This is a genomic window from Trichocoleus sp. Lan (assembly GCF_039961855.1).
Classification (GTDB): domain Bacteria; phylum Cyanobacteriota; class Cyanobacteriia; order Cyanobacteriales; family FACHB-T130; genus FACHB-T130.
The window spans coordinates 115,343-173,013 of record NZ_JAMPKA010000011.1; the positions used below are offsets into that span (position 1 = coordinate 115,343).

General features: G+C 47.2%; 56 protein-coding genes and 3 tRNA genes (2 of these 59 running past the window's edge). 44 read left to right on the forward strand and 15 right to left on the reverse strand.

The genetic code is table 11. The features are described from left to right. The 5 genes from NDA03_RS11970 to NDA03_RS11990 all read right to left on the reverse strand — a co-directional run. Positions 1 to 1,639: the 5' portion of an ATPase domain-containing protein gene (locus NDA03_RS11970; protein WP_348238110.1), read on the reverse strand. Its footprint begins 506 nt before the window's first position; 1,639 of the gene's 2,145 nt are visible here — the first part of the coding sequence; it begins with the start codon at positions 1,637 to 1,639; its stop codon lies off the left edge, out of view. 3 nt (positions 1,640 to 1,642) lie between these two features. After that, on the reverse strand, positions 1,643 to 2,062 hold the full coding sequence (locus NDA03_RS11975) for a hypothetical protein (RefSeq protein ID WP_348238111.1): 420 nt from the start codon (positions 2,060 to 2,062) through the stop codon (positions 1,643 to 1,645). Between the two features lie 344 nt (positions 2,063 to 2,406). Continuing rightward, positions 2,407 to 2,676, reverse strand: coding sequence for a YciI family protein (locus NDA03_RS11980; RefSeq protein ID WP_190412575.1), 270 nt, complete (start codon positions 2,674 to 2,676; stop codon positions 2,407 to 2,409). A gap of 71 nt (positions 2,677 to 2,747) precedes the next feature. Then, complete coding sequence (gene pheT, locus NDA03_RS11985) at positions 2,748 to 5,291, reverse strand: phenylalanine--tRNA ligase subunit beta (RefSeq protein ID WP_348238112.1); 2,544 nt, start codon at positions 5,289 to 5,291, stop codon at positions 2,748 to 2,750. Positions 5,292 to 5,323: 32 nt separating this feature from the next. Continuing rightward, positions 5,324 to 5,587, reverse strand: a complete 264-nt coding sequence (locus tag NDA03_RS11990; RefSeq protein ID WP_190534642.1) for a hypothetical protein — start codon at positions 5,585 to 5,587, stop codon at positions 5,324 to 5,326. Between the two features lie 275 nt (positions 5,588 to 5,862). Between NDA03_RS11990 and NDA03_RS11995 the strand changes: the two genes are divergently transcribed. Continuing rightward, complete coding sequence (locus NDA03_RS11995; protein WP_190412572.1) at positions 5,863 to 7,503, forward strand: serine/threonine-protein kinase; 1,641 nt, start codon at positions 5,863 to 5,865, stop codon at positions 7,501 to 7,503. Positions 7,504 to 7,597: 94 nt separating this feature from the next. On the opposite strand, the gene glp is transcribed toward NDA03_RS11995, so the two are convergent. Beyond that, positions 7,598 to 8,839 carry a gephyrin-like molybdotransferase Glp gene (gene glp / locus NDA03_RS12000; RefSeq protein ID WP_190534773.1) on the reverse strand — a complete coding sequence of 414 codons (1,242 nt, stop codon included), beginning with the start codon at positions 8,837 to 8,839 and terminating at the stop codon, positions 7,598 to 7,600. Between the two features lie 293 nt (positions 8,840 to 9,132). Here glp and NDA03_RS12005 point away from each other — a divergent pair, with 293 nt between their 5' ends. The 5 genes from NDA03_RS12005 (at position 9,133) to NDA03_RS12025 (ending at position 13,397) form a co-directional block, all read left to right on the forward strand. Further along, positions 9,133 to 9,675, forward strand: a complete 543-nt coding sequence (locus tag NDA03_RS12005; protein WP_190412571.1) for an RDD family protein — start codon at positions 9,133 to 9,135, stop codon at positions 9,673 to 9,675. Positions 9,676 to 9,725: 50 nt separating this feature from the next. Next, positions 9,726 to 9,920 (forward strand): 50S ribosomal protein L33, encoded by a 195-nt coding sequence (rpmG, locus tag NDA03_RS12010; protein ID WP_190412570.1) that lies wholly within the window; start codon positions 9,726 to 9,728, stop codon positions 9,918 to 9,920. Positions 9,921 to 10,006: 86 nt separating this feature from the next. Continuing rightward, positions 10,007 to 10,222 (forward strand): 30S ribosomal protein S18, encoded by a 216-nt coding sequence (gene rpsR / locus NDA03_RS12015; RefSeq protein WP_190412875.1) that lies wholly within the window; start codon positions 10,007 to 10,009, stop codon positions 10,220 to 10,222. A 129-nt stretch (positions 10,223 to 10,351) separates the two neighbouring features. Beyond that, positions 10,352 to 12,412 (forward strand): ribonuclease R family protein, encoded by a 2,061-nt coding sequence (locus tag NDA03_RS12020; protein ID WP_348238113.1) that lies wholly within the window; start codon positions 10,352 to 10,354, stop codon positions 12,410 to 12,412. A 181-nt stretch (positions 12,413 to 12,593) separates the two neighbouring features. Next, entirely contained in the window at positions 12,594 to 13,397 is an 804-nt protein-coding gene (locus NDA03_RS12025) for a tetratricopeptide repeat protein (protein WP_348238114.1), read from the forward strand. A 120-nt stretch (positions 13,398 to 13,517) separates the two neighbouring features. Here NDA03_RS12025 and NDA03_RS12030 read toward each other — a convergent pair whose 3' ends face one another. Both NDA03_RS12030 and thiO read right to left on the reverse strand, forming a co-directional pair. After that, the gene (locus NDA03_RS12030; protein WP_190412567.1) at positions 13,518 to 13,697 is read right to left on the reverse strand and encodes a ssl1498 family light-harvesting-like protein; all 180 of its coding nucleotides are present in this window, start codon (positions 13,695 to 13,697) and stop codon (positions 13,518 to 13,520) included. Positions 13,698 to 13,880: 183 nt separating this feature from the next. Further along, entirely contained in the window at positions 13,881 to 15,869 is a 1,989-nt protein-coding gene (gene thiO / locus NDA03_RS12035) for a glycine oxidase ThiO (protein WP_348238115.1), read from the reverse strand. Positions 15,870 to 16,697: 828 nt separating this feature from the next. Here thiO and bchL point away from each other — a divergent pair. The 9 genes from bchL (at position 16,698) to NDA03_RS12080 (ending at position 21,948) form a co-directional block, all read left to right on the forward strand. Beyond that, the gene (gene bchL / locus NDA03_RS12040; protein ID WP_190412565.1) at positions 16,698 to 17,564 is read left to right on the forward strand and encodes a ferredoxin:protochlorophyllide reductase (ATP-dependent) iron-sulfur ATP-binding protein; all 867 of its coding nucleotides are present in this window, start codon (positions 16,698 to 16,700) and stop codon (positions 17,562 to 17,564) included. A 115-nt stretch (positions 17,565 to 17,679) separates the two neighbouring features. After that, positions 17,680 to 18,174, forward strand: coding sequence for a DUF5331 domain-containing protein (locus NDA03_RS12045; RefSeq protein WP_347275935.1), 495 nt, complete (start codon positions 17,680 to 17,682; stop codon positions 18,172 to 18,174). A gap of 40 nt (positions 18,175 to 18,214) precedes the next feature. After that, entirely contained in the window at positions 18,215 to 18,301 is an 87-nt protein-coding gene (locus tag NDA03_RS12050) for a DUF5331 domain-containing protein (RefSeq protein ID WP_190677898.1), read from the forward strand. Between the two features lie 163 nt (positions 18,302 to 18,464). After that, entirely contained in the window at positions 18,465 to 19,871 is a 1,407-nt protein-coding gene (locus tag NDA03_RS12055) for a ferredoxin:protochlorophyllide reductase (ATP-dependent) subunit N (RefSeq protein WP_190412562.1), read from the forward strand. A 116-nt stretch (positions 19,872 to 19,987) separates the two neighbouring features. Further along, positions 19,988 to 20,125 carry a hypothetical protein gene (locus NDA03_RS12060; RefSeq protein WP_348238116.1) on the forward strand — a complete coding sequence of 46 codons (138 nt, stop codon included), beginning with the start codon at positions 19,988 to 19,990 and terminating at the stop codon, positions 20,123 to 20,125. 71 nt (positions 20,126 to 20,196) lie between these two features. Continuing rightward, positions 20,197 to 20,427, forward strand: coding sequence for a hypothetical protein (locus NDA03_RS12065; protein ID WP_190412561.1), 231 nt, complete (start codon positions 20,197 to 20,199; stop codon positions 20,425 to 20,427). 56 nt (positions 20,428 to 20,483) lie between these two features. Further along, entirely contained in the window at positions 20,484 to 20,609 is a 126-nt protein-coding gene (locus NDA03_RS12070; RefSeq protein ID WP_277878948.1) for a hypothetical protein, read from the forward strand. Between the two features lie 53 nt (positions 20,610 to 20,662). Further along, positions 20,663 to 21,220 (forward strand): hypothetical protein, encoded by a 558-nt coding sequence (locus NDA03_RS12075; protein ID WP_190412560.1) that lies wholly within the window; start codon positions 20,663 to 20,665, stop codon positions 21,218 to 21,220. An 83-nt stretch (positions 21,221 to 21,303) separates the two neighbouring features. Beyond that, complete coding sequence (locus NDA03_RS12080) at positions 21,304 to 21,948, forward strand: DUF3318 domain-containing protein (protein ID WP_190429385.1); 645 nt, start codon at positions 21,304 to 21,306, stop codon at positions 21,946 to 21,948. Positions 21,949 to 22,106: 158 nt separating this feature from the next. Here the strand turns inward: NDA03_RS12080 and NDA03_RS12085 are convergent, their stop codons facing one another. Together NDA03_RS12085 and NDA03_RS12090 are read right to left on the reverse strand one after the other, a co-directional pair. Next, on the reverse strand, positions 22,107 to 23,585 hold the full coding sequence (locus NDA03_RS12085) for an esterase-like activity of phytase family protein (RefSeq protein ID WP_190678808.1): 1,479 nt from the start codon (positions 23,583 to 23,585) through the stop codon (positions 22,107 to 22,109). Positions 23,586 to 23,783: 198 nt separating this feature from the next. Beyond that, positions 23,784 to 24,572, reverse strand: coding sequence for a 7-carboxy-7-deazaguanine synthase QueE (locus NDA03_RS12090; protein ID WP_190436871.1), 789 nt, complete (start codon positions 24,570 to 24,572; stop codon positions 23,784 to 23,786). Between the two features lie 486 nt (positions 24,573 to 25,058). Here NDA03_RS12090 and NDA03_RS12095 point away from each other — a divergent pair, with 486 nt between their 5' ends. The 10 genes from NDA03_RS12095 (at position 25,059) to NDA03_RS12140 (ending at position 33,809) form a co-directional block, all read left to right on the forward strand. Beyond that, entirely contained in the window at positions 25,059 to 26,057 is a 999-nt protein-coding gene (locus tag NDA03_RS12095) for an anti-sigma factor antagonist (RefSeq protein WP_348238117.1), read from the forward strand. Between the two features lie 22 nt (positions 26,058 to 26,079). Next, entirely contained in the window at positions 26,080 to 26,529 is a 450-nt protein-coding gene (locus NDA03_RS12100) for an anti-sigma regulatory factor (RefSeq protein WP_190412556.1), read from the forward strand. Positions 26,530 to 26,745: 216 nt separating this feature from the next. After that, on the forward strand, positions 26,746 to 27,975 hold the full coding sequence (locus NDA03_RS12105; protein ID WP_190436866.1) for a glycosyltransferase family 4 protein: 1,230 nt from the start codon (positions 26,746 to 26,748) through the stop codon (positions 27,973 to 27,975). Positions 27,976 to 28,121: 146 nt separating this feature from the next. Beyond that, a complete protein-coding gene (yqeK, locus tag NDA03_RS12110; protein ID WP_190436863.1) occupies positions 28,122 to 28,727 on the forward strand; it encodes a bis(5'-nucleosyl)-tetraphosphatase (symmetrical) YqeK in 606 nt (201 codons plus the stop codon). A gap of 150 nt (positions 28,728 to 28,877) precedes the next feature. Continuing rightward, positions 28,878 to 29,339: a ribosome silencing factor gene (rsfS, locus tag NDA03_RS12115; RefSeq protein WP_190412872.1), complete on the forward strand. Its 462-nt coding sequence runs from the start codon at positions 28,878 to 28,880 to the stop codon at positions 29,337 to 29,339. A gap of 20 nt (positions 29,340 to 29,359) precedes the next feature. Then, positions 29,360 to 29,860, forward strand: coding sequence for a CGLD27 family protein (locus NDA03_RS12120; RefSeq protein WP_190412553.1), 501 nt, complete (start codon positions 29,360 to 29,362; stop codon positions 29,858 to 29,860). 133 nt (positions 29,861 to 29,993) lie between these two features. Further along, positions 29,994 to 30,947: an asparaginase gene (locus tag NDA03_RS12125; RefSeq protein WP_190412552.1), complete on the forward strand. Its 954-nt coding sequence runs from the start codon at positions 29,994 to 29,996 to the stop codon at positions 30,945 to 30,947. Between the two features lie 46 nt (positions 30,948 to 30,993). Next, positions 30,994 to 31,070, forward strand: a tRNA-Met gene (locus tag NDA03_RS12130). A gap of 91 nt (positions 31,071 to 31,161) precedes the next feature. Then, entirely contained in the window at positions 31,162 to 32,637 is a 1,476-nt protein-coding gene (locus NDA03_RS12135; RefSeq protein ID WP_348238118.1) for a DUF697 domain-containing protein, read from the forward strand. A gap of 257 nt (positions 32,638 to 32,894) precedes the next feature. After that, the gene (locus tag NDA03_RS12140) at positions 32,895 to 33,809 is read left to right on the forward strand and encodes a branched-chain amino acid transaminase (protein ID WP_348238119.1); all 915 of its coding nucleotides are present in this window, start codon (positions 32,895 to 32,897) and stop codon (positions 33,807 to 33,809) included. 266 nt (positions 33,810 to 34,075) lie between these two features. Here the strand turns inward: NDA03_RS12140 and NDA03_RS12145 are convergent, their stop codons facing one another. From NDA03_RS12145 to NDA03_RS12160, 4 genes are all read right to left on the reverse strand, one after another. Further along, on the reverse strand, positions 34,076 to 34,939 hold the full coding sequence (locus NDA03_RS12145) for an alpha/beta hydrolase (protein ID WP_190534619.1): 864 nt from the start codon (positions 34,937 to 34,939) through the stop codon (positions 34,076 to 34,078). A 178-nt stretch (positions 34,940 to 35,117) separates the two neighbouring features. Then, positions 35,118 to 37,916 carry a TIGR02921 family PEP-CTERM protein gene (locus NDA03_RS12150; RefSeq protein WP_348238120.1) on the reverse strand — a complete coding sequence of 933 codons (2,799 nt, stop codon included), beginning with the start codon at positions 37,914 to 37,916 and terminating at the stop codon, positions 35,118 to 35,120. Positions 37,917 to 38,126: 210 nt separating this feature from the next. Beyond that, positions 38,127 to 38,828, reverse strand: coding sequence for a hypothetical protein (locus NDA03_RS12155; RefSeq protein ID WP_348238121.1), 702 nt, complete (start codon positions 38,826 to 38,828; stop codon positions 38,127 to 38,129). Between the two features lie 23 nt (positions 38,829 to 38,851). Further along, positions 38,852 to 39,532, reverse strand: coding sequence for an actin-binding WH2 domain-containing protein (locus NDA03_RS12160; RefSeq protein ID WP_190437145.1), 681 nt, complete (start codon positions 39,530 to 39,532; stop codon positions 38,852 to 38,854). On the opposite strand from NDA03_RS12160, the gene NDA03_RS12165 reads away from it, so the two are divergent. From NDA03_RS12165 to NDA03_RS12245, 17 genes are all read left to right on the forward strand, one after another. Further along, complete coding sequence (locus tag NDA03_RS12165; protein ID WP_190412908.1) at positions 39,531 to 39,713, forward strand: hypothetical protein; 183 nt, start codon at positions 39,531 to 39,533, stop codon at positions 39,711 to 39,713. The two genes, NDA03_RS12160 and NDA03_RS12165, sit on opposite strands and share 2 nt — an antisense overlap. Then, positions 39,710 to 40,480 carry a hypothetical protein gene (locus NDA03_RS12170; RefSeq protein WP_190412545.1) on the forward strand — a complete coding sequence of 257 codons (771 nt, stop codon included), beginning with the start codon at positions 39,710 to 39,712 and terminating at the stop codon, positions 40,478 to 40,480. Before NDA03_RS12165 ends, NDA03_RS12170 begins: the two co-directional genes overlap by 4 nt. Next, on the forward strand, positions 40,477 to 41,424 hold the full coding sequence (locus tag NDA03_RS12175; RefSeq protein ID WP_190412544.1) for a DUF1822 family protein: 948 nt from the start codon (positions 40,477 to 40,479) through the stop codon (positions 41,422 to 41,424). Before NDA03_RS12170 ends, NDA03_RS12175 begins: the two co-directional genes overlap by 4 nt. A 9-nt stretch (positions 41,425 to 41,433) precedes the next feature. Further along, a complete protein-coding gene (locus NDA03_RS12180) occupies positions 41,434 to 46,023 on the forward strand; it encodes a CHAT domain-containing protein (protein WP_348238122.1) in 4,590 nt (1,529 codons plus the stop codon). Between the two features lie 251 nt (positions 46,024 to 46,274). Then, complete coding sequence (locus NDA03_RS12185; RefSeq protein WP_348238140.1) at positions 46,275 to 46,808, forward strand: GrpB family protein; 534 nt, start codon at positions 46,275 to 46,277, stop codon at positions 46,806 to 46,808. A 117-nt stretch (positions 46,809 to 46,925) separates the two neighbouring features. Next, entirely contained in the window at positions 46,926 to 47,411 is a 486-nt protein-coding gene (locus tag NDA03_RS12190) for a cupin domain-containing protein (RefSeq protein WP_348238123.1), read from the forward strand. A 2-nt stretch (positions 47,412 to 47,413) separates the two neighbouring features. Continuing rightward, complete coding sequence (locus NDA03_RS12195; RefSeq protein ID WP_348232949.1) at positions 47,414 to 47,920, forward strand: GNAT family N-acetyltransferase; 507 nt, start codon at positions 47,414 to 47,416, stop codon at positions 47,918 to 47,920. Between the two features lie 161 nt (positions 47,921 to 48,081). Then, positions 48,082 to 49,041: a GNAT family N-acetyltransferase gene (locus NDA03_RS12200; RefSeq protein WP_348238124.1), complete on the forward strand. Its 960-nt coding sequence runs from the start codon at positions 48,082 to 48,084 to the stop codon at positions 49,039 to 49,041. Positions 49,042 to 49,175: 134 nt separating this feature from the next. Next, positions 49,176 to 49,376 carry a hypothetical protein gene (locus NDA03_RS12205; protein WP_190428392.1) on the forward strand — a complete coding sequence of 67 codons (201 nt, stop codon included), beginning with the start codon at positions 49,176 to 49,178 and terminating at the stop codon, positions 49,374 to 49,376. Positions 49,377 to 50,380: 1,004 nt separating this feature from the next. Then, a tRNA-Met gene (locus NDA03_RS12210) sits at positions 50,381 to 50,447 on the forward strand. Between the two features lie 179 nt (positions 50,448 to 50,626). Next, entirely contained in the window at positions 50,627 to 51,361 is a 735-nt protein-coding gene (locus tag NDA03_RS12215; RefSeq protein WP_348238125.1) for a hypothetical protein, read from the forward strand. A 31-nt stretch (positions 51,362 to 51,392) separates the two neighbouring features. After that, positions 51,393 to 51,467: transfer RNA gene (locus tag NDA03_RS12220), tRNA-Leu, on the forward strand. A 66-nt stretch (positions 51,468 to 51,533) separates the two neighbouring features. Next, positions 51,534 to 51,917, forward strand: a complete 384-nt coding sequence (rplL, locus tag NDA03_RS12225) for a 50S ribosomal protein L7/L12 (protein ID WP_348238126.1) — start codon at positions 51,534 to 51,536, stop codon at positions 51,915 to 51,917. A gap of 1 nt (position 51,918) precedes the next feature. Further along, positions 51,919 to 52,356 (forward strand): hypothetical protein, encoded by a 438-nt coding sequence (locus tag NDA03_RS12230; protein WP_348238127.1) that lies wholly within the window; start codon positions 51,919 to 51,921, stop codon positions 52,354 to 52,356. 178 nt (positions 52,357 to 52,534) lie between these two features. Further along, positions 52,535 to 53,968 carry a hypothetical protein gene (locus NDA03_RS12235; RefSeq protein ID WP_348238128.1) on the forward strand — a complete coding sequence of 478 codons (1,434 nt, stop codon included), beginning with the start codon at positions 52,535 to 52,537 and terminating at the stop codon, positions 53,966 to 53,968. Positions 53,969 to 54,117: 149 nt separating this feature from the next. After that, positions 54,118 to 54,780, forward strand: coding sequence for a translation elongation factor Ts (gene tsf / locus NDA03_RS12240; protein WP_190412534.1), 663 nt, complete (start codon positions 54,118 to 54,120; stop codon positions 54,778 to 54,780). Positions 54,781 to 55,043: 263 nt separating this feature from the next. After that, positions 55,044 to 55,346, forward strand: a complete 303-nt coding sequence (locus NDA03_RS12245; protein ID WP_190412533.1) for a hypothetical protein — start codon at positions 55,044 to 55,046, stop codon at positions 55,344 to 55,346. Between the two features lie 369 nt (positions 55,347 to 55,715). Here the strand turns inward: NDA03_RS12245 and tnpA are convergent, their stop codons facing one another. Continuing rightward, on the reverse strand, positions 55,716 to 56,129 hold the full coding sequence (tnpA, locus tag NDA03_RS12250) for an IS200/IS605 family transposase (protein ID WP_348238129.1): 414 nt from the start codon (positions 56,127 to 56,129) through the stop codon (positions 55,716 to 55,718). A 171-nt stretch (positions 56,130 to 56,300) separates the two neighbouring features. Here tnpA and NDA03_RS12255 point away from each other — a divergent pair, with 171 nt between their 5' ends. Together NDA03_RS12255 and NDA03_RS12260 are read left to right on the forward strand one after the other, a co-directional pair. Beyond that, positions 56,301 to 57,098, forward strand: coding sequence for a vWA domain-containing protein (locus tag NDA03_RS12255; RefSeq protein ID WP_348238130.1), 798 nt, complete (start codon positions 56,301 to 56,303; stop codon positions 57,096 to 57,098). A gap of 241 nt (positions 57,099 to 57,339) precedes the next feature. Beyond that, positions 57,340 to 57,671, forward strand: partial view of a TlyA family RNA methyltransferase gene (locus NDA03_RS12260; protein ID WP_348238131.1) — the beginning only. It continues 493 nt past the right edge of the window; only the first 332 of its 825 coding nucleotides appear in the window; its start codon is at positions 57,340 to 57,342; its stop codon lies beyond the right edge, outside the window.

A 57,671-nucleotide genomic window follows, 5' to 3' on the forward strand; every position in this document is an offset into this window, starting at 1 on the left:
ACACTTCCATTTGTTGGCGTAGCAAGTAGCTAGGAGCCTCTGTGGCAATAAAAAGAGCGCTTTCCCCTCGTTGCAATCCCTCAATCGCAAACTGCTGAGCGAGCGTCGTCTTGCCGACTCCCTGTTCCCCTCGCACCAACCAAGCAGAACCGTAGAAAACTCCCTCCCGTGCGATCGCGTTTAACGGTGAGAAAGCCAGTAGCGGGGGTGTCTTCATTCCGCTAGTTTTCTGCTCAGTCGGTGCCAGATATAACACCTCAATGCCCTGATGACCGATTTCCATGCGGTGGCGACCTGGCACATGGTCAGCGGCTCGCATTTTGTAAACTTCAATGTAGCGTCTGCGCTGAAGACCATTTACGTCTGTGGAAAGGACAATCGTGCCATCCACCACAGTTTCTTCCACCCCAAAGCGAGAAAGGCGGTTCACTTCGCCTGCGGGAATATTCGAGATGAGAAAACCCACCGCACCAACCCGCTGCACCAGCGTGGACAATTGGAAAGTTTTTTCCCGCTGCACTGCCAAATCTTTCACTTTGTGCAGGAAGACAGAAAAAGAATCAATGACAAAGCGCGAAGGCTGGAAACTTGCGATTTCCTGTGCCATGTACTCTAAGTGTTCCTCGACCCGAATCTCCGTCTGGGGAATAAAAATGATCCGTAACAAGCCTTTGGCTTCCAAATCTTGAGGGTTCCAGCCGAAACCCTCTGCCATTCGGAACAAGCGATCGCGCGTTTCTTCAAAAGAAAACAGCAGTCCCTTCTCTCCCTGAAGAGCGCCATTAACTAGAAACTGCATGGCAAGCGTCGTCTTACCCGTTCCAGAAACACCGGAAAGGAGGATAGACCGCCCCTGAGGGATGCCGCCCCGAAGAATGCTATCTAGTCCAGTAATTCCTGTCGATGCCGTCTCGCTCTCCTCCTGCAAACTTGTCTCCCGACGTTTGAGCGTCAGCATTGAACCCAAAACCTGAACCCCCCCATCTGTGAGCGCAAACGGGTAAGGCACCATCTCCGTCGCTCGACCGCGCATTTTATATACCTGGAGAAAACGCTGCTGTTCCCCCTCCTGGAGTGCAATGTTCAGATAAACAATGCCATCAGCTACCGCAAACTCTGCCCCTTCGCCAATATCCGAGCGGTCATACTCCCCTAATAAAAAGGCGGTACACCGCGCACTCGCTAGACGAACGGAGAGGTCATAACAGAAACGACGAAAATCACTCACGTCGTCAGACAAATCGCGGATGGCTTTAAAGGAATCAATCGCCAGAATTTCCGGTTGGTGTTTTTCTACCCTGGCGAGAATCTCGTCAGCTAATTCGGTCAGGGAATGCTCGCGGATAAAAGGCCCGATATCCTGAAAAAGTACCTGTTCCCCAAAAACTTCTACATCAAAGAAGCTGAAGCACTGCATATAGCGCACCACCTTCAACGTCGGCTCCGAAAGGGTTGTCAGGTAAAGAACTTTGGCAGTGCTGTGATTCCGGATGTGGTTAAAGAGCATTTGCTGCACCAGGATTGTCTTACCTGTCCCCGGTTGTCCAGCAACAATATTCAGTGAATAAACAGGGATGCCTCCGCCCATTACGGCGTCTAAGTTAGGAACACCTGTCGGCATTAGTTTAATATTGCTCATCCCTCAGCCCTTTTCCAGTTGTTGTTTTAACTGCTGCACGAGGGGTTCCACCTTCCGCAACAGGATTCCACCCGTTAAATCGATTAGTAGAGCCATTACGTTATCAGTAAAAGCCATCAGTCCGGCTCGGACGGCTGTACGCTCGAAGACATCCAAATTGTTCTTCAGTTGCTTAAGGCAAATTCCATCGCTATCGATATTAATTTCTTGGCATAGCGGATGGTCGCGACTTGCTTCTAAGAGGGCACTCCGAAAAACAGCAACCGTCGCCGTCTCGCCAATTAAACCGACAATGCGTTCCCACAGCCGCTCTAAAAGTTCGCTAAAGATGTCTAAAGTCTCCTGTTTGCCTGCTTCTAGCATCTCTGCTTGGGCTTGACGCAGTGTTGTCTTTTGGCTATCTTCATCCGTGGATTCTGTCATCTCCAACCTTCTCACGGCTCCTGTTCGCCGACGCCAGACTCTCAAGTAGACTCCTGTTCAGTCTGCTTGAGAGTCTACAGAACCCTAGCCTGGTGGCGTTTTTGTAAAACTTACCGTGCTTGTTATTACTGGTTTCTACCATAGTCCTCACCGCTAGGGTTAATTTAACGGTGATTTCTTTATTTTATGCTCAAAATTCTATCGGAAATGGCAACTGGCGGTGGTTGTGGGGCTGGCTTTGCCTGAGTAAGGAGAGGTAGAAACCCCTCAATTTCCTACTTCTCAGGAGAATTGAGGAGCTTCTCAGTAAATCTGCTCAATTGAGATGCGCTTGATTGGTGGAATTAGATGGCTTGAATCCACTCTTTGACATCGTATTCAGTCCAGATGCCGTTTTGCCAGTAGGGGTCAGCTTCAATTAACTGGCGCACGGCGGCTTCATCTTCCGCCTCATAGATGCCGAAGACTTTAGTGATGTCCTTCGTCGGGCCAATCGTCATCAGAATACCCGCTTCTTTTTGGGCAGCAAGACCGTCTAGATGCGCTTGCCGGTAAGGCGATCGCTTTTCTAAAACATCTTCGCAATAGCTTCCCCACATTACGTATTTAGGCATGGTTAATAGCAGTAAAGTTTTGAGTTTTGAGTTTTGAGGGTTAAATCAACATTCAACCCTCAAAACTTTATTTAACTTCTCAGATTAACGCCGAATTTTTCGACGAGAGCTTCGCGGACTTTTTGATGCACTGGCTCGACATCTTCATCGGTAAGCGTGCGATCGCTTGCTCTGTAAACTAAGCGGAACGCTAAGCTGCGCTGTCCTTCTGGGACATTTTTACCTTGATATTCATCAAACAACTCGACGGATTCTAGTAGGGATGTCCCCTTGTGTTTGTCTGCAATGGCAGCTTTCGCGATCGCTCGTTTCAAGTCTGAGACAGAAACTTGAATCGAAGCGAACAAAGCCAAATCTCGGCTGGATGCGGGGAAGGTGGAGTAAGGCTTGAACAGAGGCGTCCGGTTTTCCTCTGCATCCAGGTAATCTAAGACAACATCCAAATCCAGCTCAAACACGTAGACTTCATCCGGCAAGTCCCGTTCTTGGCGGAGTTGGGGGTGGAGTTGCCCAAACGTTCCCAATCGGTTTCCCTGCACCCATAAAGACGCCGTGCGTCCGGGATGCAGCCGTGGATCGCGGCGGTCTGGTTGATATTCTACTGGCAGGCTGAGTTGCTCAAATACACTTTGCAACACTCCTTTGGCTTCAAACCAAGTCATTGGTTGTGGCTTTCCTCCCCGCGTCCAAGTGCCTTGGGTAGAGGTGTCGCCTCCTAAAATTCCAGCAACGGAATCGGCTTCGATCAGTCCGTCTTCTTCCCGCCAGAAGATCCGACCCATTTCAAACCCGTTCAAGGGGCCGTTCCCTTGTTCTAAGTTGTACTGGAAGGAGTCAATCAAAGCTGAGATCAGCTCAGTTCGCAGAGACGAATATTCTGCAAACATGGGATTTGCGATCGCGACTTCTGTCTCGTTCTTGGTTTTCGCTACGGAGTAAGAGTAGTGCATGACTTCTGTCAATCCTGCTGCCCGGAAAGCTTCCCTCATCTGGCGCATCAGCATCTGATCGACAGAAAGATACCCAGGTTCAGTCTTATCTGGTAGGGTGTCGCAGAATTTGTTATAGCCGTAGAGGCGAGCAACTTCTTCAATTAAATCGATTTCTCGCTCTAAATCTCGGTAGCGATAGGGCGGTACTTTCACCGTCCACTTCAGGGATTCAGAAGGATGAAGCTTAGAATCTTCTTCATTCGTCCTGGTTCCGCCTTCATCTTTTTTCGTCACTTGCTGTAGCTGACACCCCAGCGCCGTTAGGATGCGCTCCACATCTTCAGCGTGAACTTCCCCTGTAGTTTCAGTGTCTCCCATCTCTACTGGGCCTAAAACGTGATTTACCCGGTCTAGACGCAGTTCAATCGAACGACTCCAAGTTGAGGGGTCGGGTCTGGTGTCGGCAATTTCTTGTGCTACGGGAGTGCCGCCTGCAAACTCCGAGAGCAGCGCGATCGCTCGTTGACAAGCAATTCCCAATTCTGCCTGATTGACGCCCCGCTCGTAGCGCCCAGAGGCTTCTGTCCTTAAGTTTTGGCTGCGTGCCGACCGGCGGATTGCCACCGGGTCAAACAAAGCGGCTTCTAAAATTAAATTTTCAGTCCCTTCATACACTTCGGTTTCTTCACCGCCCATGACCCCAGCCAGTGCCACCGGGTGGTCGTTGGCAGTAATCAGCAGATTTTGCGGTTGCAAGGTACGGGTTTGACCGTCCAGGGTTTTGAGGGATTCCCCTGTATTGGCAAAGCGTACCCCGATCTGGAGCGGTGAAGTTCCCCCACCACCACTTGCCACGGATTGCAAGCGATCGCGGTCAAAGGCGTGGAGCGGCTGACCCCATTCCAGCAAAATATAGTTGGTAATATCTACCACGTTATTGATGGGTCGGACTCCAGCGGCTTGTAATCGCCCTTGCAACCATGCGGGAGAAGGGGCAATTTTGACCTTTTCGATGACCGTCCCGATGTAAGCCGGACACGCTTGACCCGAAGCAATTCGCAACTTCAGACCGCCATTCCCCTTCGGGATTGACACTTCTGGGGCTTGTGGAAGTCGCAGGGCGGCACCCGTCAGCGCCGAGACTTCCCGTGCAACGCCAACCATACTCAAAGCATCAGCACGATTCGCGGTAGATGTCAAGTCTAAAATTACATCATCTAAGCCTAGGAGCGATCGCACATCGCTACCCAGTTGAAGATTTTCTTGCCCAAAAATATGAATTCCTGCGGACTCTTTTGCTAAACCTAATTCCGCTAAAGAGCAAATCATCCCCTCGGAAGGAACCCCCCGGAGTTTAGCCGGTTTAATTTTCAGGTCAACAGCAGGCAAATAAGTCCCGATGGTGGCGATAGGCACATAAATATCTGCTCTGGCATTGGATGCCCCACAGACAATATTCAAGGGAGACGCTGCCCCTACATCGACCGTACACACCCTGAGTTTATCTGCATTCGGATGGGGTTGAATCTCTAGAACTTTCCCGACCACCACCCCATCCGCCCAAGTGCGGCGGTCTTCAATATCTTCTACTTCAAACCCAGCCATTGTTAGCGTGTGCGCCAACTCCGCCGGAGTCATCGTCAAGTCAACCAATTCTTGTAGCCAGTTCAGAGAAATACGCATTTACGCTTAAGCTTTTACTTACCTCAGCCCGATCATTTTACCGTTTTGTACAGCTGAAGCATTCCGGCGACGAGTGGGGAAAGCCAAAGATAGAAATGCCCGCAGACGCAGCCTTCTAGGAGGGCCTTCGGGGAGGGTGAGTGCGATCGCTTCTCCAGGTGAGCGTGTTGCTTAGCACCATCCCCCTCAGCTTCTTTGTTCCTTTGTTCTGCCAAAATTTTGCCCTCACTTCCAGATGGCATGAGTGTTTTAGGGGTAACACCAATCACATCTAGCGCTTCCGGATGTGCTATCAAAGATATGGAAACAATTTTTGTGCTTAATCCCGATCCGCTTCTTCTGTTCGCTAGTTGTTTGATTACAATTTAATACCGTCTCTAACTGCAATGTTTGAGAAAAATCTTGGCAGTTGCAGGAGTACATCGTTTTTCAATTCTTTAAGCAAAGATTAATCGTCTTTAGCAACTCTTTAAAGAATTGTCCGTAAATGTACCATGCTTATTGTTTATTAATGCCTCGATAATTTAAGTTAGGGTAGCAATATCCGGTTTCAGCATCCCGGTGAGTCTGAATGAGCTACTGCCTCAATCCCGCCTGTCCAAATCCGCAAAACCACGACCACGCCGAAGTTTGTCGGTCCTGTGGCTCAGAACTCCTATTACGAAAGCGCTATCGAGTCAGTCAAGCGCTGGGGCAAGGAGGTTTTGGAGCGACATTTTTAGCTGAGGATGAGTCTTTGCCTGGGGAGCCAAGTTGCGTAATCAAGCAACTGAGACCAGCAACGACTGTAGCCCACGTTTTACAAATGGCACGCGAGCTATTTGAACGAGAAGCCAGAACCTTGGGGAAAATTGGCAATCATCCCCAAGTGCCACGGCTGCTGGATTACTTTGAAGACAACCAGCAGTTTTACTTAGTGCAGGAATATATTAGCGGCTTGACGCTACAGCAGGAGGTTAAAGGATCGGGACCTCTAAGCGAAGCTGGTGTCAAGCAATTCTTAAGCGAAATTTTGCCCGTCCTGCACTACATCCACAGCCAGCAGGTGATTCACCGGGATATCAAACCCGCCAACTTGATTCGCCGCGAACAAGACCGCAAACTGGTTCTGATTGACTTTGGAGCAGTGAAAAACCAAGTCAGTCCGACAACGGCAAACAGTAGCTCCGAGCAAACCGCTTTGACGGCTTACGCAATTGGGACACCTGGATTTGCCCCGCCCGAACAGATGGCAATGCGCCCGGTTTATGCGAGCGACCTGTATGCATTGGGAGTCACTTGCGTTTATCTGCTGACTGGAAAATCGCCAAAAGACTTAGATTACAACCCGTCAACGGGCGAAATGCTCTGGCGAAAGCAGCTTCAGATCAGCGATCATTTTGCCGATGTTCTCAAGAAATTGCTAGAGGTTTCGGTTCGTCATCGCTATCAGTCTGCTGAGGAAGTGTTGAGAGCGCTTGACCTGGAACCGTATCTCGACAGCTTGGAGCAAGGCTTAACGACTAAACCCAATAGCTCTCAGCGACAACCACAAACAGGCAATCGCTACACCAACTCTGGAGACTTAAGCAGTCCAACGCTTTCCTCAGCCCCTTCGACTGGCACTTCCGCCTCAGAACGTCTGGCGATGGCAATTCGAGCACGTCGAGAAAAGTTAGGCATGACCGGACCGCAAACCGGGGGAAGTATGTATAAACCAAGTCCTGCTACCGGCTCTGGTTATCCGCCGACGATGCTCAAAAATAGCGGTTCTAACGGCAATGCTAAGTCAAAACTTCCTGCCAAGTTGGATGCTGTTGGCGTGTTAACTGCCTACACCAAAGGTAGACGAGACTTTGCCTCTCAAGATTTAAGCGCGCTGAACCTGCAACGGGTTAACCTATCAGGAGGCATTTTTCATCAGGCTAAGTTAGCTAAAACCAACCTTCAGGGCGCTGACTTGTCAAGTGCTGATTTTGGCAGGGCGAATTTAGTTGGGGCAATTCTGAAGGAGGCAAATTTGGGCAGGGCTTACTTCAGCACGGCAAATTTGGAAGGAGCTGACCTACGCGGTGCAGATTTGAGCTTTGCCTATCTCAATCATGCGAATCTCCGAGGTGCAAATTTGTGTGGCGCTAATCTCACGGGGGCAAAAGTTAGCGAGGAACAGCTATCGCAGGCAAAAACGAATTGGGCAACCGTTTTACCCACTGGCAAAAGAGGTTTTTGGTAATTGGAAGGAACTAAGCGCAATAAGTTTTGAGTACGAAGAGAGTTCTGTAATTCAAAACTCAAAACTTTAAAGTTTTTACCAATGACTCTTTGGGTTAACCAATTGGTAAAACTTGCACCGGATCTCCAGATGCAATGAAGGTTTGACCTGCTGGTAAAACAGCCAGACCATTAGTTTGAGCAAGATTAATTAAATTACCGGAACTGTGACTACCGCCAGCCAAATGAAATTCATAAGCACCGTTTGCTAAATTCATGTTGCCCCAGAGGTAGCTTTCTCGTTTGCCGTCTGAACGCAAATCGTGATGCGATCGCGCTTGTACAAACTTTGGCTCCCAACCCTCAGCTAGACCGGCAAGTTTTCTCACGGCTGGCTGCACAAATCGCCAAAAACTCACCAAGGAAGAAACTGGATTTCCCGGGAGACCAAAGTATAGAATCGGACGCTGGGCGTTGGGAAATCTGGCGACGGTTAAAGGTTTACCGGGTTTAACCGCAACAGCACGGATATGAATCTCAGCACCGAGTTGGGCAAGAATTTCATCCACATAATCGTAGTCGCCTACGGAAACGCCACCGGAAGAAATGACCACGTCAGCGGTAGCGACAGCTTGCGCGATCGCTTTCTTGAGTGCCTCTGGTTCATCCCTGACAATCCCCAGCATCTGAGGTTCTGCGCCCGTCTGTGCCACTAATGCAGCGAGGGCGTATTGATTGGAGTCCACGATCTGACCGGGCTTCAGGGGTCGCTCCGGTTTCACCAATTCGTCGCCAGTGGACAGAATTGCCACGCGAGGGCGTCGGTAAACGGGCAATTGAGTACACTGAGCCGCTGCTAAAATAGCGATTTCCGGAGCATTGAGTCTAATTCCCCCTGGCAAAAGGGTAGTTCCCGCCTGGTAAAAAGCTGCCCGGTGACGCACAAAGGCTCCTAATTCTGCTGGAGCAGCGAAGATAAACACTTGCTTCTCCTCCCGCCGCGTTACTTCCTGGATCACTACAGTATCAGCGCTCTCTGGCATCACCGCACCTGTCAAAATGCGGGCGGTTTGCCCAGTTTGGAGCGATCGCTGCGGTTGATATCCGGCTGGAATCTCTTCTACAATTTCCAGCACCACTGGCTGTTCGGCGCTAGCTCCCTGCACATCGGAAAATTGCACCGCATACCCATCCATTGCTGAATTCGTCCAGTGGGGAAAATCCAACTCGCTCGTCACCGCAGCCGCTAGAATCCGACTATTGGCACGAGAGAGGTCTACAACCTCAGCATCCATCTGGTTATCTAGAGGTTGCACTAAATCGAAAATGATTGCCTCTGCTTCTTTAACCAACAGCATCGCCATCAATCCAGCCTCTTCTCAAGAATTGTCTAAAAAATTGTCAGTTAGTAGAGACGCTGATTCATCGCATCTACAGGTTAGTTGCATTGCCTAGCGGCTCTTTTAACCAAGATATCGGTGAGTCGCTTTTGTCTATCCAATGAAACCCGCCGATGCCAGTTAGTTGGTGGGCACTGTTTGGAGAGCCGTACCCCTAGAGTCGTCGCTATCAACACATTCACGGACAACAGACAAAAAGCGGTTAGGTGAAAGCTTAATATGGAAATAGACCGTCGGAAAAGCTATTTTTCATGCGTAACGAACTGACCAACCGCCGATTACCTAAGGTGCCAATTGAGCGACGGTGTATTGCTTTTGCGATTGATTTTCTAATTATTTGGCTCTTTAGCTTGCCCTTTGGGGCAAATACTCCGGGTATCCCGATTGCACAAATCTTGGTTTTCATTATCGCATGGCTAGCTGGGCGAGTGCTTCTGGTTGCGCGAAATCAGGGACAGAGTGTGGGCCGCTGGGCTTTGGATATGAAAGTCGTCGATCCCAAATACCGCAAAACTCCTGGGCTTTTTGAGTTATGCAAGCGCGAAGGGATTCTGGGATTCGCTGCTGTTTTGGCGATGGTGGGACTGACCATTGGGGTGTCGAACGGGGTCTCTTTACTGCTGCTGATCAGCCCTCTAGCAGTGGATTGTGGAGTGGCTTTTGCAGATGCTGAGTGGCAACAAGCTTTTCACGATCGCGTTGGGCGAACTTGTATCGTGCAGACGCGCCGAGGTTATTCTTTAGATATCCGCGTCAAAAAATTACTTGCTCAAGTGACTCGTCGTATGAAATAATATTGGTTTGTGTTTAATTTTGTCCTCTTGAATTTTGTAGAAATAGCATTATGGCAAGTAAGAAGGGGGCGCGCCTGATTGTGACGTTGGAATGCACCGACTGTCGCACCAACATCGCCAAGCGATCGCCGGGTGTTTCCCGATACACAACCACCAAGAACCGCCGGAACACGACGGCGCGGATTGAACTGAAAAAGTTTTGCACCCACTGCAACCAACATACCGTCCACAAAGAAATTAAGTAATCATCAGTCCTGAGTCATTAGTTTTTGATTAATGACCAATGACTGCTGAGTGCTGAGTGCTGACAATTAACAACGAATCACCAACGATGACTTACTTCCGTCGCCGCCTTTCCCCAATTAAACCTGACGAACCTATCGACTACAAAGATGTCGATTTGTTGCGGAAATTTATTACAGAGCGGGGTAAAATACTGCCTCGCCGAATTACAGGTTTAACAGCAAAGCAACAACGAGATTTAACCGTAGCAATTAAGCGGGCACGCCTTTTAGCTCTGTTGCCCTTTATTAACCCTGAAGGTTAACTCAATTTTGGATTGGGGATGGGTGGATTTTGGACTTAGATCGAAAATCTACAATTTACAATCGCCACGCCGCTAAACTGGTAGATAGATGGGCTGTCCAATGAATGCTACTGCGTAAGCCAAAAACTTGTGGAGAAAGGAACGTTAATTGAGTTTCGGCTGCATGGAGAGCGGCGTCTTGCTGTTGCAGAACGTCAAGAAGGCAAAACGCACTGGATTGTGGTAGACGAGAAAGGTCAATCCCACACCATCCATCCCCGACAAATGACCTATAAGATTGCAGGTGAAAGCTATAAACCTGCACAAATTTCCAGCTTCCTCCAAGAGGTACAGCGCTATCTGGACCCAACTGGCTTGGAGGTAGCATGGGAATTATTGGTAGAGGATGGAACGAGCGTTACAGATGTGGAAATGGCGTCAGTGCTGTTTTCTGACAAAAGTGCCCCCCTATGTTACGCAGCGTACTATTTGCTATCTGAAGATAGACTTTATTTCAAGCAAAAAGGCGATCGCTACGAGCCGCGTCCTGCTACTCAGGTAGCAGAACTGAAACATCAGATAGAAGTCGAAAAAGAACGGCTCTTGCGGCGACAAGAATTTGTAGAGCGGGTGCAAAAGGCGCTCGCTGGCGAACAGGTAGAGTGGGAACGCCGCGAACGTCAACGCCTGGAAGCCATTGAAAAATATGCGGCTCTGTTGACAGATGTCGTTCGTGCTGGACTCAATCAAGAATCTCTGAATCGCGCCTATCCCCCTCCAGCACCTGTTTTGGAAACAATGAGCGAGCTTGGACGCCCTGGAACTCCCCAAGCTGCGTTTCAACTGCTGGTGGATTTGGGATTGTGGAGTCCTCACGAAAATCTATATCTGCGGCGCAGTCAGATCCCCGTTCACTTTCCAGACAAGGTGATAGAAGTGGCTAAGCAGTATGCTGAGTTCGCGCCGAACGATTCGGATGAGCACCGATTAGATCTGACTCATTTGAAGGTGTACACGATTGATGATGAAAGTACAAAGGAAATAGACGATGGATTGAGTATGGAAACCCTCGCCGATGGGCGTCAGCGGCTTTGGATACACATTGCCGACCCCTCGCGCTTGGTTTCCCCAGGAGATGAATTAGACTTAGAAGCTAGACGGCGTACCACAACGTTGTATTTACCGACGGGGATGATTCCGATGTTCCCGCCGAGTTTGGCAACCGGGCCGATGAGCTTAGTGCAAGGAAAAATTTGTTGGGCGCTGAGCTTTGGCGTGCTTTTGGATGAAAAAGGTGCCGTAGAGGACTATTGCATCAGTGCCAGCTTAATTAAGCCGACCTATCGCCTGACTTACGACGATGTGGATGAGATGCTGCAACTGGGTATCCAGGCAGAACCAGAGATAACAGCGATCGCTTCTTGGGCGAAACGTCGCCAATCATGGCGGCAGTCCCAAGGATCGATTAACATCCATATGCCAGAGGCGATGATTAAAGTCAATGGTGACGAAATCATCATTGAAATTTTGGAAGACTCACCCGCACGCCAATTGGTGGCGGAGATGATGATTCTCACGGGTGAAGTAGCTGCCCATTACGGCAAAACTCACAATATTCCCCTGCCCTTTCGCAGTCAACCCCAACCCGAACTTCCCTCAGAAGAGGAACTATTGCAGCTGCCAGCGGGACCTGTAAGATTTTGTGCAATGCGGGGATGTATGCCTCGTAGCGAAATGAGCATCACGCCGGGACGACACGCCGGTTTGGGGCTGGAAACTTACGCTCAGGTAACATCTCCAATCCGCCGCTACAGCGACTTGCTGGCGCATTTCCAAATAAAGGCGCATTTACGCGGCGAACCCACGCCTTTCTCAGCGCAAGAGTTACAAGAAATCATGCTGGGTATCGGTACCGCTTCCCAAGAAGCAAGGTTAGTTGAACGTCAGACAAATCGTTATTGGGGGTTAGAGTACCTGCGGCGTCATGGCGATCAGGTTTGGCAAGCGCTGATGCTGCGATGGTTGCGAGAAGATGACCGGTTAGGATTAATTTTGTTAGAAGATTTGGGATTAGAGTTGGCGATGCGGTTCACCCACTCAGTGGCACTGGGCGATCGCTTAGAAGTCCGAGTCAGCCATGCCGACCCCCGGCAAGATGTCATTCAGTTCCGCCAGCTTATCGATCAGGAAGCTCAGCCAGCTGGCACGTAAAAAAATAGTGCAAAGGATTGATTCGACAGGACTGAGTGAGAAAATAGTGCTGAGGACTACCTCAAGAGGAAGAAACAGAAAATAGATTTCACGTTTCCCCTGATGTTTATTTTTTACCTCAACGATCGGTCTTCAGCTTTCAGTCCTCAGTCCTTTCCAGCGGGGCGAGAAAAGACAAGCTATGAATAACATTCGCAAAACTATCGCCATTGTCGGAATCACCACAGTAATTGGTGGAATTCCTACGGCTGTCTACGCTCAGTTGCCGCCCAGCCAGTTACTGAGTGCTGCTGATAATAATAAGGCAACGATGAGCGCGGTTGATTTATACAACCGGGGCGTTGATAAACTAGACGCCGGTGATTATGAGGGGGCGATCGCAGACTTTGACGAAGCGATCCGTCTTGCTCCCCAGGATGCAGAGTCTTATTACAACCGGGGGTATGCCCGTCACATCCTCGGAGCTTATCAGCAAGCAATCGCAGATTACACTGAGGCGATTCGGATTAATCCTGAGTACGGAAATGCTTACGGCAACCGGGGATATTCCTACTATCTTCTCGAAAACTATCAACAAGCGATCGCTGATTCTACGGAGGCGATCCGACTCAATCCCAAAGATGCAAGTGTCTATATTAACCGAGGCAATGCTCGCGACGATCTAGGAGAAACTCAAGCCGCAATTGCCGATTTTAACCAAGCTTTACAAATCGACCCCAAGAATGCCAGAGCTTATTACAATCGGGGTTTAGCTTACAACCGGCTAGGAGAACACGCCAAAGCACTTGACGATTATACTCAAACGGTAAATTTAGATTCTAAATTTGCTGAAGCCTATTACAACCGCGCAATTACCTACTTACGATTGAATAATCGTCAAGCCGCAGTTGCAGATTTTCAGAAATCCGCAGACCTTTTCAAGTCCCAAGGAAGGACAGAAAGTTACCAAGACGCCCTAGAAGCGACAAAAAACCTTCAACGGTAAACCTACGTTCAATTCAAAGTAGAAGGCAAAAGACAAAAAAACGAAATTCTGTTTCTTTTTACGCTTAACTTTTTACTTTTGCCTTATTTCACCCGTTCCTGAAAAGTATCAGGTGGGTACTTAGCCTACATTGGATGCCGAAATAGCAACAAATATTAAGCTGCTAAGCAAAGCGATCGCGCCAATTCCCATGAAGAGATAGTTGCGCTTTTGATCCTGGGTTGGCGGTTCTGCTTTGTAAACTTTTGGTTCTACTGCAAAATTGTTCAAACGTCCGCCGTCTTCGGTTGTATATCGCATGAATGATATCCTTATCTGGGATTTATTTTGTAAATAATTGTAACAAAGAATCGGGTCAATGTACTCTATCTTTTGCATGAATTATTTACACTACTTCCGCCAGAGGAGAGAATCTTGGTACCGACTAAGTGCAGGAGTGCCAAGGAGAGGTTGAACTTACATTCTCCTCAGCCCCTTTAGCCTTTAACTGGTAATCGTGCCAGTCAGGGGAGAACTGGGGTTGGCGTAGACTTTTACAGGGATTCGTCCGGCTTGATAGGCGAGACGCCCAGCCTCAACACCCAGAGCCATTGCGCGACCCATCGCGGCTGGATTTTTTGCCCCAGCGATCGCACTATTGATCAACACGGCATCAGCCCCCATCTCCATTGCCTGCGCTGCCTCACTGGGCGTAGCCAGTCCGGCATCCACCACCACCGGCACCCCAGCATTCTCAATAATGATTTCAATATTCGCTGCATTCTTGATGCCCTGTCCGGAACCAATCGGAGAACCCAAAGGCATCACCGTCGCACAGCCAACCTCTTCCAATCGTTTAGCCAGTAGGGGGTCAGCATTGATATAAGGCAGAACTGCAAAGCCTTCCTTCACCAGTTGCTCTGCCGCTTCCAAAGTGCCAATTGGGTCGGGCAGCAGATACTTTAAGTCAGGAATCACCTCTAACTTGACAAAGTTATTGTCTTCTTGACCCAAAAGTTTTGCCATCTCCCGCCCCAGACGTGCCACTCGAATCGCCTCTTCAGCCGTTTTACAGCCAGCCGTGTTGGGTAGCATCCAGATTTTTGTCCAATCCAACGCTTCAGCCAGCCCTTCATGTCCGGGCGCTTTTGTTTGTACCCGGCGCACCGCCACCGTAACAATTTCGCAACCGCTAGTCACAATACTTTGCTGCATTTCTTCGATGCTGCGATACTTGCCGGTACCAGTCATCAGGCGAGAGCGAAAAGTCCGACCCGCAATAATTAAAGGATCGGATGGCAGGGTTTCCAAGGAATGATTCATCTGTATGGACGAGCCTTGAATTCTCCCGGATTCAGAAGGATGGCTTATTTGAAGCATTTTGGGGGTTGCATTGATGGGTTTAGATCCAGCGTAGAACCTGGAGTAGTGAAAATGGTCTAACAGGGGATCGGACTTTTGCTCCCAAATCAAGTCTGCCACTAAGGAAGCCGTCACGGGTGCCAGCAAAATTCCGTTGCGGTAATGACCCGTCGCCAGCGTTAAATTCTCGCAGGCGCTAGAACCGAGAATCGGTAACTCATCGGGTGTCGCCGGTCGAAATCCCCACCAAAATTCTTGGACGGGAAAGTTCTGCAAGGCGGGATAAAGCCGAATCGCGCTTTCCAGTAAGGTTCTGATTCCGGCTGGAGTGTTATGGGGTGTGAATCCCACATCCTCGCTAGTGGCTCCCACGATCAGTTGTCCATTCCGACGCGGCACGATGTAGATTTCCTCACCAAACAGCACCCGCTTGAGAGGCAATCCCTCCTGACTACCCCCAGGCACTTGCACGGATAACATTTGACCCTTTTTCGGGCTGACCGGAATTGGCAATAATTCATTTGACCAAGCCCCGGTGGCTAAGACATAGTGTTGAGCGCGAAAATCCCCAGATGCTGTTCTGACGCAGTTGATTCTCCGGTTCTGTTGCTGGAGGGCTTCAGCTGCCACGCCTTCACGGATATCTACACCTAATTCCCTCACTGCCACCCGCAAGGCTTGAACTAAAGCCCGATTGTCTACTTGACCATCTTCGGGATACCACCAACCACCAACAACGTCTGAACCCAGTCCGGGTTGAATTTGATGAATTGCATCTTTATCTAACCAATGTGCTAAGGAGTGAGGACTGAGGGCTGAGGACTGAGGATTGAGATAAACGGGTGCCAAGATGCCACTAGGCCAGTAGCCGATAGATACCCCTGCGATCGCTTCCAGTTTGCTTGCCCAGTCCGGATACAAATCCCGACTCCGCAGACATAAATCCAGCATTGCGCCCGTCGGAATCCCTTCTGCTTGGGGTGCTAGCATTCCAGCAGCAGCATGAGCCGCTGCGGAGTTGAAGTCGCGGCACAAGACGGTGACGGTTGCCCCCCGTAAGCGAAGTTCGAGGGCGATCGCTAAGCCAATCGCACCGCCGCCGATGATGAGAATGTCACTTTCTGTATTCATATAGATATAGTTGCTTTAACTAAAATCCGACTCTAAGGCTTTCCATAAATCAACGCATACGCCTTAGAAAAAGATGGCGTCCTAATTTAAGCCTAGTCAAGAAGCGTTGCCAATGAGCGGTAGCGATCGCTTTAGTCTTGGTCATGGCGACGGATTGCTTCGGAACACGAGGCGCTTCGCAAAACCATCCCTCCTCCCCTTTCGGTGATTGATGTTAGCCTCTTCCCGCCCCTCTGCGATCTTCTCCCTGACTGTGAACTCAACTCGGATTCCTAGAAAACAGTCTCTCAAAAATTAATAATTATTCATCAAAATCCCCACTTTACTTGCAGATGCCTCTGTGACCCTTTTGATTAGCCATCTGCTTCAGGCAGTGTAGCCGATTAGGCGAAGTCAATCCGAGTTATAGGTACAGTTTAAGACTTTCTCGACGAGCGCCGTTGTTCGCAGAGTCCTAAATAGCCTCAAATTATCGGTTTCACGTTGTAGCGTGAGCGTCTTCTCTTCGCCCCGAGCTTTTTGTCTTTTGTTCCCCATTCTTAATTAAGAGAGTACAAAACCTCTTAAATATTTAAATTGCAGCTTTATCAGCATTTTTAGCAAAAGAAAAACATTAAAGAATTATCTATTTTCTCAATAATCGCGATTAGTACCTAATCCATTCATCCATCCCCTTTATTTTCTGCGGCAGTTGGACAATAATGCAGTTCATACCCAGATAAAAAGCAATCTACGGCTGGCTTTCTTCGGCAGCGACTTTATTCATGCCCTGCCTAACACCAAAGACAACCATCCTGGTTTGAAATGAAACTATAGGAGACGAAGCGCGTGAAACTGTCAGTATACGGAAAAGGCGGAATCGGCAAATCCACAACCAGCTGCAATATCTCTGTGGCTCTAGCCAAGCGCGGCAAGAAAGTCCTGCAAATTGGCTGTGACCCCAAGCACGACAGCACCTTCACCCTGACCGGCTTCCTGATTCCCACAATTATCGACACGCTTCAAGAAAAGGACTACCACTACGAAGATGTCTGGGCTGAAGATGTCATCTACAAAGGCTATGGCGGCGTTGATTGCGTAGAAGCAGGAGGTCCCCCAGCTGGTGCCGGTTGCGGCGGTTACGTGGTAGGCGAAACCGTGAAGTTACTCAAGGAACTGAACGCCTTCGATGAGTACGATATCATTCTGTTTGACGTACTTGGTGACGTGGTATGCGGTGGCTTTGCAGCTCCCCTCAACTATTCGGACTACTGCTTGATTGTCACTGACAATGGCTTTGACGCCTTGTTTGCAGCCAACCGGATTGCCGCTTCTGTCCGTGAAAAAGCTCGGACTCACCCCCTGCGTCTCGCCGGATTGATTGGCAACCGCACTGCTAAGCGCGACCTGATCGAAAAATACATTTCTGCGGTACCAATGCCAGTGCTGGAAGTGTTGCCGCTGATTGAAGACATTCGCGTTTCCCGTGTTAAGGGCAAAACTCTGTTTGAAATGGCAGAGACTGACCCCTCGCTCAACTACGTCTGCGATTACTACCTCAACATTGCCGACCAAATTCTGGCGCGTCCAGAGGGTGTTGTGCCGAACGATGCTCCAGACCGCGAGTTGTTCTCCTTGCTGTCTGATTTCTACCTCAATCCCACCAAGCCAGAGGTGAAGACTGAAGAACAAGAGCTAGATATGATGATGGTTTAGGGAGCTAAGGATGGAGAATGGATCAATGCTTTTAGTGTCAATCTTGACGTGCGTATTGTTATGCACCATTCTCCAAACCAAATTATTTTCACCAGCATCAGCATCAAGTCCAACTGTGAACACCGAGCAGCTATGTCCTGAGCAGCTACGTCCTGAGCAACTACGTCCTGAGCAGCTACGGGAATCGGTCAGAGCCAAATGGCTAGACTACTATCGAAAAAATCACTACTGGCTCAATCGTCTGCAAGTCTGGGTGACATCTGAAGGACAAAGACGCCCTACCTCCAGCTTCATTTTGGCGACGCTATCGACTCTAGACCCGCAATTTAATGAAATGCTTCCCCTGATTGTGGATCTCAATGCAGATCCCGACCGAATTGTGGCGAGCTTTGGGCTAGACTTCGATCCCGACGATGAGCTAGAGGCATTACCGGCGGCTCCCGACGATGAGCTAGAGGCACTATCGGCTGAAAAAACAGATACAGAGGAAGTCAGAATGCTACCTCCATCTGCTGTCAATGTTGCTCAATCAGCCAGTCGTATCGCTGCTAAGGTGGATGAATCTTGCGAGGGAGTTTACAAAAAGCATCGCTTTCCTTGGCAGCGTTAAAAGTTAACACCAGTATTGGCAGGATGAGCTAACAGAAAGTATGACTTTTTTTGAAAACTTTACATCTGCTTTGAAGCAGAAGTTGTTGGAATATTTTCAAGCGAATCGTTCCTGGAGCGCTCTGTAAATGAAGCTTAAGGATGCAGAGATTGTCGCTCGAATCCCAAATCCTGAGTAATTTGTCAATAGTTATGAGTCATTAAATCAGAATTTCTTTGTCTCTGGAATGACTAATAACTAATCACCTTTTGACTAACAATCAATTAAAAATTTGAGAGGAAACCTTTACTATGACCCTTGCGAATACAGAACCGGAAGCGCTTAATTTTGAGTGTGAAACTGGAAATTATCATACATTTTGTCCGATTAGCTGTGTAGCTTGGTTGTACCAAAAGATAGAAGATAGTTTCTTCCTAGTTATTGGTACAAAAACCTGTGGCTACTTCTTACAAAACGCGATGGGGGTGATGATTTTTGCGGAACCCCGCTACGCGATGGCTGAATTGGAAGAAGGAGATATCTCCGCTCAGTTGAATGACTATGAAGAGTTGAAGCGGCTGTGTTTGCAAATTAAGCGCGATCGCAACCCCAGCGTCATTGTTTGGATTGGCACCTGCACCACCGAAATCATCAAAATGGATTTGGAAGGCTTGGCACCCAAGCTAGAATCCGAAATTGGCATCCCCATTGTGACGGCTCGCGCTAATGGTTTAGACTACGCCTTTACTCAAGGGGAAGACACCGTACTGGCGGCGATGGCTGCCCGTTGTCCCGATAAAGCACCCGTGGTAGAAACTGAGAAGAAAGAAAGGAATGCGATCGCTTCTCTGCTCAACTTCGGCAAGAAAAAAGAAGATGTCGCCGCCGATGAATCGGAATATGTCAAGCATCCGCCACTGGTTCTCTTCGGTTCTCTCCCCGATCCAGTGGTTACCAATCTGACACTGGAACTGAAAAAGCAAGGCATTAAAGTTTCAGGTTGGTTGCCATCCAAGCGTTACACCGAATTGCCAGTTCTAGAAGAAGGCTACTACGTCTCTGGCATGAACCCCTTTCTCAGCCGCACCGCCACTACGCTGATGCGTCGCCGCAAGTGCAAACTCATCGGCGCACCCTTCCCCATTGGTCCCGATGGCACCCGCGCCTGGATTGAGAAAATCTGCTCGGTGTTCGGGATTGAACCCAAAGGGCTAGATGAGCGGGAAGCTCAAATCTGGGAAAATCTGGAAGACTACGTCCAGTTGATTCGCGGCAAATCTGTCTTTTTCATGGGCGATAACTTGCTGGAAATCTCCCTAGCTCGTTTCCTGGTGCGCTGCGGCATGACTTGCCCAGAAATCGGCATCCCCTACATGGATAAGCGTTATCAAGCCGCTGAGTTGGCGCTGCTAGAAAAAACTTGCCACGAAATGGGTGTACCAACGCCTAGGATTGTGGAGAAGCCAGACAACTATAACCAAATTCAGCGTATTTACGAACTCAAGCCAGATTTGGTGATTACTGGTATGGCTCACGCCAACCCGTTAGAAGCACGGGGGATTAACACTAAATGGTCGGTTGAGTTCACTTTTGCTCAGATTCACGGCTTTACAAATGCTCGTGACATCCTGGAATTGGTGACTCGTCCGCTGCGCCGGAATAACAATTTGAAAGATTTGGGTTGGGATAAGTTGGTGAGGGAAGAAGCGAAGATTTAAGAACCTCATCCCTTGCCTCTCTCCGCTTTTAGCTGAGGGGTGTAAGAGATAATCAATAGTAGGAGCGATCTAGATGCGATCGCTCCTATTACTTTTCTCAGTAAAGTTAGGTCATCTTGATAGAAGGGTCGGCGATCGCTTTTTTACCCAACTACAGAGGACGCAGAGGACGCGAAGAAAGAGAGGAAGCGATCGCACTCCCCTTTTTTTGCACTTGCGTAGCATTCCACCCCAGTTTAGTCAGAGGCAGCTAGAATTAAATGAAACTTTGCGCGATCGCTCAGGATCGTTCCCTGCACTAAAACGCGGTAGGAGAAAAAACTGTATGAAAACAAAATTATCTTTGGTTACGATCGCTTCTAGCACTGCGATCGCTAGTAGCATTTTGTTGGGTTCAGTCAGTTCCGCTCAACCCTGTTCGCTTAGGTCTACTTATTATCGAGAACGGTACGAGCAAGCGAGTTGGTTACGTTCTCCATTGGCAGCAGTCATTACATTACCTGGAATCGCCCTCGCAGCAGCACTCTATCTTGGCGGTCGTTCCTACCAGCGCTAGGCAAATTTGAACTGTACCGCAGGCATCTGGCATTGGGTTTTTCGGAGCAAAATTGCTTGAGAAACAAAAGACGCGATCGCTATCCTAGCTCCAACCCAAACCCCGATCGGAACAGCGTTAGAAGCAAGCGATCGCCCCAAGCCCTAACTAAAGAGGGCTTTCTCTATGCCGTTGTCAGATAGCACGTTATACTGTGTCGTGTTATTCCTGCTCCATCTGACGCAGCGAGGCTGTCATGGGCGCTACTTTACGACAGATTGCCACGTATCTAGACAATCAAGGTTGGAAATATCATATTGACGAAGAAGCGTACCGGATTCTGACGGGTGTACAAGCTGAAAACGTAGACGAATTCTTGATTGTTGTCCAGCTGGATGAGGATGGGGAATTTTTCAAGGTATTTGCGCCCCAAGTTATATCTGGAGTTAAAGATCATCCTTACAAAGAAGCGATCCTCCAGACAATGCTGTGCATTTCCTGGGAAACCAAAATGCTGCAATGGGAATATGACCCAAACGATGGCGAAATTCGTGCCATCATTGAGTTTCCCTTAGAAGATTCAAGTCTTACCGAAAAACAATTCAACCGTTGTTTGTCAGGTTTAATTCAAATTATTGATAATGTAGCGATGCCTCGACTGAAAGAGGTGATGGAAACCGGCAAAGATCCAGGCGATCGAGAATTGGGAGAAAGGCTACTGCTTACCCTTCAAGAAGAAGCTCCTGGATTACTGCAAATGTTGGAGAGAGCGATGGAAGCGCGTAAGAAGCGGGGACTATTCCCATCTGAGTGAATCTGAATCCGGGCACGAAGATCGCTATACTCCAAAGTAATAACCTTACGATTGAAAAGCGAATTTCCTGGGGCTGGACGACTATGACATCCTATGCAACCTCTTCTGCTAGAGCTGAGATGAGCGAACTCCGGCGGTTAAAAACCTTACTGCCGCCAGAATTGCAAAGCTGGGTAACAGTCGAAGGAACGACTGAAGTGAATCCACCCCTGATCCGCTGTGAAGAAATTGGCAAGGATCAAATTGAGGTTCAAATTGATCTAGTGAAATGGGATCAGCTAGCACTCGATCAGCGGAATTTACTGTTTTGGCACGAAGTCGCCCGAATTCAAAACGACACCATCCCTAGAGATGGCTGGGAAATGGCAGCGCTTGCAATTGGTTTAGGCGGTGCTGTCGGCGAACTGTGGGTGCAGGATGGCTTGCTGTTGATATTAGCCTTGGCATTGTGTGGCGTTTCAGGCTGGAGATTGTATCAAAAAAATAGTGGGGAGAAGCAGGTAAAAGAGATGATTGAAGCGGATGAGAAAGCGATCGCGCTTGCCACCCGCTTTGGTTACTCCCTCCCCAACGCCTACAAAAGTTTGGGTAGCGCTTTGAAAGCTTTGCTAGAGCTAACCCCAAACAAAAGGCAACGGAGCAAATACGAAACGCGGCTTTCTGCCCTCAAGCGTAGTGCTGCCAAAGCCAAAGCTAAAGTCAAAGGCGCACGCGAGGACTCAATATAAAGACTCTTCCGATGCGATCGCATCCAAATCTTCGTTACCAGGCGTAAGCTGAGTAACGAGATTGAGGAATTCTTCTGTTTTACATGAGTGCCTGTCTTTCCCCAAATTCGGGTGTACCAAAGCTACACCCGAATTTGGGCAATGTTTACATTGCCTTTTTATTGCCGCCGCTTAAGCAACAAACCGCCAAAACCCAGTAGCATTAATCCAGCCGTTGCCGCTGGTTCTGGCACTTTTTCCGGAGGTACAAACCCCTCTAACTCTGTAGCACTAGCTTTGAACGAGTAGAGGTAGCCTGGAAGTAATTTTTGTCCGGCGGGACAGCCGCTATCAATAGATACGAGAGTAAAGGCTGTACCATCTGTGCAAACATCCTGCTGACCAGCATTCCCCTGAGTCACACTAAAGTCGTTATCCGTGCCAAGGATAATTGCGTAGGAACCATCCGTTAGCTTAGGCCCGATTGTCAAACCTTCCAACTTCTCAGGGATTACTTGACCACTCGCCTTCAGCTGCGCTGCAACATCTAAAAACAGAGACTTGCTAACAGGTATTACGCCAGATGGTAAAGTATTTGTACCTATCAAGCTGATGTTGCTGACATCTGTGGCACCTGTGAGATCAATTTTGTAAACCCGCTTACTGGCGACTGGGGCTTTACTTAGAGGATCGGCTTCGCCCACGCCGCGATTATCGCGTTCCAGTACTAGGAACTCATTGTTATTAAGGGCGGTAATGGCGCTAATGCCAATATTACGACCTTGAGAATTCTGCCCAAAATCGTCATCAGTTCCGGGAATGCGATCGTTAATAGCGGCAAGACTTTCTAGCTGGTAAATATATTGGGCAACGCTATCACCTGTTGCCGTATTAAACTCCACAATTCTCAAGTTCTGGCTGCGTCGTCCATCGGGACTTCCCTCAGTTACGAGCGGGTCTTGCAGCATCGCATACAGTTTTTTACCGTCTGGGCTAAGAGTTACTCCCTCAAAGCCTCGGTTATCCTGGCGACCGCTAGTAAGGATTGGGCGACCATCGACATAGTTGGGAACGCTTCCAGCTAGAGGAAGTAAGTTGCTTGGAGTGGCAAAGGCCCGGATGAACGAACCAGTCGAAGTGAACTCATAAACAGAGGGGCCATACTCGTCTGAAACGTAGAAGTTGCCGTTGGGTGCAACTGCAAAGCCTTCTGGATCGAAGCTAAGACCCAGAATTCCGGTATCGCCGTTCAGTAACTGGGGGTTCAACCCGTTGAGGTTCTCACCGTCCTTAGTAAATAAAATGGTCTTCAGCAGCTTAAAGTTGCTAATCGTCCCCGTGTTTGGGTCAACATCCAGCGAAAATTTCTGAACTCGGGTTTCGTAGGAAAGTACACCGCCTCCTGGACCGCGATCGCCCAAACCGTAGTACACATTCTCGTAGCGATCGTAATATAGATCCGAGAAAAAACCTAAGCGATTGATGTTAGCACCACCATTGCCGCCATTAGTCGGGAATAGATCCGTACTTTCCCCCGGAATCGCCAGAGTATTAACTAGGGAAGCGGCATAAGTAGAGGTGGTATTTGCCGTGATAGAGAGCATAGATAGTGCCAGCGAGCAACTAACCGTCCAAAGCCAATGCTTTGCTTTCATAATGTCTTAGCCTCAGAACTTTTACTATCACGAGCATCAGACGGTTACTTTAAAAGCTGGTTAAAGATAACTTTAAAGCGGTCTTCCACACAGTAATTTCACATAAGTATTCCGGTTCTTCATCAATTCTTTATTCAACTACACAAATTTACTAATCAGGATTCGTGGTTCCTGAGAATTCCTGATGAACCATCAACAATTCTAAAGTTGACCCAGCATTTTGTGAGTCTGTGGCACAACTCGCACTTGTTTGAGACTTCGCTTCATTAATGCCTGCCACTCCAGAACCTGCGCGGGGGTTGGGGCAAACACTGGCAGATGATGGGGCATTTGTAGGGGTGTTACTGGCTGTAAAAACACCGGGATAGCAGGGCTAACTGCTGCCACCAATTCAGATGCCTGTTCCAGCTCAGATGGCTCAGTTTGGCTAGAAATAATTAATTTGACAAAACTATCAACCCGTGAGTCATGGCAAAGCTGGAGAAATTCCCTGTGCGCTTCCCACCTTTGTTCTCCACTGACGCTAGGCAGCTTCATATCCATGCCTACAGAGTCCAGGAAGGGCAAAATCGGGGCTAGTTGTTCTGGACGATGACCGCCAGTTTCTAGGTAGAGTGGCAACCCTGTGGAGTGGCGCAAAACAGGCAGAAATTTAGCTAGGAAGGGAGCATGAAGCAGCGGTTCGCCACCCGTGAGGCTGATGCTGTCGTGCAAACCGGGTTGATTTTGCCGTTCAATCCATTCTAGTAACACCGAGCTAGACACTGGATTGGAGTGGGTTTCAAAGTCTCTTTGACCAGGTGTTTGCTCCACAGTACATTTATCTGGAGCTAACCAGGTGTGGGCACTGTCGCAAAAATGGCAGCGCAGGTCGCAGATGGCAAAGCGGATAAATATTTGGCGGGTGCCTACATTCAGTCCTTCCCCTTGAATGGCGGAGAAGACTTCAATTAGCCGCGCAGTGGGATAGTCGGCAGTTTTAGGGGTCATTGTTGCTCTGACTTGAGATGCGACTGGTTCGCTCCGGACTGGGTTTACTTTAAGGGTTCTACTAATCCCATTATCTGCCTTGAATTCCTAGATTAACCACGCGGGAAGGATGCTTGGCTCTGCGCGTGCTGCCAACAACTGCCAACGGCGATCGCTCTTAGCAGGGGGTTTCCCAGTCAGCCTTCTCACCGCTTGATAATTCTGTCAATATTGATGATTCCGGTCGATCCCTGAGGATAACTCACGATAACTACAATTTTTAACCACCGCCAAGCTGTTTGCTCTTTGGTACCCTTAGAAGCAGTTTAAAAAATTCTTGGTACAATTCGCTATTTCAGTGCTACTATGGACACTCGATGAATTTGATTTAAGTAGAATTATATCAAAACAATAAAATAATTCTTTACAAAAACTTTTAATGAAGTTGAATTGACTAATCTCAAATATTTTTCAAAATATAAGATGGCACCTTAGCACTAGGTTTACATGGTTGGACCGATCCCCGATGCAGATTTTCGGATTACGTTCTTCAACGACACTCCTGTAGTCCAGCTACCCCCTCGCCTTACTGTTCTTGAGGCCGTGGCTTTTAAGAAAAGCTGTCAGCAATTCTTACAAGAGAGTGCCGATACCCAGCAATTAGTTTTTGATTTGAGTCAGACCACATTTATTGATAGCAGTGGTATTGGTGCGCTGGTCAGTAATGTAAAGCTAGCGCGGGAGAAACAAGTCGAATTAGTACTTCGGGGTGTCCATCCTCAAGTGATGGCAGTGTTATCGATGACGGGGCTGGATCAAGTTTTAACGATCGAGCCGCCAAGCCAAAGCACAACCACAACCCCTGGGAAAAAATCAGAAATTCAGCTACCAACGACTCATCCTTCCGTCCGCTCGTGGATTAAACGTGGTATTGATGTGGTGGGATCGCTGGTGGGTTTAGGGATTACGGCAATTTTGTTTATTCCCATCGTCATTGTGATTAAGCTCGACGATCCAGGCCCGATTTTTTTCAGTCAAATCCGTTGCGGTTGGATGGGAAGACGGTTTCAGGTGTGGAAATTCCGTTCGATGTGCGTAAACGCGGAAGCACTGAAAGACAAAATCGAGAATCAAGCCAGCGGTGCCTTTTTCAAGAATGAAAACGATCCGCGAGTAACACGGGTGGGTCGAATTTTACGGAAGACAAGCCTGGATGAACTGCCGCAGTTTTGGAATGTCCTGAAAGGGGAGATGAGTTTAGTCGGTACGAGACCCCCGACACCTGATGAAGTAGAACGATACGAAGTTCCGGAATGGCAGCGTTTAGATGTGAAACCAGGAATGACGGGTGAGTGGCAGGTGAATGGGCGATCGCAAGTACGCAATTTTGAAGATGTGATTCGCTTAGATTTGCGCTATCAGGAGAACTGGAGCCTGATTTACGACCTCAAGTTAATTGTTAAAACAATCCTAATTTTATTTCGCAAAAACAGTGGTGCTTATTAGGAAACCTCAATTACTTCTGTTAATGACAAAGGAACAACCAATAGCACAATCCCGCCTTCAGGTGGAGACGGATCTAAATGCTTTAACAGAAGTTTTGCAATGGTTTGAGCAACTTACTCTACCGCTACTGCCCTATGAATTATGGTGGCAGTCCCAGGTAGCCTTGACTGAAGGGTTTACGAACGTCATTCGCCACGCTCATTCTTCATTGCCCCCAACCACCCCAATACAGATTGAGGTGAAAGTCTATATTAGCTATCTGGAAATGCGGATTTGGGACTACGGAAAACCGTTTAACTTGCAAGCCAAGCTGCAATCAAAGTTGCAAGTGGTGGGTCAAAAGGATTTTGACCCCCTGGAGAATGAAGGAGGTCGCGGGTTGATATTTATGCAACAATTCACAGATGAACTCGATTACACGCGGATGCCTGACGAACGAAATTGCTTGCTGATGCGAAGAAAAATTCGCTAAAACTGGAGAGTATTCGCTTTCTCCTAGATGTGCTGCTGCTTCTGACAACTGGGAAGAAATCTCATCTACAAGCGCGATCGCACTTATAGACCGAGAAATAGACCGAGAAAAAGCCACATTATTCCTCAAAGAAGATGCGCGATTGTACCAACATACCGCAACCCCCGATTAGACTAGGTAAAAGCTTGGTGCTAAATATTTGGTAAGACCTAGATCATGCGGATATTGATTTACTCCTACAACTACCATCCCGAACCAATCGGCATTGCCCCCTTGATGACCGAACTAGCGGAAGGTTTGGTAGCACAAGGTCATCAAGTGCGAGTTGTCACTGCCATGCCAAACTATCCGCAACGGCGCATCTACGAGAAATATAAGGGGAAATTGTACCTAACAGAACTCGAAAATGGCGTAGCCATTCAGCGCAATTATGTCTGGATTCGCCCCAAACCGGGTTTGATAGATCGAATTCTATTGGATGCTAGCTTTGTCCTGATCAGCTTAGTCCATGCCCTCAAAGGCAGGCGACCAGATGTAATTTTGTTAACCGTACCGCCCCTGCCAGTTTCCGTTCCAGCCGCGCTCCTGGGATGGTTGCACCGCTGTCCGGTAGTCTTGAACCTCCAGGATATTTTGCCGGAAGCCGCAGTTCATACGGGGTTGCTCACCAACAAACGGATGATTGCCATCTTTGAAAAGCTGGAAAATTTTGCTTACCGAACAGCGACGAAGATTAGCGTCATTGCTGATGGATTTGTTGATAATTTAGTTGGGAAAGGAGTCCCAAAAAGTAAAATTAGGTTGATTCCTAACTGGGTTGATGTTAACTTTATCCAACCTTTGCCTAAAGAAAATAATTATTTTCGAGCCGTTCACCAACTCGACGGCAAATTTGTGGTTCTGTATTCCGGTAACATTGGTCGCACCCAACCCTTAAAGACCCTGATCGATGCGGCGACTTGCCTGCGACATATTCCCGACATTGCTGTGGTGATTGTGGGAGAAGATAAAGCCTTACAAGACCTGGAGCTTTATTGTCAAAAAGTGGATGCGCCAAACGTTTTGCTACTGCCATTTCAACCCCGCGAAAAATTACCGGAACTACTGGCAGCGGCGGATGTAGGGTTGGTGATGCAAAAGGAAAACGTGATTTCCTTCAATATGCCTTCTAAAATTCAGGTGCTGCTAGCCAGCGGTCGGGCAATTTTGGCTTCTGTTCCTGCTAGTGGTACGGCAGCTAAAGCGGTGCAGCATAGCGGCGGCGGTGTCGTCGTTCCCCCAGAAGATCCTGAGGCTCTGGCAGCAGCAATTTTAGACTTATATAAAAACCCTGACAAAGCGGAAAGACTGGGTCAGCAAGGCAGACAATATGCTACCGAAAATTACTCCTTTAAGCACGCCTTGGAGCAGTATGAGAAGCTGTTTGATGAGGTTAGGCTTCATTGATCTAGAATGAAAGCAAAATGGTTGTCGGTTTGAAGTAGCGATCGCGCGATGCCTAGCGTTTATTATCCTGGGAACTAGCGATCGCCCAAAGCCTTAGGCTTTGCCCTTTGCTTCTGTCCCGATAGCCCTATGGAGTTCCTCGCCCAATGCGCGAACAGGTCTTAGCCTGGTTAGCAGATCGTGTCCCTGCCGCTCGAATCAAACATATATTAGGCGTCGAGCGGATGTCTATTGAGCTAGCGCTGCATTATCAACTCGACGAGAAAAAAGCAGGGACAGCGGGGTTGATGCACGATCTCGCAAAATACTTTAAGCCTTCGCTGCTGTTACAAATGGCACGAGAAGAAGGATTGGAATTAGACCCGGTGGATGAAGAAAATCCGCATTTATTGCACGCAGATGTTAGTGCAATTGTTGCTAGAGACAAATTTGGAATACTTGATGAAGAAATTTTGCAGGCAATCCAGGATCACACCTTAGGCAGACCAGGAATGAGTGAATTGAGTTGTATCGTGTTTTTGGCTGATACTCTGGAACCAGGCAGAGGTAACACTCCTGAGTTAGAAGCTTTAAGACAAGTTGCTTGGCAAAATCTCTACAAAGCTGTTTGGCTAACTTGTGATTATTCCCTGAAATATCTCCTCGAAACTCGTTGCTTAATTCACCCTCGAACGATCCGTAGCCGTAATTGGGCACTTCAAATCGCTAGCAAAAAGCAGCAACCTGAAGCTGAAAGGATGAAGGATAAATGAAATGAAAAGTTAAAAAAAGCCATAAAAAGCTGAGGCTCGAAACTTCAAAAATTAAAATAGAAACTTCAGCATCTCTCTAGTACAGTGCTGTGAGTTGAACCAACTTTGAAGGAATTTATAGGTGTTTTTGAACAAGGAAATCAGGATTTAATGTCAGAACAGTTCAAGATACAGTCCTCCTCTACTGGGAACGAAGCATTCATCTCCAACGGAGACGACGCGAATGCTTCTGCTCGACTGGCTGTCAATGCAGATAAACAAAAAGCAAGCAAAGAGCTGGCTTTGACGGCTGCCAGAGCTGCTGATGACCGCAAAGCGGCTGACATCGTATTGCTACAGGTAGGAGAGGTATCCTATCTGGCGGATTACTTTGCGATCGCAACCGGCTTCTCCAGAGTCCAGGTGAGAGCGATCGCCCAATCAATTGAACAGAAAGTAGAAACGGAGTGGCAACGCCTGCCTCTGCGCGTGGAAGGAAAGGCAGAAGGTAGCTGGATACTGTTGGATTACGGGGATGTCATCATTCACATCTTGTTGCCTCCAGAGCGGGAATTCTATAATCTGGAAGCATTCTGGGGTCATGCTGAAAAAATCGATTTCTCAGCATCGTGAGCCGATGGGAGAGTAAAAACATGATGGAAACTCCAGTTTCAGTTTGCCCAGTTCCCGCCGAACAACAACCGCTCAATGAGTACCAGGAGTTGAAGGATTCTTGGTCTTTTCGCTGGGTGACGCTGGAACTGGGAGGATACATCAAAAAGCTGGCTTGGATTTGGGGTCTCGGCTGGTTCGTCGCAGGTCCAATGGCAGCAGCAAGCTTTGCGCCAGGAAAGTATCCGAGCAAGTTTATCCTCATGGGTGCAGCAGGAGCGAGCTTGGGAGTGGTGTTGGCACTGGTGCGACTGTACTTGGGTTGGTCTTACGTGCGATCGCGCCTAGAGAATCAACAAGTGTTTTATGAAGAATCCGGTTGGTACGACGGTCAGTGCTGGACAAAGCCAGAAGAAATTTTGACACGCGATCGCTTGATCGTCACTTACCAAGTTCAACCAATCCTTCAGCGGTTACAGCGAACCTTTGTCTTGCTTGCCTTATTTTTCTTTGCAGGTAGTCTAACTTGGTATTTTCTGTAATGAGCCATTAGGCATTAGGTCATTGAGCGAGAGGTAGTGGATAGTAAGGAAAGGCTGCACAGTCTACCGAAGACCTCAGAACAAGCGATCGCAGGCTACTGAACAACTAACAAAAAGTGATAAAGTCTTACCCATGACAAGGGGAAAAAGAAATCAATCCGCAGAACTGGAAGTTCGGTTGCTGCGAGAAGGCATTATTGAATCAACGCATCGCGCCCAAGCAGTCGTCTGTGACAACCGAGGGCGCGTCCTATCCGTGGCAGGCAGTTCGGAAACCGCTGCTTTTGTTCGTTCCGCCCTCAAGCCATTCCAGGCGTTGGCAATTACGACTACCGGCACCCTAGAACGCTACAAGCTAACGGATCGAGACTTAGCCATTATCTGTAGCTCCCACCAAGGTACGACTGCCCAAGTCCGACAGGCTTTTAACGTTCTTTGGCGCTCGGATGTTGACCCATCAGCACTTCAGTGTCCAATTCCAGAAGGTAAACGGAGTCCGCTGGAGTATAACTGTTCCGGGAAACACGCTGGAATGCTTGCCGTTTGCCAAGCAAGGCATTGGCCTCTGAATACCTATTTGCAGCGCAACCACCCCGTTCAGCAGCTAATTTTAGGCAAAGTTGCCGAATTGCTGCGAATGCCCGCTGTAGAGTTCATCAGTGCCCACGATGATTGTGGCGCTCCGACTTACTTCATGCAGCTGGGGCAAATGGGTACGTTGTACGGTCAGCTTGCCTCTGGGAATAATTTGGATATGGAGCGCATCGTCCGTGCCATGACCCATCACCCCAATATGGTGGCAGGAGAAGGTTTATTTGATACAGAACTCATGCGTCTGACCGAAGGTGAAATCATCAGCAAAGGGGGTGCTGAAGGGATTCAGTGCATCGGTCGCGTTGGCGAAGGGATGGGACTAGCAATTAAGGTGGCAGATGGAGCAGGACGGGCAAAGTGTGCCGTTGCCATTCATCTACTCAAGCAAATGGGTTGGATTAGTCCTACGGTGGCGGAAACCTTGTCGGAAACCTTTATGAGCTTGAGCAAATTCAAGCGCCTAGATGTCGTTGGGGAACTTTCGATGTTGTAGTTGCCACATTCTTGAATTTGCGTTATAGTAAATAAGTTGGCAACGACGCGGGATAGAGCAGCCTGGTAGCTCGTCGGGCTCATAACCCGAAGGTCAGTGGTTCAAATCCACTTCCCGCCACCAAATACAAAAGTAAACAATCCCTGCAATCCCAAAAGGTTGCAGGGATTTGTTGTAGGCTGGTTAGCAGCGATTCGGTTACATTTAAATATTTATGGCTGTGAATTTGCGGCGTCCGATTTTAGTCGGGGGAATTGGTCTATCATTCTCACTTTGGCTGTTCCAGAGTTTTCATGACTCAGCGGGGACAGTCGGTGAGTTTAGTGTAATTGGCGCGATCGCACTCGGCGCTGGTTTCTGGTTATTCCAGAAACAGACAGCCAAAGAGCTTCATCTGCCAGATGTCAGCCAGATGGATAGGGAAACAGTAGAAAAAGCGATCGCTCAAACCGAAGGTACGATTAGCCAGCTAGAGGCAGAGGCAGAAAACCATCCGGCAAATGCCCCGCTAAGAGAACAACTCGCCAAAATTACGACTCAAATCGATCGCCGGGAGATGCATCTGGCTGTCACTGGCGGAAAGTCAGTCGGTAAATCTACCTTAATTCAAGTTTTAGAGTCTAACTGGGTTTCTCAACAGCCGCAAAAACTCGGCTTGCAGGAGACACCCGCTTTATTTACTGCAATTGACCCCACCTCCCCGCCCCCTTCCCGAATCGGGGAGAGGTCAGATTTGGTGCTATTTCTTACCAATGGAGATTTGACCGATCCGGAATATCAAACCTTACAGCAACTAGCGGCATCTAAACAGCGTGCAGTGCTAGTGCTTAACAAGCAAGATCGGTATTTACCTGAAGAACGCGCCACGGTATTACAGCAATTGCGGCAACGAATGCAAGGAACGCTGAAGGGAGAAGACGTTGTAGCGATCGCTGCTTCTCCTACCCCCATCAAAGTGCGTCAGCATCAACCGGATGGTTCGGTGCGGGAGTGGATGGAAACCCCAGCGCCTGAGATGAGTGCGATCGCAAGTCGGTTAAGCCAAATTTTAGCCCAAGAAAGTCAACAGCTGGTTTGGACAACGGCTTGGAGGGCAGCTTATGCGCTGAAAGCCGAAGCGAAATCTGCCTTAAATGAAGTGAGACGCGATCGCGCCCTTCCCGTTATCGAGCAATATCAGTGGATTGCTGCCGCCACCGCCTTTGCGAACCCTGTACCTGCCTTGGATTTGCTGGCAACTGCTGCCATTAACGGTCAGCTCGTCATGGATCTCGGTAATCTATATCAGCAAAAATTCTCTGTTCAACAAGCGCAAGCGATCGCTGGGACAATGGGTAGCTTGATGCTCAAGCTTGGTTTAGTCGAGCTAACGACTCAAACCGTAGGTGGGGTTCTCAAGAGCAATGCGATCACATTTGTCGCCGGAGGAGCGGTTCAGGGGGTCAGCGCTGCCTATCTAACCCGGTTAGCGGGTTTGAGCTTGATTGAATATTTCCAAGCGCAGGAAGCCGCTACGACATCCGAAGGGCGTCCCTTGAATCTGGATCAGTTGCGCGAAACCCTGCAAAAAGTGTTTCAGCAAAATCAACGAGTTGCTTTCTTGCAAGGATTTGTCAAGCAAGCTGTGGCGCGTCTGGTGCCAGAATCACCCCAGCCTGCGATCGCGGGTAACGAGATTGCTAGTTGTTAGCCAAGTAGTAGGTTAGCCCAACAGTAGGGTGAGCAATGCCCACCCTACTATTAAAATGTTTTATTCAAACTATCGAAATCCTGTACTAGCTCGAAATCAAGACATCATTATATAGTAATAGTCACTAACGTTCTTGAATTTCCTAATTTAGTCGGAACACACATTCCTTTTGAATTTTGAAAGAAAGTTCAGGAAGCCGAATGTGTAGAATCGCAATCGGCAAATCGAAAAACATCTGGAAAAACTTCTTTAAGCTTATGAATAATTTTTTACCCATTGCTTACTTTCAGAATAAATTTGTCCCTTTTAACAAAGCCAAAGTTTCTATTGCTACCCAAGCTTTGCACTATGGAACTGGCGCAATTGGGGGATTAAGAGGGATTCCCGATCCTCAAAATGATAAGCAAATTTTACTATTTAGATTAGACCGTCATTGCCAAAGGTTAAGTGATAGTGCTAAGTATTTACACTACGATATACCAGCCTCTAAAATTCGAGAAACTATCGTTGATTTTATAAAAAAAAATCAACCAAGCAAGTCTTTTTATATCCGCCCTCTCGTATATACTTCGGGGTTAGGAATTGCTCCTAGGCTTCATAATGTTGAGAAAGATTTTTTAGTTTATGGAATTGAACTAGCAGATTATTTATCTCCGGAAGGAGTCAGCTGTCGAATTAGTTCCTGGTATCGACAAGAAGATCGCAGCTTGCCTCTGAGAGGTAAAATCAGCGCCGCATATATTACTTCTGCCTTAGCGAAAACTGAGGCGGTAGAGTCAGGCTTTGATGAGGCAATTATGATGAATTCGCAGGGAAAAATTTGCGAAGCCTCTGGGATGAATATATTTTTAGTGAGAAATGGGCAACTGATTACCCCTGGATTTGAACAGGATATTTTAGAAGGAATTACCAGAGATAGCGTCCTAACAATTGCCAGAAATCTAGGAATTAAAACGATAGAAAGACCCGTTGATAAATCAGAGCTTTTTATCGCTGACGAAGTTTTTCTGAGTGGGACTGCTGCCAAGGTTGCGCCAGTCAAAAAAATTGAAAATTATCAATTACCAGAGAGCAAACCGATTACTACAAAACTGCGAGAAAAACTCATCGCGATTACAGAAAATCGAGATCCCGATTATCAAGATTGGGTGGATGTGATCGCGCTTGAATAAGAGAATCCGTCAGAAGACGAAACGTGATAACCCATGTCTCTACAAACCAAACTGCCTTCGCAGGCTACAAGAACAGCATCAGCGGCGAGACTCGAAGGCGATCGCAACATTGATATCTGATTGCCACTCCTGCGTCACATCCACGGCTTACGCTTTTATTTGTATCGATGAAACTCCTCAATCCATAAAAGCAATGCTGCCCTCTCTGGTGAGAGGGCATTTTTGTTTGCAGAGGAGATCGGCTCATAACCCAACCCTAATTAGCGCTACGCCTTAACGCCCATCTGTCGGAGGATAGCAGTACACAGGTTGCTATTGACATCCAGAAAACCATCAATGGCAGTAAAGTGGTTTTTACTAGGTTGGGATAGATATTCGCCTTTTAAACCTTTCGCTTTCCAGGCTGCTAGAAACTCATCGGACTGGCGTTGAAATTCTTTAGATTCATCCCCGCCGTAGGTGACAATCAGCGATCCGGCTTTGTCGGGAATATGCAGGATGGGGCTGTTGCGGAGAACTTCTCCCCAAGTTAATTGTAAAGCGGGTTGCAGCCAGGTGTAGGGAAAGGGCATCAGGTCAAATAAACCACTAATCGCGCAGCCTCCTTTAATGATATCGGCGGGTAAACCGTAGGTTCCTTCCCAGTCAGTTGCCATCAGCATTGCTGTTAATTGACCGCCCGCCGAGTGACCAGAGACGTAAATGCGATCGCGATCGCCTCCAAAACTAGAAGCATTTTGATAAATCCAAGCAACCGCTGCTCGACTCTGACGCACGATCTCATCCATTGTCACGGTAGGACACAAAGCATAGTTGGTGACAACTACTGTAACTCCCGCTTCCACAGGTGCTTTGGCGACTAAACTAAAATCCTGGCTGCTGAGCAGTCGCCAGTAGCCACCGTGAATAAACACCAAGATGGGGGCATCCGGTTGAGCTGCTGGAAAGATATCCAGATGTTCGGCTAGAGTGGGGCCAAAAGGAACCTGGAGTTTGCAGGACAACGCAGAGCGCACGCTAGCGCTTGTTTTCACGTAGAAATCTGCGTACACAGTGAAGTCTGGCACCGACTTTTCTACGTTATATTCAGCATCCAGCTCGGCTTGCGTTGAGAAATTACGATAGAGCATAGAGCGTTTCTCGGTTGGGTGGAATAGATTGCGGTTCTAACGTTCAGTAGCGGCTTTTTGAATGTCATTGTAGAAGCATGGCATTCAAAAAGCCCTTACTGATGTATCGCACCCAACCCTTGAATGGCTATAGTAGTGAGCCTTTGAGCCTTCTGTTTCTCGCAGTCGAAACGTGCATCTATTGTAGTTTGACGCTGCGTTGACGAGTGCGAATCAGGAACAAGGCGATCGCTACCAACCCGATAATCGCAGAGGGTTCGGGTACACTAGCGCTAAAACGATTGTTCTGTTGCCTCAGTTGCTCTTTTCCATCTTCAACCGAACGATTAAAACGGTCTTTCTGAGCTTCCGCAATTCTAAGTGCCTCTCGTTGCTCGTCATTGACCAGTACAATCATGGACGAGTAAGGCGTGACAATTTTGTAAGTTTTAGCGATCGCATGAATGGCATCCAGTTGAGCAATCTGCTTTCCATTCAGCTGTTTGCTTAACCCCAAAACCATTTGCCGCGCCGCTAGAGGTTCAAAACCCTGAGTGTTGGAGTTTTGAGTTGCATCAGCACTCTGAGTATTTTTTGGGGTTTTTTCCAGAACCCAAGCATAGCCATCCACTACGCTGACGACAGATGACCCTAACGCTGCCTTCGTTGCCTGTCGCTGCAAAACTTCGGAAATTTTAGTACAAACTCCGCCACCACTGTCTTGAATGGCTTTAAGAGTTGCATCGTCGTAAGCAGGTGGTAACGCTCCTAGATGCACCACCCACAACGGTGCAGGCATTACTGGCACATCTTTGCGATTGTCTGATAACTCGTAACCGCTTTCATCCGTCACCAATAAGATGCCGTCGTAAGGCGTATCGCCCCGCATTTGGGTAAACTGCCGCAGCATTTCCTTGGGTTGTATGCTGCCGTAGAATGTCATCTTCCTGGCATCGAAGCGACTGATATCATCGATGCGCTGCGGTTTTGCACCAGGAGACGCACTGATGTACAAATCGGCATCATTATTCGCGAAGATGTTGTCAGCAAAGCCGTGTTGTTCCAACCAGCTCAATGTTTCCGTCAGTTCTTTGGTGCGTACTGCCATACTCCGCGAAGCATCGACAATGACTGCAAACCGCTTCCCTTGGGGCATCAAGTAATCTTTTGCAGCTAAGGGTTTGGCTGAGATTTGGTAGCCATCTGGCAAGTTAACCTGATGTAGACTTGGCTGGTATTGCCCATCTGCTGGCAAAAATGGTTCCAACCATTCATCGCCAACCCGTGCTAAAACTTCTCCATTGCGGATACGCTGGGTGTCTTCATTCCAAAAAATGTTACGCTTCTCTCCTAGCTGAGGTAACGCCCACCCCTTCTCTTGTCGCATGACTTTATAGGTCAGCCACAGATGCATTTCGGTTGGTCGATCTTCTGACTCCGCTTGTTCCTGCGGTGATAAACGGGGAGGAATGGGAAAGGCTCGCAAGCGATATTGAAGTGGCCCAACTTGCTCAAGTAAAGCTGGATCGACGGGACGCCAGCGCCTTACCTGTGAAGTATAAACTTTCTGAGCGGCACCGCGTGGCGAAACCTTAAAGGGGAAGCGCTTGGCTAAGTTCTCGCTGTCGCCCAGCCAAACTCCTGTAATTGCAGCGCTTTCTGGCAAAGAAAAGGAATAGAAAATTTCCTCAACATCAGTGGTTTTGTTGGCATACACTTCGTAGAGTTCCACATCTGCCCAATTGCCCTGTGGTTTAACGGTGACTTGTTGCGATCGCAACCACACCTTTTCCTGGTTAATATTCAGCAACCCTGCCTTGGCATCGTCCAAATTTCCACTAGATTGCAAAGCGTGTTGAATTGCTTGTCGTTCTGCTTTTTGAATTGGCTTGTCAAAAAACTGGGCGTACAGCTTTCCAGCTTTTTCCATATCTCTTAGGGAACCGTTGTATAAGAACGGCGACATCAAGTGATTGTAGCTGTCTTGGAAGAACTGGGAAAGCAGCTCTGGTAAGCCAAAAACGCTCTCATACATAACGCGGATATGGTCATTTTCTTCTGAAGTGCCCAGATACCGATAAGAAGAAAAGTAAGCGTTCAGGAGTCCATCCCGAATCAAGTCGGACTTGGCTACAAGTGCTGCCTTTTCGCTGTCTGATGGTGCTGGGTTCTCTAACAGTTTAAATGCCTGAATCTGAGGCTGGGCATTGAATGAGAGGCACAGAATCATCCAAGCAGTCACCACCGTCCCCGAACCAATAACAGTGCGGTTTCGCCCATGCTGAGCCGCAAAAGCACGTAAGATTCGCTGCCCAGATTGAATGTAGTAGCTTGCCAATATCCAAGGCATGAACAGGGATAGGATAACGCTTACGCAAAAGAGCATAAAAGAGACGGGCATCCACCAGTTTCCGGAAGCCCATATATACCCAAAGTCCCTTATCCACTGAAATTGGAAGAAGTTGTACACGAGAAAGGCGGCTGCGGGTGCGGCATAAAATAGCAGCAGCAACCCTAGGTACACACCAACCCCCGGCATCAGACTGTGAGCGATCATTTGCAACCATGCGATCGCTCGATGACGTTCTGCATAGCCGTATAGCACTTCGAGGTAAAAAGCAACCATACAAACGCCCACTGTGCCCAAAATCAAAGCGCTAGCGGGGGTGAGTTCCGCAAGCCGGAGGCGGAGTCCCTGTCTGAGGAAAAACAATAGTAGGCACAGGAGAAACAGGGGTGCTTCCACGCCATAAAACAAACGCATCAGCTGTAAAGGTTGCTTACGGAAACGCCGCAGTCCCAGCACCGTACAGATAATCGATATCACAATCAAAACTGCAAGGGTGATGAAAAATTCTCTTTCGATCGGACTATTCGACGCAGCCTTAACGATTTCACTTGTATAAGCAGGCCAATACCCAGCGCAGACAACCACCAAAAATGTAATATTACAGAACCAAAATATGCCGTGATATGTGGCATGAAGCAGATTCTTCATAATGCATGTATACCTAGAAACAAATTTTCGATTATTTAGAAAACGATTGAATAAACCATTGATAATTTTGGTTGTCAATCAACCCGAAATTAAATTCTCATTAGCCCTGATTTCTTCAACAGCGATTCTGAATATTTCGTAAACCTCTCTTCGTTTTCTTTTTTTTAGCCTCCTAAAGCGCTAATGCCTATGCTTTGCTAAGGCGTTTCTTTAATTCTTCAATTCCTTATGTACGCTAATCCCAATTTGCAAAGATTCATTGAGCAAACAACTATATTCATCTACGCGATCGTTCAGACTAAATGACATCAACGAAGTGAGATTTTCTTCAAGATTTGCAAATAACTCATAATGATTGCTCAGAAATTTACGATGTTTCTTCATGAGCATTTCCGCTTGTAAAGCGCCGCTCAAAGTTTCTTTGGTAATTCTCAAAGCTTGAATGACTTCTCTTCTAGTGCTGAGGCTGTTACACCGAGAGGGTGAGCGGCTTGCTGATTCTAGTTCGTCGATGAGAGCGATCGCTTGAATTACCCGATTGTATTTATCGACTTTATCTATTAACCTAGCTAAAGATTTGACTTGTTTAACTTGTTGCCAAAAATAAGCATTCCAAATCAAGACACCCAACAGAGAAATACTAGAAATGATGATTAATAATCTGGTAACACCATCTGTATTTCCCGGTAAACTTCCAGCGTTGCGAAGTAAAATTAGACTCCCTGTCATAACAAAAATTAAGACCAGCATGAGTATAAATAGTTCCGTCAGGAGAACTGATAGCATCTGCTTGGGATTTTTGAGGATAAACCCTCTATAAGCATCAATGGCTAGAGCAGTGCTAGGATCTAAATCAACCAAAGTCTCCAGATCTTCTTTTGTCATCTGTAAATTTTCTAAGTCAGCTTGCATATCAGTTGGTTCCTGTTACGTGCTTAACGAAGACCTAGTGCGTCAGAAACTATTTTCAAAAGATGAAAGTAAAAGTTACTTTCTAGAGGGCGAAATAGCTCGAAGGGGCTACCAGGATTGCCAAAAAAGGGTCTGAGCGTCCATCCTAGTTGGCTTCCGACAAAGCCATATAACACTAACCAGCCTCGAATCATCGCCGTGCGGTTACTTGGCTTGTCAGAATCTTTCTCGTTGATATATATCAGGCTTCGATAAAAAACATTAATCCCAATCAAACCTGTAATGGTAAAGACCAGTACATTCAAGAGTTTAAAAAATTGATAATCGTTAATGGAAAGACGAAAAAACAGGGTGATTGGTGCAAAACTGAAAAGCATTACCCCAATGATTGACATTGAAGCTAATAGTAAAACCAGGTATTGTCCAAAGCTGCGCCTAGAGCCTGAAATTACATCAAAGAAATATAAATTAGGTAAACAAACAGCTAGAGTGATTAAATATAAGGCTGGTAGCTTAATGGCTGAAGCAACCATTTGCAATCCGCCACTAAACGAGCCGATGATTGCTCCATAAAGTGCAAAAAAGACTGAACTACTAATTAACAAGGAAACAATTTTGGTTTCAATTCTTATCCCTTTACTAATCTCTTCCAGAAATTCCTGGCGATCGCGCAAAAAGTACATTAGGATTGCGAAGTGATTCATGACATCTTCTCCTATCAATTCAGGTATCGCTCTACAAATCTCTCAGGCACCTGCCTCAAAGTTGTGGGGATATACCCAAAATTTGTTACAAAACTTTACAAAAACCGTGAAGAGCGAAGATGGTTTGGATAGGCTGACCCGACAGCAAGAGGAGAGAATCTTACTTAATTCCCTGCTATGAACGAACGGGATGAGCGGCTAGGCAAACTAATTGAAGCAGTCCGTCAGCATCCATCTGGGAGCCTTAGCTGGCGAAAAGCGATGAATCAGCTGTTGATAGAAATTCAGCAATTGCCAGGATTGGCGAGATCCGCTCACCCGGATTACTTGGAAGCTTTGGATGATACATTGCTGAAATTGGCTGATGAAATACACGAATTTGAACCCAGACAGCCTTCTTTAGAGAAGAGTTTGGTGGCTTGGATTAACCTGAAATTACGCCTGAAATATGAAGTGCGCGACTTGCATTCCTCCCAGCAGACTCGCGCCAAAAATCCCAAGAATCCTCAAGCGGAATTTCAAGAACAACTGAGGAAACCACCCCTCTCGCTTGATGTGCCCTTGGGGGATGAGGGGAGCGAAACTTTTGGCGATCGCTTGGCGGCTTCAGTTCCCTGTACGCTTTTAGAAATAGAAGCACAAACCCGGCGAGAACAGGAACAGCGGAAAAATCAAAGAATTGGGGTTCAGCTAAAGCAATATATTGACCGAGATCCGGAAGGCAAACTTCGGCGTTGCCATCCCCAAGCTTATCCAGAGTGTAACTGCCAAATCCTCAGCCAGCGCTTGCTCTTAAAGTATCCACCCGACAAACTCGCTCTTGTAGCACGGGATCTCAACATTAATTACAACACCCTGAACTGGCATTGGAAAAACAAGGGAGTCCCGCTTCTCCAAGCGATCGCTAGAAGTTTGGGCTATCAACCAAATGTAGAAGAAGACTTATGAATAGCACCGCACCTGTTTCTCTTAACGTTCCCCTGAGTGACACCGCCCATCAGCTGGCGCGACAATTTGCACAAGAGCAAGCGACTCCTGAAAAAGGGGTACGGGTATATCTCAATACCCTGGCTGTCTGGGCAGTTCACCGCTATCTAAAATGGCTGAGATACGAACCAAATCTCACCTCAAGCGACAGCTGGCATCCTGGTATGCGAGCCATGTTTGATGTAGCGGATCTGGTGTTGCCTAACTTAGGTAGATTAGAGTGCCGTCCCGTCCTGCCTGGGGAGACATCAGTTACGCTACCGCCAGAAGTGATGCAAGATCGAGTTGGCTATGTGGCAGTTCAGTTTGGATCGCATTCTACTCCCACAGAACCAGTCTACTTGCAGGAAGCACATCTAATAGGATTTGCCCCCGCGATCGCTACTGAAAATCCGCCAGAGGAACTGCAAATCCCTGACTTGCAATCTTTGGATGCACTGATGGAGTATCTAGATCAACTCGAATCGGCGCTGTCAGATGCACCCGACAAGACGCGATCGCAGCTAAACAACTGGTTACAAAATTTCTTCGAGTCTGGTTGGCAAACAGTGGAGGAGGTATTGACGCCACAAACGCCCCTTTTAGCATTACGCAGATCGACTGTGAGACGGGCAAAGCGGATCGAGTTGGAAACAAATGCAGTTGTTTTAATAGTCACCCTCCAGCCAGAAACCCCAGAAAGATTGAGCATCCATCTGCAAGTTTGTTCTGTAAATCCACAAATAACACTGCCACCTCAACTGAAGTTGATGGTATTAACAGAATCTGGGGAGGTATTCAGAGAAATTATCGCTAGCGGGACTGACACCTTCATGCAGTATGAATTCAGAGGACAAGTGGGGGAACAATTTAGTGTCAAAGTAGCGTTAGGAGATACTAGCATCACAGAAGCCTTTGTCATCTAGCAGGCAGCAATGGAAAAGTTAGTCATCTTGGATATCGATGGTGGCTTGCATCAGGGAGCAATAGCAACGCTGGAAATTCGGGGAGAAGGCAACCATGCTGTTACCACCCGTGCCAAAGGTAAATTGCCCCCAGCAACTCAGTTACTGGAACAATACGAACACTGGCAGTCTATTTATCGCAGTCTGTCGTTCCTGTTTCGCTTGGAAGAAAGAGGAGGACAAATTATTCAGGGTTCTCCAAAAGATTTACTTGACGCTTGCCGCCAGTCTGCTCAAACCTTAGCAGATAGTTTGACAATCTGGCTCAAAGCTGAGTCATTTCGCCCCATTCGAGAAAAATTACTCGAAAAATTATTACCAACTGATACAGTGCGGTTGATTCTGCAAATAGAAAACAACCAACTGCGACGACTCCCTTGGCATTTTTGGGATTTTTTCGAGCGTTACCCCAAGGCAGAAGTAGCGCTGGGAGCAACTGCTTACGAACGGGTAGAAACTGATGCACCATTACGGAAAAAACCCAGAATTTTAGCGGTTTTGGGGAATGGGACTGGGATTGATATTGAAGCAGATCGAAAGCTACTTTCAAGTTTGCTTTGTGATGCAGAAATTGTCTTTTTAGTCGAACCGCAACGCCGCCAGTTATACCAACAACTTTGGGACTCATCTGGGTGGGATATCTTATTTTTTGCCGGACATAGTTCCAGCCTTGCTTGTGGCGAAACGGGCGAGATCGAAATTAATGGTAGCGATCGCTTATCCATCACCGAGTTAACCTATGCTCTGAAAAGAGCCATAGAACGCGGCTTACAACTGGCAGTTTTCAACTCCTGCGATGGACTAGGCTTAGCACGTTCCCTCGAAAGCCTCCACATTCCCCAAATCGTCGTCATGCGGGAACCAGTCCCTGACTTGGTTGCTCAGGAATTTCTCAAGTATTTTCTCACTGCCTTTTCTAGGGGTGAGTCTTTTTATACCTCTGTGCGAGAAGCACGAGAACAGTTGCAAGCTTTAGAGGATCGATGTCCTTGCGCCAGTTGGTTGCCAGTAATATGCCAAAATCCCACAGCGGTGCCCATAATTTGGCAAGGATTACATGATAGAGGAAAAGGGTCTCTTGAGGGGTACGGACACGGCAGTGCCGTGCCCGTACAAACTGGGCAAGATTTCCCCTGTCCCTATCGGGGTTTGTCTGCATTTCAAGAAGCCGATGCACCGTTTTTCTTTGGTAGGGAGGCTTTCACTGAGAAACTGTTGAAAGCAGTATATAATCAGCCACTTGTTGCGGCGATTGGTCCTTCCGGTAGCGGTAAATCTTCCGCAGTCTTTGCCGGCTTAATTCCACGTTTGCGTCAGATAGAAAACTGGCTAATTGTTAGCTTTCGTCCGGGGAATCGTCCTTTTTTAAAACTGGCAGAACAACTGATTCCCCTACTAGAACCGCAGTTGCGTGAAACGGATCGTTTGGTTGAAATCAACAAACTAGCAACAGTAATTCAGCAGGGTGACTTGCCATTAATCGCTGTGTTAGAGCGAATTTTAGATAAAACTCCCACAACTGATCACCTGCTTTTATTTGCCGATCAGTTTGAGGAATTGTACGCACTTTGTCAGGAAGCTGAAATCCGTCAACGCTTTCAAGATGAATTATTAACTGCTGTCAACCAGATACCCAGTTTTACCCTAATTCTCACTTTACGAGCAGATTTCTGCGAATACGCACTTTCTTATCATCCCTTTGCCTCTGCGTTGCAGCGCTTCCCCCCAGAATTTTTAGGGCAAATGAGCCGCTTAGAACTGCAAGCAGCGATCGCAAAACCAGCCCAAAATTTAGGCGTACAGATCGAGGAAGGATTGCGATCGCGCATACTAGATGCCGTTAGCTGCGAACCCGGTTCTTTGCCTTTACTGGAGTTTGCCCTAACCTTGCTGTGGGAACAACAATCCAATGGTATCCTCACCCATGCTGCTTATGATGCCATTGGAGGTGTCGAACAAGCACTCGCCAGTTATGCCGAACAGGTGTACGCGGCACTCAAACCGGAAGCACAGCAACAGGCAAAGCGTATCTTTCTCCAATTAGTGCATCCCGGTGAAGGCACCGCCGATACTCGCCGCATCGCCACCCGCACCGACGTAGGACAAGACAATTGGAACTTAGTTACGCGCCTAGCGGATGCACGTTTGGTTGTCACCAGACAAGATGAAGCAACAAGCGTTGAAACTGTCGAAATCGTCCATGAAGCGCTGATTCGAGAGTGGCAACGCTTGCGCCAGTGGCTAGAAGATAACCGCAGCTTCCGGACTTGGCAGGAGCGATTGCGGATAGCTTTGCGACAATGGGATAGCCAGCAAGATGAGGGGGTACTGTGGCGAGGTGCGCCGTTATTAGAAGCTCAACATTGGTACGCCGAACGTTCAGCGGATCTGAGTTCAACGGAGCAAACTTTTATACAGGCAAGTTTGGCTCTGCAAGCACGAGAGCAGAGAGTACGCGATCGCCAACGAAGACAAGTTATCCTGGGACTCACGAGCGGTTTGATAGGACTAGGATTGCTAGTGGGAATTGCCACAAAGCAATGGCAGCGAGCTGAAACGGGTGAAATCGATGCCCAACTCAATGCTTTAAGTGCCTCCTCAGATGAACTCCTAGCCTCAAATAAAGAACTAGAAGCATTGCTGGAAAGTTTAAAGGCAGGTAGACAGCTACAACAATCTATCGAAGCCAAACCCGACACTCGCATTCGAGTGGTAACGGTTCTACAGCAAGCCGTCTACGGCGTCAGAGAGTATAACCGTCTGGAGGGACATCAAAGAACAGTCATTAGCCTCAGTTTTAGCCCGGATGGTCAAACCATCGCATCTGCGAGTGATGACGGGACAGTGAAACTTTGGCAACGGGATGGCACGCTGTTGACGACGCTGGAGGGACATCGAGACAAGGTAAAAAGCGTCAGCTTCAGTCCAGACAGCCAAATGGTGGCTTCTGCGAGTTATGACAAAACGGTGAAACTCTGGCACCGGGACGGTACACTCTTAACCACTCTCAAAGGGCACACGGGCAAAGTCAATAGCGTTGCTTTTAGCCCGGATGGTCAGTTTCTCGCCTCTGCCAGTGCGGATAAAACGGTGAAACTTTGGCGGCGGAACGGCAGCCTAATTGTTACCTTAAAGGGTCATCGCTCTTGGGTAACAAGTATTCACTTCAGCCCAGACAGCCAAACCTTAGCGACAGCTAGCACCGACAAAACAATTAGACTGTGGCACCGCAATGGTAAATTGCTAGGGATTTTAAAAGGACATACCGCTTCAGTTAATAGCGTCAGTTTCAGCCCCGACGGTCAGACTTTGGCTTCTGCTAGTGCAGATACTACAGTGAAACTCTGGCGTCAGAATCGGAGTCTGGGAGGGTTTGAAACTCGTCCCTACAGAACTTTCACCGAACACAAGGATCTCGTTTGGGCGGTTAGTTTTAGCCCAGACGGTCAAACTTTGGCTTCTGCCGGTGCAGACAAAACGGTGCAACTCTGGCGTCTGGATGGCACGCTTGTTTCTACCCTCAAAGGACACAGCGCTTCGATTTACAGTGTGAGTTTCAGCCCCGATGGTCAGAGTTTGGCTTCTGCCAGCGCCGATACTACAGTTAAACTTTGGCACCCTAACGCTGAGAAACTTCCCACTTTGCAGAAGCATGATTCTGAGGTGCGGGGTGTAAGTTTTAGCCCAGATGGTCAGACTTTGGTTTCTGCCAGCGCCGACAAAACAGTGAGGCTTTGGCATCAAGACGGGAAGCCGCTAAAAACTCTCAAAGGACACAATGGGGAGATTTACAGCATCAGTTTTAGCCCGGATGGACAGACGTTTGCTTCAGCGAGTGCAGACAAAACGATAAAATTGTGGCACAAAGACGGCACGCTTCTGAAGACCTTCCAGGGACATACTGCTAGTGTCTTGAGTGTTCGTTTTAGTCCAGATGGTCAGACTTTAGCCTCAGCGAGTGCTGACAGAACTGTGAAACTCTGGAATCGGGATGGAACTCTGCTGGATACCTTGCTCGGACATCAGGATTCGGTAACAAGCGTGAGTTTCAGCCCTGACGGTCAGACTTTAGCTTCTGTGAGTGCTGACGAAACGGTGAAGCTTTGGCAACTTAACGGAAGTTTGCTCAGCACTCTACCGGGACACAGTGCTGGTATCTTAGATGTCAGCTTCAGTCCCAATGGTAGTACCTTCGCTTCTGCCAGTGCTGATGGAATCGTAAAACTTTGGAGCAACGGTCAGTTGCTCAAAACCTTAACCGGACATACTAATCGAGTCAATAGCATCAGCTTCAGCCCGAATGGTCAAACTCTAGCTTCTGCCAGTTCCGACGGAACGGTGAAACTCTGGAGCCTGAGTGGAAAATTGCTCAAAACCTTACGTGGGCATACTGATAGCGTTTTGGGGATAAGTTTTAGCCCAGATGGTCAAACAATCGCTTCAGCTAGTAGCGATCGCACAATTATTTTATGGAATTTGGATCTGGATGCCCTACTGGTTCTAAACTGTGCCTGGATGCGGGACTATCTGCAAACACAAAGCCTGTCGATTTGCCAGTAAAGTTGCACAAAATCCAGGTTAATTGCGATCGCGATATCTGCCTCTTTGTTGCTTCCAAATTCCTCTGGCTTAAAATCAACAGTTCCCCAACTGAATACACCGAAATGCCAGACCCTCTCAAACTGACACAAGATTAATGACCTCAAACAGCACTTATCTACAAATCAAGAATTTCGCAATTGGAGAATCTGCGAGTGTAGCCAAGAATTGCTCTTCCTTCCCAGAATCTTGCATTACTACAGGTGCCAGTCATGCCGTTCAAAGTTGAAGTAGTTCCACACAATCTACAGTGGCGAGATGCGTTTGAGGCTGAGTCGCAGCAAGTTGCTGAGGCAATGGGTGAAAATATGGTTGCACTACATCATATTGGTAGCACGGCAATTCCTAATATTTACGCAAAGCCCATTATCGATCTGCTGGTTGAAGTGAAAGACATTTCTCGTGTAGATGAGCAGAGTGCAGCAATGGAGTCACTGGGTTATGAAGTGATGGGTGAATATGGAATTCCCGGTCGGCGATTCTTCCTTAAGAATAGCCAAGCAGGTATCAGAACACATCACATTCATACATTCGAGATTGGTTCAGCACAGGTAAAGCGTCACTTAACATTTCGAGATTACATGATTGCTCATCCTGACGATGCACAGCAATACAGTAACCTTAAGCGAAAATTAGCCGAGATGTATCCCGATGATATAGAGGGATATATGGACGGGAAAGACGACTTTATCAAAACCATTGACCGAAAAGCAGCAGGGTGGCGTGTGTCTTCAGTAAATGAGTAACAGTGTCCCTATCCAGACTTATATTTTGTTCGCGAGGAGAAACCTCTATGAAATCCCATATTGCGATCGCTGAACTTAGCTATTAGGTATCCAGTAAACCATCTGAGGGTTACGAACATGGCAGAGAAGAAATCTTTGATTTTGCGGCGTCAACAAATTGAAGACAATATGCAAACATTCTCACACCCCTGGAATCCGAAATCCGAAATCTCAGGGACACAAATGGGGCGATCGCTCGGACTAAAGCGCACCGGAGTCAACTTTGTAAAAGTCCCTCCAGGAAAGGAATCCTTTGTATATCATTCCCACTACCGCGAGGAAGAATGGATTTACATCCTATCGGGCAGCGGAATTGCGGAAATTGACGGCGAAGAATTTGAAGTTGGTGCAGGAGACTTCATGGCATTCCCGACTCCTTCGGTAGCTCATCATCTGAGGAATGCAGGTGAGGAAGACTTAGTTTATCTAGCGGGAGGAGAAAACCTCGATATAGAAATTGCCGATTTCCCGCGCCTTGGAAAACGCATGTTTCGCCGTGAGGATGCTATTGAAATCTTTGACTTAGAAGATGCTAAACCGTTTGGATCATTAGACACCGAATAACGATGAGTTGCGTACTCGAAACAAGTAGATTACAGCTTCGACCCTGCCAGATCGAGGATATTCAACTCATTCACACGCTTTGGACGAGCGATCGCGTCCGGTCTTTCTTATTCGACAACCGGGTAATCTCGTCTGACGAGGCAGAATCTTTCGTTGAGGACAGCATCGCGAACTTTGAACAGCATGGATACGGACTCTGGCTAGTCTTTATGCGCGACATCGACCTTTTTGTCGGCTTTGCTGGCTTCTTGCGTTCAGAGGGAGGGATTCCCAGTTTAATCTATGGAGTTGATCCCAATCGCTGGGGGTTTGGTTACGCCACAGAAGCAGCCAACGTTGTGTTGAAATATGCCTTGGAGAATCTTGTTATTTCCCAGGTGAGGGCGGATGTGGACGAACCGAATATTGCCTCTTTGCGGGTGCTTGAGAAGCTAGGTATGAGGCAAACGGGTCGTGCAGTAGTCAACGGGCATCCCCTTCTTTATTTTGAAAAATCGCGATCGCTTTAAGCAGTGCAGAAATTCATCGCGATCGCAAACTATGAGCGGCAATGTCAGCTTGTCACCCAATCGGGTGAGGTGTTATTTCCGCAAGTTCTTGTAGTATGCCTGTAGTAAAGCGCAACTTAAATTTCCGGAATTACGGCAACGTAGGCATCTCAGCTAATTTTATGATTACTTTAACAATGCGTCCTTATGCAGGGGAAGCGGATTTAGAAGCGATCGCTCAGTTGATCAATTCCTGCGAAGCGGTCGATAAACTTGACGAAGGCATATCTGTATCTGAACTGCGACAGGAATTTAAAGCACCTTCATTAGACAAAGCACGCGATCTTTGCCTCTGGGAAAACTCTGACGGTAAGCTGATTGGCTTCGGACGAATGTGGATTCCCCCTGATGGCGAAATCATCGAAGGCTACATTGGTTTCCACGTCCACCCAAGCGATCGCGGCGGTTATCTGGAAAAACAAATCGTCGCCTGGGGTGAGGAACGGATGCGCGAAGTTAGCAAAGAACGCTGCATGAGTGTTAAGCTGCGCTCCAGCGCTCGCGAAGACCAAGCCGAACGCATCGCTTTCTTAGAAAGTTGCGGTTTCACTGCCGATCGGTACTTTTTCACCATGAGGCGATCGCTGGATGAACCAATACCACAACCGCAGTTTCCAGCAGGTTTCACCATTCGCCAAGTAGAAGTTGAACAAGACGCAGAAGCGTGGGTGGAGATGTTTAACCAATCGTTTATCGACCATTGGAATCATCACCCTTTAACTGTGGAGATGCTTAAGTATTATCTAAGCGACCGGGATTACAAGTCGGAATTAAACTTGATTGCGATCGCTCCTGATGGGACTTTTGCTGCTTTTTGCCACAGCAGGATCTATACAGAGGAAAATGCACGCAGCGATCGCAACGAAGGCTGGATTGCTGTACTAGGCACGCGGCGCGGCTTCCGTAAGATTGGGCTGGGACGAGCTATGTTACTAAGCGGGATGCAGCGTTTGAAGGCTGCTGGCGTAGAGACAGCCAAGCTTGGCGTCGATGCTCAAAATCCTTCAGGTGCGCTGCAACTCTACGAATCTGTCGGTTATGCCACACTTCACACCCGCATTTTCTACGTCAAGGATGTGTAGTTAGACTCTTGCTAAAAAATCTTGCTGCCGAACTCTTGACAACTTTTGTAGTGTTTGTGTAGTATAAAGTAGTGAAGCAAGAGAACGACAAGTTCATACATCATCTTGCTTCCAACTTTAAGGAGGTGTTCAAAATGGTTCACATTCGTTTTGAAGGTCGTTCTTACGACATTGAAGAAAAGCAACTAGGTGTAACGGATGGCATGAACGACAAATCCGTTAAGGAACGCCTTGCACAGCATTTTGATGTTAGAAGCGATCGCTTCCAATCCTACGTTGTCGATCGCCGTCCCAGTGGGGATTTAATTGTACGTCCAGAAGCAGTTTACGGCTAAATAATTTTGAATGTTGAATTATAAAATTAAATTCAACACCTAAAATTCAAAATTATTCAAGCCCCGCGCCCCGACAGAAAAAGCATACACACTATTGATAACGATCCTAAGGTAGTGAAGTTCGGGCGACCGAACTAGCGAAGCATTCCAAATCTCTCGTCAGATACGGTTTGCGCGTCCACTGCTAAGCATTGCTTAGTAAGAACGGTCGTAAATTGTAATAAAGCTTTTTCAACTTGCACGGGGTCACTTTCAAAGCTTTTTCCCGCGCCCTAATTTGTGAAGCATACACACATTCCCGCTTCGGACGGGGAGGTAGTGGGTTCGACTCCCACCGACTGCTTCTTAATGCAGTCGTAGCTCAACGGATAGAGCGCCAAGTGATAACAGCTTTGCTGACTTGCGCGGGATAAAAATCAATTTTCTTGTTGATTTAATCTGAAAATAATGGCACGCGCCCCGATGTAAGAAGCATACAAACTGGTAACGTTCGGGAAACCGAATTGTAGGTTCGATTCCTACCCTCTCCGCTGCATGGAGAGGTGTCAAAAAAGCTTCTTAAACTTGCGCGTAGCTACTACTCTTTATCCCAACTGGAAATAAAAAATAAAGCTTCCACTTCGTACCCAAACTTAAAAAGCTTACATACTAGCTCTGTGGTAGAGCAATCGACTGATTAATCGATAGGTCGGGTTCAACTCCCGTTAACTATAGCTTTCTTAACTTGTACGAAGTGACAATTCTTTCCAAAACAGATTGGATACTAAATAGTGCGTTTTATGGATACTCAGCTTTAAATTTTGTGTTCCGCGCCCTAACCTGAAAAGCATACACACATCCGCCTGATAAGCGGGAGATGTAGGTTCAATTCCTACCGCTGCCATTATTTGGCAGTGTAGAGTAACGGTAACTCTCCAGTGAATAGCTTTTTTAACTTGCGCGGAACACCCAATACTTTCGAGACTGCAATAATCGCTTCGCGCCCTAATAGATAAAGCTTACATACTAGCTCAGTTGGTTAGAGCACTTGACTCATAATCAAGCCGTGACGGGTTCAATTCCCGTGTATATTCAAACAGCTTTTTCGACTTGCGCGGAGCAATCTAAATACGAATAAATTTATCGTTATTTTTGATATTTACTGGAGAGTTTTCCAATGTTATGCAGTTCTTCCCTAATTACAACAAACCTAGCCATAACTGAATGGCAATTTATCAGAATCAATAGATATTTAGGGACGATACTAAGTAATGAGCGAACACCGTTTGGGAGAAATTGTCATTGAACGTCCTCGTGGAGGCATAACGATAAGTGTAAAAAAGCTTAAAGGCTATAAAAAAGCTCTGCAAAAGATTACTAATGAGGCAAGTGAAGATGGGTTACTCTGTCCTTATTTAATCAAGACAAGAAAACGCACAAAGTACTTTTCAGACCATCTAGGTCCATTACGTCGCTGGTTGCGTTCTAAAGTGGGCGAATCTTGGGATAATGTTTACAGCGAATTATGCCAGCAGCTTGAAACGAGAACGTTATCAGGACAACATATTCTCTCCCATGTATGGGGTTTTATGGAAAAGGATGTTGAACTAATTGATGGAGTTCCTTATTCTACTAAATCGTGCAAGTATTTACCCAGAAATCCGCTGAATTATTGGAGAGAGCAACTTTATATCCATCCCGACACTAAAGTTCTCTGCCTAGCGAAGAAAGCACCCAATAAACCTCCCGAAAAGCCAGACAATCTAGTGGTTGTTAATGACTGCCTAGAATATCATAAAATTAACAATTTGTGGTATGTAATAAAGCTTCAAAATACACCACCAACAAAGCCAGTAACAGATATTATCTTAAAAGAAATTGCTGACGGTTGGAGTGTACGGGAGAAGCAAGGTAGAAGAATCTACAGAAAAAGTTACGCTGTCGATAAACGTCAGTGTAACAAGAAGGAAATAAAGTTCATTATGCAGCAGCTTGCAAATAGTTAAACTTTTCATTCCGCGCCCTGATAGAAAAAGCTTACATACTAGCCGAATTGGTACAGGCGCTTGATTTAAGCTCAAGATTATGCAGGTTCAACCCCTGCGTATGAAACAACAGCTTTCTCGACTTGCGTGGAATGATAATATTTCATTTTTTATGATGAGGAGGAGTATAAAGATGTCTGTAAAAACAATTGAGATTCTAGAACAATTAAAATCTTTAACCCTAACCGAAGCGGCAGAATTAGTTAAGCAAGTTGAAGATACTTTTCGAGTTGATGCTTCGCCTCGCCAGCGGACAAGTATTATTGAAATAATCGAGGAAAAAGGTGAAGACCTTTCTGTACAAACTGAGTTTGATGTAGTTCTGGAGGAAGTTCCTGCTGCTCAGAAGATTGCAATCCTCAAAGTTGTACGGACTTTGACTAATTTGGATCTGAAGTCAGCAAAAGATTTTGTTGATTCAGCGCCGAAAGTGGTGAAAGAAGCGATCGCACTCTCCGATGCAGAAGAAATCAAGCAACAGCTAGAAGCAGCAGGCGCTAAAGTTTCTCTCAAGTAGTTTGCACTCTCGCAGTTGTGAAATATCAGTCAGTGAGATAGAAAGTCTAATTGCGGCATTCGAGAATTGCACCCTGCCACGAGATGAGTGGAATCATCGCGCACACTTAACCGTTGCATTATGGTATCTCACTCGTTACTCGAAGGCAGAAGCGACGAATTGCATACGCGATCGCATCCAGCGTTACAACTTGGCTAATGGGATTAAAACTACTAAAAACAGTGGCTATCACGAAACGATGACACTGTTTTGGATTCGGATTGTTAGTTACTATCTATCGGTTGCAGATCGAACTCGCTCTATCGTATATCTTGCCAACGAACTTATGGATAGTTACGCAGATAAAAATCTTCCTCTGACATACTACAACCGCGATTATTTGATGTCTTGGGAAGCACGGATAAGTTGGCTTGAACCCGATTTGAAATCTTTAGATTAGCAGGGATGACAGTCTCTTGCTTGGCGAATATAATGGCAGTTGTCGCCGCGCCCCAACTGAGAAAGCTTACATACCCTTTTAAGGTAAAACAACAGCTTTCTCGACTTGCGCGGCACCAAATTACTTGCGTGCGACATCTGCCTCCTCAACACTTCAAGATGCAATGGAGGTAGTTGCAATGAATACACTAGAACGCGACTTGCGTTTAGAAATTCTCAATAGTCTGCTGACTACGCCACACCGGGAACTCGGTAAGGTAGCAGAAGTACATAAGATGATGGTCGAACTTGACCCCATCTTTTACGGACATCTGGCTGTATGGTATCAGCGCAATGGGGATGTGCGCGACCACAAGGAAGTTTTTGTCGGTAATTTGCTGACCAGCAGCTTGAACGAACACCGAGGTGCGGGTTTCATGATGCTACAAGAGTTTCCGCCTTACCAGGTGGCGCGGATTGTAGACTTTATGAAGCAGCATCAGCAAAAGTTACCCCGTTCGGCGCGGACTGCGGTGCGGCGTTATTTGCAGGAACGGGAAAAGAATGCTGCGTTTTTCGATCGCGCAGCGGTGCGGGGACGCAAGGCGATGAAGCATCTTTATGCAAGTTTGCACATACGCCCTAGCGATCGCGCTAACGCCGTACTATTCAAAGATGCACCGCCTGAAGATAGTCTTGCGTTTGCACTCAAGCAGCTTGCAAAAGCAGAGACACCACAAGTACAAGCACAACTGATTGCAGAACACAAAATTCCCTACACTGTCGCTATTGGTGCGGTGAAGGAAGTGACGCCAGAAGTGCTGATGGCGCTAGTTAACGCCATGTCACCGCAGGAGGTAATTAACAACCTTAAGTCACTCCAAGCGCGAGGTGCGATGGAAAACGCTGAGGTGAAGGTGTTGATTGATGCAAAACTGACTGAAGCTGCAACAAGCGATCGCGTCTCTGCATTCAAGGCGATGAAAGCGGCGGGTGTTGCCAATGTCGATGATGCAACTGTGGCGCAACTAGAGCAAGTTGTTAACGAACAGGTGAAAAAGCGGGGTAAGATTACCAAGTCTACCGCCTTGTTTGTAGACAAAAGTAGCAGCATGACTGAAGCGCTGGAAGTCGGAAAGCAAATTGCAGCTTTGATTTCTGGCATCAGCGAAGGTAACTTGTTTGTTTATGCCTTCGATACCAAAGCTGTTGAAGTAAAAGCACAAGGTAAAGCGCTGTCAGATTGGGAGAAAGCTTTCCACAAGCTGTTTCCGGATGGTTGCACTAGCATCGGTGCATCGCTGGAAAAGATGCGGCAAAACAAACAGTCGGCAGAACAAATCATCATCGTTACCGATGAAGGCGAAAACAACGCTCCTTACTTCAACACAGTTTATCCCCGCTACTGCGAAGAATTGAAGGTTGTGCCGAATGTAATTATCGTCAGAGTCGGCAATCATAGCAACCACTTAGAAAAGCAATTGCAACAATCTCAAGTATCGCTAGAGACATTCACCTTCGCAGGTGATTACTATTCACTGCCAAACTTGGTGCCATTATTGTCTCGTCCATCTCGACTTGAATTGTTGATGGAAATTCTAGAGACACCGTTACCAGTGCGAGTTGATAACTAGATAGGCTAACTTGTAGCTCAATCGAAACATAGAAAGCCTAACCTCTAGCCTCTTTCCCTTGGAAAAAAGGGGAAGAAAAAAGCCCCTCTCCTGCAATGCGAGGGGTTGGGGAGAGGTCAACAAAATTATTAGTCAACGAGGAATAAAACATGGTGGCAATAACTGCAAAAACTGTCCACGAACTGCGCGTGAAAACAGGCGCAGGCATGATGGATTGTAAAAGGGCGCTGGATAAAACCAATGGCGATATGACCAAAGCGATCGCATGGTTGCGCCAAAAAAGTATGAGTAGAACATGCGGCGGAAGCCGTCGTATTTCGGCAGAAGGAATTATTGACAGCTACATTCATACTGGCAGTAAAGTTGGCGTGCTAGTAGAAGTGAACTGCGAAACTGATTTTGTAAGTCGCAGTGAAGTATTTCAAACCCTGGTGCGGAACATCGCCATGCAAATTGCCGCTTGTCCGAATGTAGAATACGTGAAAGTAGCAGATATTCCGGCTGAAATTGTCGAGAAAGAAACAGAAATCGAAATGGGGCGGGATGACTTAGCTAACAAACCAGCAAATATCAAAGAAAAAATTGTTCAGGGACGAATTGAAAAGCGCCTGAAAGAAATGTCTTTGATGGATCAGCCTTACATTCGCGACCAAAGTATCGTGGTGGAAGAACTGGTGAAGCAAAGCGTAGCTCAACTGCGTGAAAATATCCAAGTGCGTCGTTTTGTCCGCTTTAAATTAGGCGAAGGCATTGAAAAGCCTGAAAGCAACTTTGCCGAAGAAGTCGCTGCACAAATGGGCGGCAGGGAATAAAGGCTTGGCGAATAGAATTCGCGGCTACACAAACAAAGTCCGCCTGCGCGGACTATCGGAAAATTGAGAATATTGAAACCCGCGAAGGCGGGTTTAGCCTGTGTAGCTGCGGTTTCAACCGCCCACTCTATTTGCTTATAAATTTGATGGGGAATTTTCGTAAGATAAGCCAGCGTAAGACAGTCTGCTATTCGTAGTTTTTTTCTTGCTTGCCGAATCAGAATATAATTAGAATGCAATGTTCATAAATTGGGTTTTATATTATGGAAATAAACTTGAATGATTCAAAAGCTTTTAATATTGAAAGCGTTCGATTATTAATTAAATCAGGGGATCAATCTCGGCATTCACAAATTAGAGTAACAAAAGACGGGATTGCGTATTTATCCTATATTACAGGAAATAAAGAGATAGAAGGAATACTATTTAGATTTGAAACTCTTTCAGCGGGAACAGGTTATGTTGGCTTAGAGGCTGCAAAAGACGAAGATTGGGTTAACCAGATTTATAAAGCACTGAAAGACAACTGGGAAAATCAAACGCATGGGTATATTGATTATTTTTGAGTCTGCCAACCTTAGTGAATAGAATTCGCGGTTAATTCTGTGTAGCTGTGGTTTCAACCACCCAGCCTTGGCGAATAGAATTCGCGGCTACACAAACCAAGTCCGCCGGCGCGGACTATCGGAAAATTGAGATATTGAAACCCGCGAAGGCGGGTTTAGTCTGTGTAGCTGCGGTTTCAACCGCCCACTCAATTATCGGAAAATTGAGATATTAAAACCCGCCCACTCAACTAGCCTTGGCGAATAGAATTCGCGGCTACACAAACCAAGTCCGCCGGCGCGGACTATCGGAAAATTGAAACCCGCGGAGGCGGGTTTAGTTTCAACTGCCCAATCAACCGCGGTTTCAACCGCCCAAACCAAAATAAATTATTTTAGATTCAATTCCCAAGTAGAAATAGTTGATTTATGTCGGTGGTGAATCGCCTGGTTGCGGATATAATCAGCCACTTTGTCGATAGCATCATGGCTGACAATAAAAGCGCCGTAGCTGCCTTGCCATTTAAAAAATTCACTAGGCTTAATTTCGTGAGTAACTAGATGAGAAGAACTACCTTTAACTTGTTTAATTAAATCAGATACAGCCAGAGTAGATGGGAAACTTGTCAAAAGATGGACATGATTTTCAATACCGCCAACAGCGATTGCTGTGCATCCAAGTTGTTCGCACTGTCTAATGATAGCTGCATAAATTACCTTCTGGATATCAGGTGTAATTAGAGGCAATCTATCCCAAGTAGCCCAAACACAATGGAGATATAACTGCGTGAAATTTGACCTCATCTCTTCTCAACCTAAATGGGCAAATTTTTCAATCACGATTATCGCATTTAGTCCGCGAAGGCGGACTTCGTATGTGTAGCCGCGAATTATATTCGCCAGGTATTCTTCGTATGTGTAGCCGCGAATTCCATTCGCAAGGTAATTTTTTAACTAGGAAAAGCGAGACTAATTATGACAAAAGCTCTCAATCATGTTGATGTTTGCTTTGTAATTGATACAACTGGCAGTATGGGTGGTTTCATCCAAGAAGCAAAACAACAATTGTTGGATACAATTCGCTTGCTGTCCGCTGACAGTGATATCGATTTGCAAGTCGGTTTAGTAGAATACCGCGATCACCCTCCACAAGACACGACTTTTGTAACTCGCATCTATCCGCTGACTGCAAAGTTGCAGGAGATGCAGAAGAACATCAACAAACTAGAAGCGAATGGGGGTGGAGATCATCCGGAAGCTGTTTATGATGGTGTTCAGGATGCGGCTAACCAGATGAAGTGGAGACGCAACAGTTGTCGTTTCATTCTGTTGGTGGGTGATGCACCGCCACACGGTTTTCACGTAGATCGAGACAGCGATGGCTTCACGCATACCGATCCGGCGCGATATCCTAATGGTTTAACGGTGCAGTCGGTAACGGCGGCGGCGGAAAATCAGCGGGTAACGGTTCATGCACTGTGCATGGGAAGCGATCGCGCTACGTTGCAGTCGTTTACCGCGATCGCAACTGGCACGAGTGGACAATGTGCCTCTGTCCGCGATGCTAAAGATGTGATCAGTCAGATGGTAGCTATGCTAACTAGCGAATTTCGTAACTTGGAATTTGACGGTAAAGTATTAGATACGGTACAGCGTCTTGGTTCTCTAGATATCAGCGCTACTGCTGAAACTCTCGCTTGTCCAAGACTGCAAGTTGCATCTGCGATCGCGCGACTTGGAAAGCGTGGTTTTTTGGATGCATTAATTGTCTAGGTAATGCTTGCGTGCCCTAACTTTTAGAGCATACATACTGTTTACGAGAGGATAAGTATCCGTGGCTTCGACTCGATCGAAGCAGCGAACGTGGGAGGAAGGGGCGAAGAACCTGGGAGGTAAGCGATTAAGTAGCTATCCTTTAAATAGTGTGTAATAACTAACCAGCGGAGTTCCTTTTCGATTGCGATCGCTTTGCTCTATTAACTTGCACGCAAGCAATCCTTAATATATATAATTAATGGCGAAACAACGACTTGACACCTTATTAGTAGAACTTGATTTATGCGCCTCCCGGCAGTTAGCACAACGGCTAATACGTGCCGGTGAAGTAATGGTCAATCAGCAAGTCATTGATAAGCCGGGAACGGAGGTAGAAACCGAGGCGCAAATTAAAATTAAAGAGCGATCGCGCTTTGTTTCCAGAGGCGGTGAAAAACTCTCCAAAGCACTTGAAGAATTTGGCATTTCCGTACAAGATCGGATTTGCTTAGATGGCGGAATTTCTACTGGCGGATTCACCGATTGTTTGCTGCAAGCTGGGGCAAAAAAAGTTTATGGCGTTGATGTCGG

Bases quoted from the DNA above. Each gene is read 5' to 3' on its own strand.
- pheT (WP_348238112.1), bottom strand. From the start codon at position 5,291: ATGCGTATTTCTCTGAACTGGCTACAAGAATTGGTTGACTTGACGATG.
- NDA03_RS12125 (WP_190412552.1), top strand. From the start codon at position 29,994: ATGACAAGGGGAAAAAGAAATCAATCCGCAGAACTGGAAGTTCGGTTG.
- NDA03_RS12160 (WP_190437145.1), bottom strand. From the start codon at position 39,532: ATGAATCACTTCGCAATCCTAATGTACTTTTTGCGCGATCGCCAGGAA.
- NDA03_RS12120 (WP_190412553.1), top strand. From the start codon at position 29,360: ATGATGGAAACTCCAGTTTCAGTTTGCCCAGTTCCCGCCGAACAACAA.
- rsfS (WP_190412872.1), top strand. From the start codon at position 28,878: ATGTCAGAACAGTTCAAGATACAGTCCTCCTCTACTGGGAACGAAGCA.
- rpsR (WP_190412875.1), top strand. From the start codon at position 10,007: ATGACTTACTTCCGTCGCCGCCTTTCCCCAATTAAACCTGACGAACCT.
- NDA03_RS12050 (WP_190677898.1), top strand. From the start codon at position 18,215: ATGACTTTTTTTGAAAACTTTACATCTGCTTTGAAGCAGAAGTTGTTG.
- NDA03_RS12155 (WP_348238121.1), bottom strand. From the start codon at position 38,828: ATGCAAGCTGACTTAGAAAATTTACAGATGACAAAAGAAGATCTGGAG.
- NDA03_RS12190 (WP_348238123.1), top strand. From the start codon at position 46,926: ATGGCAGAGAAGAAATCTTTGATTTTGCGGCGTCAACAAATTGAAGAC.
- NDA03_RS12140 (WP_348238119.1), top strand. From the start codon at position 32,895: ATGAATAATTTTTTACCCATTGCTTACTTTCAGAATAAATTTGTCCCT.
- NDA03_RS11995 (WP_190412572.1), top strand. From the start codon at position 5,863: ATGAGCTACTGCCTCAATCCCGCCTGTCCAAATCCGCAAAACCACGAC.
- NDA03_RS12165 (WP_190412908.1), top strand. From the start codon at position 39,531: ATGACATCTTCTCCTATCAATTCAGGTATCGCTCTACAAATCTCTCAG.
- yqeK (WP_190436863.1), top strand. From the start codon at position 28,122: ATGCGCGAACAGGTCTTAGCCTGGTTAGCAGATCGTGTCCCTGCCGCT.
- tsf (WP_190412534.1), top strand. From the start codon at position 54,118: ATGGTGGCAATAACTGCAAAAACTGTCCACGAACTGCGCGTGAAAACA.
- NDA03_RS12215 (WP_348238125.1), top strand. From the start codon at position 50,627: ATGAGCGAACACCGTTTGGGAGAAATTGTCATTGAACGTCCTCGTGGA.
- NDA03_RS11975 (WP_348238111.1), bottom strand. From the start codon at position 2,062: ATGACAGAATCCACGGATGAAGATAGCCAAAAGACAACACTGCGTCAA.
- NDA03_RS12200 (WP_348238124.1), top strand. From the start codon at position 48,082: ATGATTACTTTAACAATGCGTCCTTATGCAGGGGAAGCGGATTTAGAA.
- NDA03_RS12100 (WP_190412556.1), top strand. From the start codon at position 26,080: ATGACAAAGGAACAACCAATAGCACAATCCCGCCTTCAGGTGGAGACG.
- NDA03_RS12065 (WP_190412561.1), top strand. From the start codon at position 20,197: ATGAAAACAAAATTATCTTTGGTTACGATCGCTTCTAGCACTGCGATC.
- NDA03_RS11980 (WP_190412575.1), bottom strand. From the start codon at position 2,676: ATGCCTAAATACGTAATGTGGGGAAGCTATTGCGAAGATGTTTTAGAA.
- NDA03_RS12170 (WP_190412545.1), top strand. From the start codon at position 39,710: ATGAACGAACGGGATGAGCGGCTAGGCAAACTAATTGAAGCAGTCCGT.
- NDA03_RS12175 (WP_190412544.1), top strand. From the start codon at position 40,477: ATGAATAGCACCGCACCTGTTTCTCTTAACGTTCCCCTGAGTGACACC.
- glp (WP_190534773.1), bottom strand. From the start codon at position 8,839: ATGCTGTTGGTTAAAGAAGCAGAGGCAATCATTTTCGATTTAGTGCAA.
- NDA03_RS12005 (WP_190412571.1), top strand. From the start codon at position 9,133: ATGCGTAACGAACTGACCAACCGCCGATTACCTAAGGTGCCAATTGAG.
- NDA03_RS12055 (WP_190412562.1), top strand. From the start codon at position 18,465: ATGACCCTTGCGAATACAGAACCGGAAGCGCTTAATTTTGAGTGTGAA.
- NDA03_RS12145 (WP_190534619.1), bottom strand. From the start codon at position 34,939: ATGCTCTATCGTAATTTCTCAACGCAAGCCGAGCTGGATGCTGAATAT.
- NDA03_RS12255 (WP_348238130.1), top strand. From the start codon at position 56,301: ATGACAAAAGCTCTCAATCATGTTGATGTTTGCTTTGTAATTGATACA.
- NDA03_RS12025 (WP_348238114.1), top strand. From the start codon at position 12,594: ATGAATAACATTCGCAAAACTATCGCCATTGTCGGAATCACCACAGTA.
- tnpA (WP_348238129.1), bottom strand. From the start codon at position 56,129: ATGAGGTCAAATTTCACGCAGTTATATCTCCATTGTGTTTGGGCTACT.
- NDA03_RS12245 (WP_190412533.1), top strand. From the start codon at position 55,044: ATGGAAATAAACTTGAATGATTCAAAAGCTTTTAATATTGAAAGCGTT.
- NDA03_RS12075 (WP_190412560.1), top strand. From the start codon at position 20,663: ATGGGCGCTACTTTACGACAGATTGCCACGTATCTAGACAATCAAGGT.
- rplL (WP_348238126.1), top strand. From the start codon at position 51,534: ATGTCTGTAAAAACAATTGAGATTCTAGAACAATTAAAATCTTTAACC.
- rpmG (WP_190412570.1), top strand. From the start codon at position 9,726: ATGGCAAGTAAGAAGGGGGCGCGCCTGATTGTGACGTTGGAATGCACC.
- NDA03_RS12105 (WP_190436866.1), top strand. From the start codon at position 26,746: ATGCGGATATTGATTTACTCCTACAACTACCATCCCGAACCAATCGGC.
- NDA03_RS12195 (WP_348232949.1), top strand. From the start codon at position 47,414: ATGAGTTGCGTACTCGAAACAAGTAGATTACAGCTTCGACCCTGCCAG.
- NDA03_RS12080 (WP_190429385.1), top strand. From the start codon at position 21,304: ATGACATCCTATGCAACCTCTTCTGCTAGAGCTGAGATGAGCGAACTC.
- NDA03_RS12150 (WP_348238120.1), bottom strand. From the start codon at position 37,916: ATGAAGAATCTGCTTCATGCCACATATCACGGCATATTTTGGTTCTGT.
- NDA03_RS12030 (WP_190412567.1), bottom strand. From the start codon at position 13,697: ATGCGATATACAACCGAAGACGGCGGACGTTTGAACAATTTTGCAGTA.
- NDA03_RS12180 (WP_348238122.1), top strand. From the start codon at position 41,434: ATGGAAAAGTTAGTCATCTTGGATATCGATGGTGGCTTGCATCAGGGA.
- NDA03_RS12185 (WP_348238140.1), top strand. From the start codon at position 46,275: ATGCCGTTCAAAGTTGAAGTAGTTCCACACAATCTACAGTGGCGAGAT.
- NDA03_RS12095 (WP_348238117.1), top strand. From the start codon at position 25,059: ATGGTTGGACCGATCCCCGATGCAGATTTTCGGATTACGTTCTTCAAC.
- thiO (WP_348238115.1), bottom strand. From the start codon at position 15,869: ATGAATACAGAAAGTGACATTCTCATCATCGGCGGCGGTGCGATTGGC.
- NDA03_RS12135 (WP_348238118.1), top strand. From the start codon at position 31,162: ATGGCTGTGAATTTGCGGCGTCCGATTTTAGTCGGGGGAATTGGTCTA.
- NDA03_RS12205 (WP_190428392.1), top strand. From the start codon at position 49,176: ATGGTTCACATTCGTTTTGAAGGTCGTTCTTACGACATTGAAGAAAAG.
- NDA03_RS12235 (WP_348238128.1), top strand. From the start codon at position 52,535: ATGAATACACTAGAACGCGACTTGCGTTTAGAAATTCTCAATAGTCTG.
- NDA03_RS12090 (WP_190436871.1), bottom strand. From the start codon at position 24,572: ATGACCCCTAAAACTGCCGACTATCCCACTGCGCGGCTAATTGAAGTC.